Below are 56,847 nucleotides of genomic sequence, written 5' to 3' on the forward strand. Positions count from 1 at the left end.
TCGACGATCTCGCGGAACAGGGAGGTCTTCCACGGCAGCGCGGCACCGCCGCCGCGGCGGGTGACCTTCGGCACGGGGCACCCGAAGTTGAGGTCGATGTGGTCGGCGTGGTCTTCATCGACGATCAGGCGCACGGCCGCTTCGACGGTGGCCGGGTCGACGCCGTAGAGCTGGATGGAGCGCGGGGTCTCGGACTCGTGGTGACGGATGAGCCGCATCGTGGTGTCGTTGCGTTCCACGAGTGCACGGGTCGTGATCATCTCGCTCACGTAGAGGCCGGCTCCGTACTCGCGACAGAGGCGGCGGAACGCGGTGTTCGTGATGCCGGCCATGGGCGCGAGGACGACCGGAGCGTCGAGCTCGATGTTTCCGATGCGGAGCGTCCGCGCCGGGGCCGTTGCCGTGGTCATCGTTTCATTCTCCCAGACGTCGTGCGACAGCGGTGCCCACGCCGGTCGGACCGGCGGCGGACACCGCTGTGGAGGATGGATCAGGCGTCGGCGGTCGCGGATGCCTCGCGACGCTCGCCCCACACCTGGCGGGCGATCTGCGTGAACGCCTCGACCGGCTGCGCACCGCTCACGCCGTACTTGCCGTCGATGACGAAGAACGGAACGCCCGTGATGCCGAACTGCTGCGCCTGAGCCTGGTCGGCGCGTACCGCGGCACGGTAGCGCTGCGACGCGAGCGCGTCGCGCGCGGCATCCTCGTCCAGCCCCGCCTCGACGGCGAGCTGCACGAGGTCGTCGTCGCGCCCGACGTGCTTGCCCTCGAGGAAGTACGCCGACATGAGAATTTCGGCGAGTTCGAGCTGACGCCCGTTCTCTTTCGCGAAGTGCAGCAGCTCATGCGCCTTGACGGTGTTGGTGTGCTTGAGGAGATCGAAGCGGTAGGTCAGCCCCGCGTCGGCGGCGACGCCGGTGACCCGATCGAGCATCTCCCGCGCCGACTCGGGCGAGATGCCCTTGTGCTGCGAGAGGTAGTCGACCTCTCCCCCGTCGAAGTCCTCGGGGGTGTCGGGTGAGAGCTCGTACGAGTGGTACTCGATCTCGACGACCGGGGCGTCGTCGTCGGCGGCCGTAGCGGCCAGGCCGTTCTCGAGGTTCCGCTTGCCGATGTAGCACCAGGGGCAGGCGATGTCACTCCACACGTCGATCTTGATGGCATCCGTCATATCGCGTGCAACTCCTTCGATGGTGGATCTATTCCGTTCGCGGCATCCGTCACGCGGTCGGGGTGTCGACCGCACCACCGAAGCGGCGGTCGCGCGACAGGTACAGCCCGATCGCGTCCCAGAGGTGCGTGCGACGAAAGTCGGGCCACAGGGTGTCGAGGAACACCATCTCGGCGTACGCCGACTCCCACAGCAGGAAGTTCGAGGTACGCTGCTCGCCGCTGGAGCGCACGAACAGGTCCACGTCGGGCATGTCGGGCTGGTACAGGTTCTTGCGGATCAGCTTCTCGGTCACCGCCGAGGGCTTCAGGCGGCCCGCGGCGATGTCGTCGCCGATGCGGCGCATGGCATCCACGATCTCGATCCGCCCGCCGTAGTTGACGCACATCGTGAGGGTTAGGGTGGAGTTGCCTTCGGTCAGGCGTTCGGCGTGCTGCAGTTCCTTGATGACCGAGCCCCACAGACGGGGCTTCCGACCCGACCAGCGGATGCGCACGCCCCACTCGTTCAGCTGGTCGCGGCGGCGGTGCAGTACCTCGCGGTTGAAGCCCATGAGGAAGCGCACCTCGTCGGGTGAGCGCGACCAGTTCTCGGTCGAGAAGGCGTAGACCGACAGGTGTCGTACACCGGCCTGGATGGCGCCGGCGACGACGTCGAGCAGCGCCGCCTCGCCCGCCCGGTGCCCCTCGACGCGGGTGAGACCCTGGCGGTTCGCCCATCGGCCGTTGCCGTCCATGACGATGGCGACGTGCTCGGGCACTGCGCCCCGCGGGTAGGACGGCGGGTACTCCCCGGTCCAGTCCAGCGGGCGATACGGCACGGCGTCGCGGTGCGTGAACGGCTTCGGTGTCATCGATACGACTCCAGGTGCGGGAGGGAACGGATGCCGCGCTCCAGGTGGAACTGCGCGTAGGCGGCTACGAGGCCCGAGGCCGCCGCCGTCGTGCGACCGGGGGCGGCGTCGATGGTCTCCCACTCCCCCGCCATCAGCGCGCGGAGCATGTCGACCGTGTCGCGCGCGACGCGCGGCGACCCCGCCGGGGCGCAGGTCGAGCAGATCACGCCGCCGAGCTGCGGCAGGAAGTAGTCGTGATCGCCGACCGTGCCGCAACGGGCGCACTCGGTCAGCCCCGGCGCCCAGCCCGAGAGGGCCATCGCGCGCAGCAGGTACGAGTCGAGCACGCTTCGCTCGGGGTGCTCGCCCCGGGCGAGGGAACGGAGCCCGCCGACCAGCAGCAGGTACTGCTGGGGGGTCGCCTCGGCTTCGTTGAGACGGTCGGCGGTCTCCACCATGGCGCTGGCGGTGGTGTAGACGTCGTAGTTCGCCACGATGTCGGCGCCGTACGAGCCGAGCGACTCCGCCTGCTGCACGATGTCGAGGTTGCGTCCCTTGAACAGCTGCACGTCGGCGACCATGAACGGTTCGAGCCGCGACCCGAACTTCGAGGAGGTGCGGCGCACGCCCTTGGCGACCGCACGGATCTTGCCGTTGCGGCGGCTGAGCAGGGTGAGGATGCGGTCCGCCTCCCCGAGCTTGTGGGTACGCAGGACCACGACCTCGTCGCGGTAGGTGGGCACAGTCCATTATCGTCCTCGACCGCTGCGTGCGGCCTGCGCGGCGCGCGGCCCGCGAACGCCGGCACCGGGCGGGAGAATGGATGCCGTGGACACGCCGACCTTCGTCATCCCCCTGTGGGCTGATCTCACCGCCGTCGCCCTCGGCGGCGTGCAGGGAGCGCTGTTCGCCTCGGGCTTCCAGGGACAACGGCGCCTCGACCTGCTGGGCGTGGCGATCATCGGCATCCTGCTGGGGATGGGCGGCGGACTCATCCGAGACCTGCTGCTCGGGCTGACCCCGGCCACCCTGCAGAGCAACTGGTATCTCATCACCGCCACCCTCGCCTCGATCGTGGGAATGCTGCTGTCGGGCATCTTCCAGCGCCTGAATCGCGCGATCGTCCTGCTCGACGCAGTGGTCATCGGCTTGTTCGGCGCGTTCGGCACGTCCAAGGCCCTCGCGCTCGGGATGCCGCCGGTGCCCGCGATCTTCGTCGGCGTGCTCGCGGCGGTCGGCGGCAGCGTGCTGCGCGACGTGCTGATGGGACTACCGGTCGCGATCATGCACGTCGGGTCGCTCTACGCGGTGGCCGCGGGCGGCGGATGCGCGGTGCTCGCGACGACCGCCGCCTTCGGCGTGCCCCTGCCGATCGCCGCCGTCATCGGCGTGGCCGTCACCACCGTCATCCGTGTGCTGGCCGTGCTGTTCGACCTGTCGCTCCCCGAGCAGCGCAGGCTCCACCGCCGCAAGGTCGCGGTCGAGACCACCGGCATCCCGATCATCCGCACCGACGACCCGGAGTGACTGCGGGGCTTCTCTCCGCGCGAGGTTTCGCGCGGGGCGCGCGGCCGCGGCGCGTGAGGGGTCGACTTTCGTCGCCTAGAACGGGTCCAGACGACACCTTCTGACCCCTCACGCGCGGGTCAGGCGAGAGGCGTGACCTCGTCGCCGGTGCGGATCGTGCCGCCGCCGTCGACGGGAAGAAGCAGGATGCCGAGGGTCGGCTCGTCCTGGGCGAACTCGGTCGTGAGCACGCGCAGAAGCCGGGCGTCGCGCACCCCCGTGTCGGGGTTGGCGGCGATCGCCGCACAGCGCTCGATCGGCTTCTGCACCTCGAACTCCACCTCGCCGATGCGCAGGCGATCGCGCCACTCCAGCTCCGCCCACGCGGCGGTGCCGCCGACGACGATGTTCGAACGGAACCGCCGATCGTCGACGGGCGCTGGCACGGTGGCATCCAGGGCGTCGACCGACGCGGTGCCGTGCAGCGAGACGTAGCCGCGAGGACGGTCCTGGAAGCGGGCGGTGACGCCGTCGCCCAGCAGTCCGAGCGGAAGGATGCCGTCGGCGTCGAGCAGCTTCGCGTCGGTGGTCGTGCGGAGATAGGCCGTCACCGCTTCGCTGAGGCGCGCGCGGCCCTCATCGCTGAGGTCGGCGGTGAGGTCGATGTCGTCGACGCGGAGCCGCAGCGTCTTCGCCTCGTCGTCGAAGGCGAGGTCGACCCGGGCCAGGGTGGGAAACGTCATCAGCGCCAGACCGCGGCTCTTGGGGAAGGTGGCGTCCGCCGGCTCCAGGGCGTCGGCGAAGCGGAACACCAGGGCGCGATCGCCCTGCACACGGCCGTCGTCCTGGATGACGAGGCTGTCGCGCTTCTCGGGCGTGAAGCCCTTCACGGGATAGCGGTAGAGGGCGTCGACGCGGATCACGGATTCATCCTCGCATCGTTCCCGTTCACGCCGAAGCGCCGCCGACCCCGGGTCGACGGCGCTTCGATCGGTTCACACGGAGGCGAGGGTGCCGGCCTCTTGGCGGGTGCGGATCGCGCGGTTGACGCCCGAGACGATGGCCTTGAGCGAGGCGGTCGAGATGTCGCCGTCGACGCCGACGCCCCACAGGCGCTGGTCGTCGACCTGCAGCTCGACGTAAGCCGCCGCCTGCGCGTCACCACCGGAGCTCAGGGCGTGCTCGACGTAGTCGTAGAGGGTCACGTCGAAGCCCTGAGCGCGCACGATCTCGAGGAACGCCGCGACCGGACCGTTGCCGACCGCCGACGCCGGGTGCACGGTCTCGCCGTCGCGCAGGGAGACGTCGAGATGTACATCGCCCGACATGTCGCTCGACGAGCGGGTCGACAGCAGTTCGAACCGGCCCCAGCGCTGGTCGTCGTTCTTCGACGGCAGGTACTCGTCGGTGAAGATGTCCCAGATCTGCGCGCTCGACACTTCGCCGCCCTCGGCGTCCGTGCGGGCCTGCACGACACCCGAGAACTCGATCTGGAGCTTGCGCGGCAGGTCGATCGCGTGATCGGCCTTCAGCAGGTAGGCGACGCCGCCCTTGCCCGACTGCGAGTTGACGCGGATGACGGCCTCGTAGGAGCGACCCAGGTCTTTCGGGTCGATGGGCAGGTAGGGAACGGCCCACTCGATCTCGTCGACGGTCTTGCCCGAGGCCTCCGCGCGGGCCTCCATCGCCTCGAAGCCCTTCTTGATGGCGTCCTGATGCGAACCGCTGAACGCGGTGAAGACCAGGTCACCGGCCCACGGGCTGCGCTCGGGCACCGGCAGCTGATTGCAGTACTCGACCGTGCGCTTTACCTGGTCGATGTCGCTGAAGTCGATCTGCGGGTCGATGCCCTGCGTCAGCAGGTTGATGCCCAGGGCCACCAGGTCTACGTTGCCGGTGCGCTCACCGTTGCCGAACAAGCACCCCTCGATGCGGTCGGCGCCGGCCATGTATCCCAGCTCCGCCGCGGCCACGGCGGTGCCGCGGTCGTTGTGCGGGTGCAGCGACAGGATGACGTTCTCGCGGTGGTTGAGGTGACGCGACATCCACTCGATCGAGTCGGCGTAGACGTTGGGGGTCGCCATCTCGACGGTGGCGGGGAGGTTCAGGATGACCTTGCGGTCGGGCGTCGGCTGGAAGACCTCGAGCACCTCATTGCAGATGCGCAGCGCGAACTCCAGCTCGGTGCCGGTGTAGCTCTCGGGCGAGTACTCGTAGAACACCTCGGTCTCGGGGACCGTCGCCTCGTACTGCTTGCACAGGCGCGCGCCCTCGAGGGCGATGTCGACGATGCCCTGTTCGTCGGTGCGGAACACGACCTCGCGTTGCAGCACCGACGTGGAGTTGTAGAGGTGCACGATGGCCTGCTTCGCGCCGGCGATCGCCTCGTACGTGCGGGCGATGAGGTGCTCGCGCGCCTGCGTCAGCACCTGGATCGTCACGTCGTCGGGGATCAGACCGTCGTCGATGAGCTGGCGCACGAAGTCGAAGTCGGTCTGGCTCGCGCTCGGGAACCCGACCTCGATCTCTTTGTAACCCATCTTCACGAGCAGCTCGAACATCACGCGCTTGCGTTCGGGGCTCATCGGATCGATGAGAGCCTGATTGCCGTCGCGCAGGTCGACGGCGCACCAGCGAGGGGCGGACTCGATGCGCTTCGACGGCCACGTGCGGTCGGGCAGTTCGACGCGGATCTGCTCGTGGAACGGACGGTACTTGTGCACCGGAGCGGAGGTGGGCTTCTGGGTGTTCTTCATGATGTGTCGCTTCTTTAGATTCGTTCGGTGGGGCCGACGACGATCTCCGCGACGAGGAAGGCCCTTAGATCGAGGACTCGTCGCGGCGACTAAGAAGAAGCAGGCCACCGAAGCGCATCCTGCGATCGTAGCAGTGTCGCCGCGCGCGGTTCACGACGTCGGCGTCCATTCCCGCGCGAGGAGGGCGAACCGCAGCTCGTCGCTCCAGCGTCCCTTGAACCATTCGTTCTCGACGAAGTGCGCCTCTCGGCGCATGCCCACCCGCTCGGCCAGGGCCACCGAGCGGACGTTCTCGGGATCGATCCGGGCTGTCAGACGGCGCAGGCCGTACACCCGGAAGGCGGTATCGACGAGGGCACGGACGGCCTCGGTCGCGAGTCCTCGACCGGATGCCGCGGGGCTCACGACCCACCCGATCTCGGCCGCCCCCGCCTCCGGGTCGAGATGGAAGAGCACGAGATCACCGATCACCTGCCCGTCGCTCACGCGCTCGATCACGAGGACGACGCCGCCGCGGTCGCCCTCGAGGTTCGTGTCCCCGAACAGGTGACCGATGCGGCCGCGGATGTCGGCGGGCGTCTGCGGCTCGAACGGCAGGAAAAGGCACACCTCGGCGTCGCCGCGGTAGGCGGCCATGGCGTCGAGGTCGGTCTCGACGAACGGCCGCAAACGCAGGCGGTCGGTCACCACCTCGAGCGTGTCGGGCGCCGGAGGCAGCGCGAACGGCGACGCGCTCACGGCAGCAGCGCCACCTTGCCGCCCGGGTGTCCGTTCATGACGAAGCCCACGGCCTGGATGGCCTCGGCGAGCGGATAGGTGCGGGCGACGGGAACCTCGAGGACACCGGATGCCGCCAGCTCGAGCACGCGGGCCCGCGCGATGTCGCGGAATCGGGCGCTCTCCGGCCGCGAACCCGCGATCCACAGGAACCCGTCGGCCTTTGCGCGCTCGGGGCTCACGATGGTGACGATACGGTCGCGCTCGGCGACGAGGTCGAGCGAGACCTCGATGGCCTCATCGGTGCCCACGGCATCCCAGGCGGCGGCGATGGGCGCGCCGGAGGCCGCCTGCTCGACCCGCTCGCGGAGCTCCTCGCCGTACGCCACCGCGATGCCGCCGTAGCGCCGTACCCGTTCGGCCGACTCCTCGGCATCCGGACCCACCGTCCCGATGACCCGCACCCCCAGCTCGCGGGCCTGCTGCAGGAGGCTCACGCCGACGGCCCCGGATGCCGCGTGCAGCAGCACGGTCTCGCCCTCGACGACCCGGGTGACCTGGATCATCTCGGCGGCCGTCGTTCCGGCCAGCAGCAAGTTCGCGGCCTCGGCGTGAGAGAGGGGCTCGGGCTTGGCGAACACATCGCGCGCGGGCACGGTGAGCTCGGTGGCGTAGGCGCCCTGCACGCGGAACGCGACGACCTCGTCGCCCACTGCGAGGGGGCCCGATCCGCCGATGGCGTCGGGGCCGACGGCGGTCACCTCGCCCGACAACTCGTAGCCGATGGGCACGGGGAACTCGGCCCCGGGACGGGCGGTGGCGACGTGCTTGGCATCCGCGGGGTTGATACCCGCCGCACGGACGCGCACAGTCACCTCACCGGGACCGGGGGCGGGGATGTCGAATTGGTCGAAGCTCCAGGTCTCGATCGGGCCCGGAGCGGGGGCAGTCCACCTCATCGCCATGGTCGCGCCTTTCGTCGTGCTCGCTTGTCGGTGGTGGCCGTCGGGGTCAGAATCCGAGGCGGCCGAGCTGCTTCGGGTCGCGCTGCCACTCCTTGGCCACGCGGACGTGCAGCGAGAGGTAGACCCGTCCGCCGACGAGGGGTTCGATGCCGGCGCGCGCGCGGGCGCCGACGTCGGCGAGGCGCGAGCCCTTGCGGCCGATGATGATCGCCTTCTGGCTGTCGCGCTCGACGACGATGTTCGCCCAGACGTCGGTCAGGTCGCTGTCTTCGCGCGGGGCGACGTCGTCGATGGTCACCGCGATCGAGTGCGGGAGTTCGTCGCGCACGCCGTGGAGTGCCGCCTCGCGGATGATCTCGGCAATGCGATCCTCGAGCGTCTCGTCGGTGACGACGCCCTCCGCGTACAGCGCGGGACCCACGGGCATGAGCCCCAACAGCTCGTCGCACAGCACGTCGAGCTGATCGTTCGTGACGGCCGACAGCGGGATGACGGCGTCCCAGTCCTCACGCAGCGCATCGACCTCGAGGAGCCGCTCGGTGATCTGATCACGCGAGGCGGCGTCGGTCTTGGTCACCAGCGCGACCTTCTTCGCCCGGGGGTAGCCCGAGAGCGACTCCGCGATCCGGCGATCGCCGGGCCCGACCTTCTCGGTCGCCGGCGCGCAGAACGCGATGACGTCGACATCGCCCAGCACCTGCTCCACGAGGTCGTTGAGGCGCTGGCCGAGCAGCGTGCGCGGTCGATGGATGCCGGGGGTGTCCACGACGACGAGCTGGCCACCGGGGCGGTTCACGATCCCGCGGATGGCGCGTCGCGTGGTCTGCGGCTTCTCGCTCGTGATGGCGACCTTCTCGCCGACGAGGGCGTTGGTCAGCGTGGATTTGCCCACGTTCGGCCGCCCCACGAAGGTCACGAAACCGGATCGGGTGGCGCTCATCTGTCGTTCCTCTCGCGCGCGGAGGCGTCGGCCTCGGCGTCTTCGTCTGCGGGGGTCTCGGCACGCTCCACGATGACCGTGGCGATTCCCCGGTTGCGGCCGCGGGACGCGCCGCCGGTGAGGACGAGACCGGAGTGTTCGGCGGTGGCTCCCGGCTGCGGGATGCGGCCGAGGGCCTTGCCCAGCAGTCCACCGACCGAGTCGACGTCGTCGTCGTCGAGTTCGAGACCGAAGAGGTCGCCGACCTCATCGAGTCCGAGTCGGGCGTTGACGCGGTAGCGCCCGTCGCCCAGCTCGACCACCTCGGTGGAGGGGGCGTCGTACTCGTCGGCGATCTCGCCGACGAGCTCCTCGATGAGGTCTTCCATCGTGACCAGGCCCGCGACGCCGCCGTACTCGTCGACGACGAGGCAGACGTGCACGGCATCCTTCTTCATCTGCTGCAGCAGGGTCTCGGCCTTCATCGATTCGGGGACGAAGACCGCCGGCCGGGCGATGCGGCGGATGGGCGCGTCACGCCAACCGGCCTCGTCGCGGAAGCCGTACTGCACGAGGTCTTTCAGGTAGAGCATGCCGACGATGTCGTCGGCCTCGTCGTCGGCCAGCGGCACGCGCGAGACGCCCTTCTCGAGGAACAGCGACAGCGCCTCGCGGGAGGTGGCCGTGGCATCCACGCTGACCATGTCGGTACGCGGGACCATCACCTCGCGCACGTACCGGTCGGTGAAGTCGAAGACGGAGTGGATGAGCTCCCGGTCGTCTTGTTCGATGAGCTCGTTCTCGGCCGCCTCGTCGATGATGCTGAGCAGCTGCTCCTCCGACGCGAACGAGGTCGAGTGCGAGATGCCGGGAGTGACGCGGTTTCCGACCGCCACCAGGCCGTGCGCGAGCGGGCCCAGCAGGATGCGCATGCCGCGTACGACGGGAGCACCGCCGGTCAGGAGCCCCCGCGCGTGCTGCCGGCCCACCGATCGAGGGCTCGCGCCGACGGCCACGAACGAGATGACGGTCATCAGCACCGCTGCGGCGATCACGGCGAGCAGGATGTCGTCGAACATCAGCATGAAAGCGGCGGCGACGAGCACCGCGGCGGTCGTCTCGGCGAGGACGCGGATGAACGAGACAGCCGTGACGTGCGCGTTGGTGTCGTCGGCGATGCCCGCAGCGCCCGTGCGTTGCGTCCGGAGACGCCGAGCTCGAGCAGATCGGTGCGGGAGGTCACCCCCAGGGCCGCCTCGAACGCCGCCATCAAGCCGCCGAAGGCGACGAGCAGGAAGGCGGCGACGAGGAGCAGCGCTTCGGTCATGCGCGGCGGTGGCGCTCGACGGCCTGGAAACCGGTGATGAGCTCGCGCTGCAGTCCGAACATCTCGCGCTCCTCGTCGGGTTCGGCGTGGTCGAAGCCGAGGAGGTGCAGCAGGCCGTGCGTGGTGAGGAGGATCAGCTCGTCTTGCGTGGAGTGCTTCGCCGCGACCGCTTGGGTCTCGGCGACCGCGGGACACAGGACGATGTCACCGAGGAGCCCCGCGGGGGTCGGCGCGTCTTCGGATCCCGGGCGCAGTTCGTCCATCGGGAAGCTCAGCACGTCGGTGGGTCCGGGCTCGTCCATCCACTGCACGTGGAGTGACTCCATGGCGCCCTCATCGACGAGCACGATCGCCACGTCGGCGTCGGCGCTGACGTGCAGCTCGGCCAGGTTGTACTCCATCAGGCGCAGCAGCACCTGCTCGTCGATCTGGTGGTCGGACTCGTTGTTGATCTCGATCGTCATGAGCGGTTTCGTCTCGGGAGGTGATCGCGGGGGCCGGCGGCGCTTTGGCCGCGTCGCTCCGCACGGGTGGCGAACTCGCTGGCCTCGTCGCGCTCGCGACGCGCCGCGAGGCGCTTCTCGTCGTACTCGCTGTAGGCGTCGACGATGCGGCCGACGAGGTTGTGGCGCACGACGTCGGCGCTGGTGAGACGCGAGAAGTGGATGTCGTCGATATCGTCGAGGACGCGGGTGACCAGGCGGAGTCCCGAGGCACCCTGGGGCAGGTCGACCTGGGTGATGTCGCCGGTCACGACCATGCGCGTGCCGAATCCGAGACGCGTCAGGAACATCTTCATCTGCTCGGGCGTGGTGTTCTGCGCCTCGTCGAGCACGACGAACGAATCGTTCAGCGTGCGTCCGCGCATGTAGGCCAGCGGGGCGACCTCGATGGTGCCCGTGGCCATGAGCTTCGGGACGATGTCGGGGTCCATCATCTCGTTGAGCGCATCGTAGAGCGGCCGCAGGTACGGATCGATCTTGTCGGTGAGGGTGCCCGGGAGGAATCCGAGCCGCTCCCCCGCCTCGACGGCGGGACGCGTGAGGATGATGCGATTGACCTCTTTGCGCTGCAGCGCCTGCACGGCCTTCGCCATCGCCAGGTACGTCTTGCCGGTACCGGCGGGACCGATGCCGAAGACGATCGTGTTCTCGTCGATCGCGTCGACGTACTCTTTCTGACCCGCGGTCTTCGGGCGGATGACCTTGCCGCGCGACGACAGGATCGCCTCGCCCATGACCTCGGAGGGGCGCGGGCCCCCATCGGAGCGCAGCATGCGGTTCGAGCTCGACACGTCGGACGGATCGAGGCCCTGGCCGGATCGGGTCATCGAGAGCAACTCGTCGACGAGTACGCGCGCGGCGCGCACCGCGTCGGGTGCGCCGGAGAGCGTGATCTCGTTCCCCCGCACGTGCACGTCGACGTCGGGATGTTCTTTCTCGACGACGCGCAGGAGGCGATCCTGCGGGCCGAGCAGTTGCACCATTGCCACGCCGTCGACCTCGATGCGGTCGGAGACGTGCTCTTCGGGGGAATCAGCCACCCAGGCTCTTTTCGTTCAGGCCGCCCGCGAGGACGTGGGCGTGCACGTGGAAGACGGTCTGACCGGCACCCTCGCCGGTGTTGAAGATGAGTCGGAAGTCACCGTCGGAGTGCTCCGCGGCGACGGAGTTGGCGAGACCGATGACCTCGGTGAGCAGATCGGGGTCGCCCACGGCGAGTTCGACGACATTGCGGTACTGCGCCGTCTTGGGGATGACGAGCAGGTGCACGGGCGCCTGCGGCGCGATGTCGCGGATCGCGAAGGCGTTCTCGGTCTCTGCAACGATCTCGGCGGGGATCTCGCCCTGCAGGATGCGCGTGAAGATCGACGGTTCGCTCATGGCATCCAGTCTAGTGACGGCCTCCGACACCCAGGCCTGCTGTGCGTCGCCGTCAGCGCCGAGGGGCGTGCGAGCCGGTTGACCGGTCGACGGGGCGTGAGATGTGCAGCGGGGCGGGTGGTGTCCGCCCCGCTGCACATTCCCCGCCCCGATCCACGGTGTCGAGGCGGGGCGCGGGACGGCAGGGCCTGCGGTTCGGGCGCCGTCGATACCGGACGCGCGCACGCGAGGCGCGCGCGTCACCAACGCCCGTGCGCAGCAGACAGCACCGAGATGGCCGCCGCCCCCGCGGTCGAGGTGCGAAGCACCGTGTCGCCGAGGCGCACGAGCCGCGCGCCGGCAGCTTCGAGGGCGGAGAGTTCCTCCGGCGCGATCCCGCCCTCGGGGCCGACAACGAGCACGACGTCGCGCCCGTCTGCGGCCTCGTCGGCGACGACGGTGAGACGGTCGGATGCCGACGGCTCGAGCACGAGAACGAGCGCGGTGCCCGCGAGAGCGACCAGGTCGGCCGTGCGGGCGACACCCTCGACCTCGGGGATCCACGCGCGATGCGCTTGTTTGGCGGCCTCGCGCACGATCGTGCGCCAGCGGGCGATTCCCTTGTCGGCCTTGGCATCCCATCGGGACACGCTGCGCGCGGCCTGCCACGGCACGATCGCGTCGACGCCGAGCTCGGTCGCCGCCTGCACGGCGAGCTCGTCACGGTCGCCTTTCGCGAGCGCCTGGACGAGAACGAAACGCGGCGACGCCGCGGGGCGGTCTTCCCGCGCGGTCACCCGGACGTCCACGTGCTTCGGCGTCGCCGCGGTCACGAGGCCCTCCAGCCAGGTCCCGCGTCCGTCGCCCAGGGTGACCGCCTCGTCGACGCGAACGCGGCGGACGGCCGCGGCGTGGTGCGCCTCTGCTCCGGTGAGCGTGACGGCATCCCCCGGCTGAGCGGATGCCGCCTCGTCGGTGACGAAATGCAGCGCCACGGTCAGTGCCGGAAGCGGTCGCGGAACTTGCTGAACATTCCCTGCTGGTGCTCGGCGAGCCGCGGCTTGGGGGCCTTGGTGCGCTTGGCGAACTCCTCGATCAGGGCGCGCTCACGGTGGTCGAGGCGCGTGGGGGTCACCACGTGCACGCCGACCTTGAGGTCACCGCGCTGGCTTCCGCGCAGCGGCGTGATGCCGCGACCTTTGATGGTGAGCACATCACCCGACTGCACGCCCGCGCGCACCTCGAGATCGACGTCGCCGTCGAGCGACTGAATCGTCGTGGTGGCGCCGAGGATGGCATCGGGCATCGAGACCTCGAGGGTGGCGACGAGGTCGTCGCCGTCGCGGCTGAAGGCGTCGTGCGCCTCAACCGTGATCTCGAGATAGAGGTCGCCGTTGGGGCCGCCCGCGGGGCCCACCTCGCCGGAGCCGGGCAGCTGCAGGCGCAGACCCGACTCGACACCGGCGGGGATGTCGACCGAGACGGTCCGGCGCGCGCGCACACGCCCCTGACCCTGGCACGTGCCGCACGGGTACGGGATCGTCGTGCCGTGCCCCTGGCACACGGTGCAGGGAGCGCTGGTGACGACGTTTCCGAGGAGGCTTCGGACGGTGCGCTGCACGTGTCCGGAGCCGTGGCAGATGTCGCAGGTGACCTCGCTCGTGCCCGGCTGGGTGCACGAGCCCTGACAGGTCTCGCACAGCACGGCCGTGTCGACCTCGAGATCGCGGTGGGCGCCGAAGACGACATCGCCGAGCTCGAGCGTCACGCGCACCAGGGCGTCCTGACCCCGCTCCCGACGCGACCGCGGGCGGGGACCGCGGCCCCCGCTGCTCTGGCCCGCGCCGAAGAAGGTCTCGAAGATGTCACTGAACCCGCCGAAACCGGCCGCGCCCCCGCCGCCGAACGGGCTCTGATCGCCGCCCATGTCGTAGCGGCGACGCTGCTCGGGGTCGCTGAGCACGTCGTAGGCGTGGGTCACGAGCTTGAAGCGCTCCGACGCATCGTCGCCGGGGTTCACATCGGGGTGAAGCTGGCGCGCGAGACGTCGGTACGCCTTCTTGATGTCTTCCGGGCTGGCGTCGCGTTCGACGCCCAGGACCTCGTAGTGGTCAGCCACAGTCGCCTTCCTGCCCGCTCTCGCGGGGTCGTTCGGGTGATGCTCGTCAGCGTGCGCTGTCGTCGTCTTCGAGCATGCGGGTCAGATAATGCGCGACGGCGCGGACCGCCGCCAGATTCGATGAGTAGTCCATGCGCATCGGGCCGAGGAGGCCCACGCGTGCGCCACCGGTGGAGCCGTCGTAGCGGCTCGCCAGCACCGAGGCCTCGACGAGGCCGAACGGCTCGTTCTCGCGACCGATGCTCGCCGACAGCCCCTTCTCGTCGGCCACCATCTCGGTCATGAGTCGCAGGAGTGTGACCTGCTCTTCGATGGCCTCGAGTAGTGGATAGATGCTGCCGCGGAAGTCCTGCTCGCGCTTGGCGAGAGTCGCGGCACCGGCCATGACGAGGCGGTCCTGGCGGAACTCCTCGAGTTCTTCGCCGACCACCCGCAGCACGGCGTCGGCGATGGCCTCGATCAGGACACCCGGTCGCGGTGCGTCGGCCGTCGCATCACCGACGCGCTGCACGCACTCGGCGACGCTGCGGCCCACGAGCACGGCGCTCACGCGGGCACGAAGCTGGACGATGTCGGCCTCGGTGGGCTCGGCCGGTACGAGCGCGATGCGCTGCGAGACCCGGCCGGTGTCGGTGACGAGGATGACGAGCACCCGGGGACCGCCGAGAGCGACGAGCTCGACGTGCGAGACGTTGGCCCGCGCGAACGACGGGTATTGGACGATCGCGACCTGGCCCGTCAGCTGCGTAAGGGCCCGCACGGTGCGCGCGAGGAGGTCGTCGAGGTCGCCCGCCTGATCGAGGAAGGAGGTGATGGCGCTGCGCTGCGCGCTCGAAAGCGGACGGAGCTCGGCGAGATGGTCGACGAACACGCGATAACCCTTGTCGGTGGGCACGCGCCCCGACGAGGTGTGCGGAGCGACGATGAGGTCTTCGTCTTCGAGCAGGGCCATGTCGTTGCGGATGGTCGCCGCTGACACCCCGAAGGCGTGGCGGTCGACGATCGCCTTACTTCCGACGGGCTCACGGGTGTCGACGTAGTCCTGCACGATCGCGCGGAGCACCTGAAGGCCGCGTTCCGACACCATGCGCTGCTCCTCCCGTTTGGCACTCGGCTCGATTGAGTGCCAATTCTACGGGATCGGCACGACACTGCGTCGGGGGGCTCGCGGATGCCGTCTCCCGGTCCGTCGAACGCCGGCACCGGTGCGGGCGCTGCGAGTAACGCCCTGGCGTGGAGGAAACGGCTCGACGGCGCGTTTCTGCCTCGCGATCGCGTTTGTCGCAGCTTCCCCGAGGCGCGGCATGTCCTCCGGAACGCGCGGTGCGCCGTCAGGCGGTGAGCGCCCGCACCACGGCATCCGCCAACAGACGCCCGCGGCGGGTGAGCACGATGCGCCCGCGCACGGCATCCGCGCCCTCGACGAGACCGTCGGCGATGAGGGATGCCACGGCCTTTCGCCCCTCGCCGAGCAGCTCCGACACCGCCAGGCCCTCGCGGATACGACTGCGCAGCAGCACCGATTCGAGGCGTCGTGCCGTCTCGTCGGGGCGCTCCCGACCCGCGGCCGGCGATTCTCCGGCCGCCATCCGCTGCGCGTACGCCGCCGGGTGCTTCACGTTCCACCAGCGCAGGCCCGCGACGTGGCTGTGCGCTCCGGGGCCGAAACCCCACCAGTCCGTGCCCCGCCAGTAGGCGAGATTGTGGCGGGAGCGGTGGGTGACTCCGCGAGACCAGTTCGACACCTCGTACCAGTCGTACCCGGCGGCTGCGAGCAACTCGTCGGCCAGCTCGTACATGTCGGCTTGAAGGTCGTCGGAGGGCTCCTCGACGACGCCCGAACGGATCTGCCTGGCGAGCTTGGTGCCGTCTTCGACGATCAGCGCGTACGCCGAGATGTGGTCGGGCCCGAGAGCCGTGGCGGCTTCGAGAGAGGCGCGCCAGTCGTCGAGCGACTCCCCCGGCGCGCCGTAAATGAGGTCGACCGAGACGTCCAGCCCCGCTCGCCGTGCGGCCGCGACCGCCGTGGCGACGTTGGCGGGGTCGTGCGTGCGGTCGAGCGCGGCCAGCACGTGCGGACGGGCGGACTGCATGCCGATCGACACGCGCGTGATCCCCGCCGATGCGAGCGTCTGCATCACGGCGTCGTCGACGGTGTCGGGATTGGCCTCGACGGTCACCTCGGCGCCGTCGGCGATCCCGAACTCGGTGCGCACGGCGTCCAGCATCGTCGCCAGATCGCCGGGCGGGAGGAGCGTGGGCGTTCCGCCCCCGAAGAACACGGTGGATGCCGCGCGGCGACCGCCCGCGGCATCCATCACCGCACCCGCCAGGCGCACCTCCGCGGCGAGGGTGTCGGCGAAGTCGTCTTGCCGCGCACCACGCAGTTCGCTCGCGGTGTAGGTGTTGAAGTCGCAGTAGCCGCAGCGCACTCGGCAGAAGGGCACGTGCAGATACACACCGAAGTCGGTGGTGGGATCGACGGCGAGGTCGCCGGGGAGGCGGCCGTCGGCGGGAGCAGGATCTCCGAGCGGTAGAGGCCCGCCCATCAGGACGTGTACAGCGGCGAGATCGCGCGCAGGTACCGCGCGAAAAGCGCCTTGCGGCGGCGGCGCACGCGGCTGGTGAACAGCCGGTAGGTGGGCGCGGTCGGACGATCGAACGCACGCACGACGAACCAGACCTCGTCGTTGTCGCGCCATTCGATCGAGAACAGCTCTTCGCCGCTGACGATCGAGTGACCGACGGTGCCGAGGATGAATCCGACGCGACGGGGCTCCTCGAACACCGAGATGACCCGCAGCTCGGCGTCGGCTCGGTGACCGTCGACCTTGCCGTGCAGGTGCACACCCGTGCCGGGGCTGACGAACGGGGTGCCGTCGGCGGCGAAGCGCTGCTCGGCCTCGAGGCGGCTGGGGGCGACCGGGGCCCCCTCGGCGTCGAACCCGACTCCGGCGTAGCCTTCTCCGGATGCCGGGCGCACGTCGGTGATGCTGAGCTCCTCGCCGCGCAGCGGTGCCCACGACAGCAGCAGCTCGCCCGCGGCGACGAAACGCTCCTCGCCGCTGCCGATTCGCCACGCGTCTTCGGCGGGCACGGAATGCTCCGGCGGGTACTGCATCAGGTCGGGCGCCTGAGTGGCGCCGACCGCCGCGTAGTCGACCGTGTCATCGGTGAAATTCTGCCGTCGCATGATCCACCCCTCTCGGTTGGGTGCGTTACTTCTTGGCCTCGACGTCGCCCGACAGCGCGGCGATGAACGCCTCTTGCGGCACCTCGACACGACCCACCATCTTCATGCGCTTCTTGCCCTCTTTCTGCTTCTCGAGGAGCTTGCGCTTGCGGGTGATGTCACCGCCGTAGCACTTGGCGAGCACGTCTTTGCGGATGGCGCGGATGGTCTCGCGCGCGATGATGCGGGCGCCGATGGCGGCCTGGATCGGTACCTCGAACTGCTGGCGCGGGATGAGTTTGCGCAGGCGCTCGGCCATGAGCGTGCCGTAGGCGTACGCCTTCTCACGGTGCACGATCGAGCTGAACGCGTCGACCTTGTCGCCCTGCAGCAGGATGTCGACCTTGACCAGGTCGGCGGTCTGCTGGCCGGCCGGTTCGTAGTCGAGGCTCGCGTAGCCCTGCGTGCGCGATTTGAGGTGATCGAAGAAATCGAAGACGATCTCGCCGAGGGGCATGTGGTAACGCAGCTCGACGCGGTCTTCGCTGAGGTATTCCATGCCGAGGAGCGTGCCGCGGCGCGTCTGGCAGAGTTCCATGACCGTGCCGACGTAGTCCTTCGGCAGCAGGATGCCGACCTTGACGATCGGCTCCGACACCGACGCGACACGTCCGTCGGGGTACTCGCTGGGGTTGGTGACCGAGACGGTCTCGCCGGTGTCGGTCGTGACCTCGTAGGTCACCGACGGTGCCGTGGTGATGAGGTCGAGCCCGAACTCGCGCGAGAGGCGCTCGGTGATGATCTCGAGGTGCAGAAGCCCCAGGAAGCCCGCGCGGAAGCCGAAGCCGAGCGCGACCGAGGTCTCGGGCTCGTACTGCAGCGACGCGTCGGACAGCTTGAGCTTGTCGAGCGCTTCCCGCAGCTCGGCGTAGTCGCTGCCGTCGATCGGATAGATGCCCGAGAAGACCATGGGTTTCGGGTCGGTGTACCCGGGCAGCGCCTGGGTGGCGGGCTTGCGGTGGGTGGTGATCGTGTCGCCGACCTTGGACTGGCGCACGTCTTTCACACCCGTGATGAGGTAGCCCACCTCGCCGACGCCGAGGCCGCGGGTGGGCACCGGCTCGGGGCTGGAGACGCCGATCTCGAGCAGCTCGTGCGTGGCGGTGGTCGACATCATCTGGATGCGCTCGCGCGGCTGCAGCGACCCGTCGATCATGCGGACGTAGGTGACCACACCGCGGTACGCGTCGTAGACCGAGTCGAAGATCATCGCCCGGGCCGGGGCGTCGGGCTTGCCGACGGGGGCGGGGATCTTCTCGACGATCAGGTCGAGCAGCTCTTCGACGCCCATGCCGGTCTTGCCGCTCACGCGCAGCACGTCTTCGGGGTTTCCGCCGATGAGGCCGGCGAGCTCGGCCGCGTACTTCTCGGGGTCGGCCGCCGGCAGGTCGATCTTGTTCAGCACCGGGATGATCTGCAGGTCGTTCTCGAGCGCCAGGTAGAGGTTGGCCAGCGTCTGGGCCTCGATGCCCTGCGCGGCGTCGACCAGCAGGATGGCGCCCTCGCACGCGGCGAGCGAGCGACTGACCTCGTAGGTGAAGTCGACGTGGCCGGGCGTGTCGATCATGTTGAGGGCGAAGGTGCCGTCGGCGGTGGACCACGGCATCCGGACCGCCTGCGACTTGATCGTGATGCCGCGCTCACGCTCGATGTCCATGCGGTCGAGGTACTGCGCACGCATGTCGCGGTCGCTGACGACGCCGGTGATCTGCAGCATGCGGTCGGCCAGCGTCGACTTGCCGTGGTCGATATGAGCGATGATGCAGAAGTTGCGGATCTGCTCCGGCGGGGTGGCAGACGGCTCGAGGGGCTTCAGGGCGCGCGGTGACATGTTCCGTCGATTCTACGGTGGTGCGCCGACATCGCCGTCCGCGGATGCTCAGGGTCCCGGCATCCAGGCTCCTCCCCGGCCGCGACGGCGGCGGTCGCGAGATCACGCGGTCGGCGCGAGACCGCACGTTCGCGTCATCTGCGAGCGTGTGCTCTCATCGCGATCGTGTGGTGTCGGCGCTCGGGCTCACAGGTCTCGCCGCGGCACACCCTCATACAGTGGATGCCATGACGGTCCAGGTCGTGTTCGTGCACGGCATCCGCACGTCGTCCACCATGTGGCGGGCGCAGGTCGCGCACCTGCAGGAGCGCGGCAACCCGGTGACCGCGGTCGACCTTCCCGGTCACGGCACGCGCCGCGGGGAGCCGTTCACCCTCGACGAGGCGTACGCCACGATCGACCGGGCGGTTCGGGATGCCGCCGAGCACGGGCCCGTCGTGCTGGTCGGGCATTCGATGGGCGGGCTGCTGTCGATCGACTACCTCGGGCGGGAGGATCCGCCGCCCGTGGCCGCGTTGGTCGCCGCGTCGTGCACGTCTCTTCCTCGCGGTCCGGCGCTGGCGACCTACCGCTATCTGATCCGTCGCGCCGACAGCCTCCCCGACCGCGGCATGGGGTTCACCGACCGGGTGCTCGATCTCACCCTGCCGCCCGAGACGCGTCCCGATTTCGGCGCCGGTGGATACGCCCTCGACGCACAGCACATCGCCCTGGCCTCACTCTCCGACCTCGACCTGCTGGCATCCCTCCGCAGGATCACGGTGCCGCTGTGGTTCGTCAACGGACAGTGGGATCAGCTGCGCATCAACGAGAAGCTGTTCACCGCCGTCGCCCCGCACGCCGAGCTCGTCATCGTGCCGCGCACGACGCACATCGTCACGGCGATGCGCCCGCGCGTGTTCAACGCCGTGCTGGACGTGGCGCTCACCACGGTGGAGGCGTCTAGCTGATAGACTCGGTCCTTGGCTTGCGTGTGGGGTTTTTCCCGACCTCCACGACCGCCGGTGCAGCGCCCCTCTACCGCTCGCCCGGCACTTCCAACACTCACTCAAACGAAAGACCGTCGACGTGGCGAATATCAAGTCGCAGATCAAGCGCAACAAGACCAACGAGAAGGCGCGCGAGCGCAACAAGGCCGTCAAGAGCGAGCTGAAGACGCACGTGCGTCGCACGAAGGAAGCCGTGCTGGCCGGTGACAAGGAGGCCGCTGAGAAGGCCCTCGTCGTCGCGACCAAGAAGCTCGACAAGGCCGTGAGCAAGGGTGTCATCCACTCGAACCAGGCTGCGAACCGCAAGTCGGCCATCGCGAAGTCGGTCGCCGCTCTCTGAGCCGCAGCATTTCTTCGAAAGCCCGTCCCGCATCTGCGGGGCGGGCTTCGTCGTTTCCGGAGCGGGTCGTGCCTCGCCACGGCGAGGCGGGGCGTATCCGGGCGACGTGCGGAGGCCGGGCGGCGTGCGGAGGCCGGGCGACGGGCGGAGGCCGGGGTCGCGTGCAAAGGCCGGGCGAGGCGCGGAGGCCGGGGTCGCGGCAAGGGTCGGGCGAGGTGCGGAGGCCGCGGCGGTGTGCGGAGGCCGCGGCGATGTGCGCGCGGCGGGGCCGTGTGCGGAGCGGAGGGGGTGCGACGAGCGGAGGACCAACGGGCGCGATTCGGTCCTCCCCTCCCCGCATCTCCTCCCCTGAGCCCCCAGTGGGACCGCGCCGGTTGACCGCCGTCTCGACCTGAGCGGACCGCGGCCCTGGTGCACAGACGAGGTCGACGGTGCATCTCGCGGCGCACCAACTCATCCCCTCGGAGGATGCGGGCCTCGGTCGCCCCTTCATAGCCTGGTTGCCAGGAGGTACGACATGCAGAGTGAGCGCGCGGCGAAATTCTTCGGTGACCGGGAGGACCCGCGAGAGCGTCTTGTGGAGCTGTTCGGAGGAGATGTTCCCGCGAGCGGGCAGCCTCCGGAGCCGGCACTGAGGTGGGCGGCCGCGGTCGCCTCGCCCGATCACGGGGAGGTCGTCGTGGTCCGTGACCTCCGCCGGGCGGAGCCCCGGCTCACATTGATGGCGGCGACGTTCCTCGCGCGTCACCTGATGCGACGCTGACCGGATGCCGTTGCGCGCGACGGCGGACTCAGTCGCCGTAAGGCGCGCGCGTGGCGATGATCGTGATCATGCGCTCGAGGGCGAAGACCGAGTCGCGCGATGCGCCCTTCACTTCGGCGTCGGCCCGGGCGGTGGCGTGGATGGCCATGCCGAGCGTGTTGCCGGTCCAGCCGACGAGGTCGCGGCGGGCGCGGTCGACCTGCCAGTCCTTCATGCCGAGTCGTTGCGCGAGGGCCGGCGACGACTCGCGGGTGCCGGCGACTCGTGCCATCGTCCGCAGCTTCATGGCGACGGCGGCGACGAGGGGGACGGGGTCGGCTCCGGATGCCAGCGCGTGACGGAGCGCGAGCAGCGCCGGCCCGTATTGGCCCGCGATGGCGGTGTCGGCGACGGTGAAGGCGGACGTCTCGACGCGACCGCCGTAATAGCGCTCGACGGTGCGCTCGTCGATGTCGCCGGGTACGTCGGCGATCAGTTGCTGGCAGGCGGCGGCCAGCTCGGTGAGATCGTCGGCGAACGCCGAGACGAGTGAGCGCAGGGCCACCGGCGCGATGCGCTTCTGCGCCGCCCTGAACTCGCCGACGGCGAAGTCGAAGCGGTCGGAGTCGCGTTTGACAGCAGGACAGGCGATCTCGATACCGCCACCCTGACCCGACCGGATGCCGTCGAGCAGCTTCTTGCCTCGCACGCTCGCGCCGGTGTGCCGGAGCACGACAGTGGCTCCATCTTGCGGATATGCGAGGTACGACACCGCCTCAGCGAGGAACGTATCGCTGCACTTCTCGACGCCGCTCACACGCACGAGCCGGGGCTCGCCGAACAGCGACGGCGAGGTCACGCCGAGCAAGGTGCCGGCGGCGTAGTCGTCGGCGCGGATGTCGGTGACCTCGAGGCTCGGATCTTCGCTCTTCAGCATGGCGCGGATGCCGGCGGTCGCGCGCTCGGCGCAGACCTCTTCGGGCCCCGAGATGAGGACGATCGGCGCCGGCTGCGGGGCGCGCCACGACACCTGGGGGATGGCCGACTTCGCCTTCGCGGGGGCGGAGCGTCGGGGTGCCGGGGTCACTCCCCCAGCCTAGCGATCGGCTCCGACACCGTGTCCCGGTGCGTCGGCTCATCCCCGTGCCCCACGAGCCCCGTCGCCGTCAGGCGCCGGAACTCGGGCGCTCCCGACCGCCGGTGCCCCTCGGCGCCCTCCGTGTCCCACTCGGAACACCCTCGCGCGGTGCGCCTCGCCCCGCTGCCCATCCACCCCCTTCAGGACCGCCTCGGTTCACTCGGATCCACCCGACGCCGCGAGCCGGGCCCGCCACCGCCTTTCCTGTCTCACGCGGCGCCTGGCTCGGGTTCTCCGGCGCCCCCGGCTCCCCCGCATGCTCCCGCCAGAGCGTCAGCGCGCCGTGGGCATCGAGCCAGACGGCCAGCGCTCCGTCCTGATCGGTGCGCCCGATCGCGGTGCCGAGGGCTCTCAGCATCGACAGGAGAGAGGCGGTCGGATGGCCGTAGGTGTTGTCAGCACCCACACCGATCAATCCGACCGTCGGATGCAGATCCTGATACAGACCGGCATCCTGGTCTGCGCTGCCGTGGTGCGCCACTTTCACGATCTGCACCCGGGGCACGTCCACGCGCCCTCGCAGGGCCGCCTGCGACTCCTCGCCGAGATCGCCGAGGAGCACCGTTCGAGGGAAATCGACGCCCGCGACGTCGATCGCGACGCTCGCGTCGTTGCCGGGGTCTGTACGGGGTGCCGGACCGAGCGCCTGCCACCGCGTGGCGCCCAGCGCCCCCGTGGTCCCCGTCGTCGCCTGCTGGAGCTGCGCGCCCGCCGCCGCGAAACGGTCGAGCAGCCGCTGGTCGGCGTGTCCGTCCACCGGACCGTGCACGACGAGAGCGGCCCGACCGATCACAGCCGGCGAACCCCCGACGTGGTCGAGATCGAAGTGGGTGAGGACGAGCAGATCGATCCGGTCGATGCCGAACTGGGCCAGGCAGCGGTTGAGAGCTGCGGGATCAGGACCGGTGTCGACCAATGCGGTCGCACCTCCGGACCGCCACAGCGTCGCGTCGCCCTGCCCGACGTCGCACATCGCGAGCTGCCACGCGGAGGGTATGGTGAGCGGCCCCGCGACCGTGCGCACGGCGGAACTCCCCAGGACGAGACCGAGGACGACGGCCATCGCCGCCGACGCGAGGCCGGTGAGGCGGGGCAGGCGTCGAGGACGCACGATCACCAGATGGAGGGCGGCTCCGACGAGAGCGAGGAGTATCGCCCCGGCCGGCCCGTCGGGCCAGGGGAGGTTCTGCGCGGCGACCGAAGAACTCGTGTGCGCGACGGCGGCGATCCACGCCGCGGGCACCCAGGCCAGGGCGGTCAGTCCATCGCGCAACCAGGGGAACGGCGCGACGCACGCGAGTGCCCCGGCGATCGTCGCGGGGGCTGCGGCCGGATCGGCGACGAGGTTGGCCGCAACGCCGAGCAGGGGGACGTGCGGGTCGATGAGCACGATGAGCGGGCCGCAGACGATCTGGGCCGACGTCGGAACGGCGATGGCGAGGGCGAGGGCTCTCGGCATCCATCGACCGAGTCCCGTGGCGAGCGGGCGCGCGAGTACGAGCAGGGCACCGGTCGCCGCGGCGGAGAGTGCGAAGCCCAGAGAGCGCGCCAGCCAGGGGTCGACGACGAGCAGCACGGTGACGGCGAGGGACAGCACCGCAACGCCCATCGCCGGGCGGCCCAGAGCCACCGCGATCATCGCCACCGAGGCCATGGCCGCCGCCCGGACGACACTCGGCTCCGGAGTGACCAAGGCGACGAAGGCGGCCAGGACGACGAAGGCCCCACCGACGCGCAGGCCGCGGGGTGCGCCGCACAGAGCGAGGAGGGCGAAGGCCGCGCCCACCACGATGGCGCAGTTCGCGCCCGAGACGGCGGTCAGGTGCGAGAGCGAAGACGCGTTCATGGCGGCCTCGGTCGCCGAGTCGAGACTGGAGGTGTCGCCGACGGCGAGCCCCGGGACGAGACCGGCCCCTGGTTGCGGTAGACCGCGTGTGGATGCGACCAGCGCATCGCGCAGGCCCTCGAACCACGCCCAGACACCGGTCGGCTCGGTCGCCGAGACGACCTCGCTGCCCCGCACGACGAGCGCGGCACGCTCCCCCGCCGCGGCCGGGATCGCTCGCCCCGACAACGACACCGTGCTGCCCATGCTCGCTCGCGCGAGCGCCGCGCGTCCGCCCGGATCGACGAGCACACGGGCGGGAATCGCGCCGACCACGGTCCTGTCTCCCGCACGCACCGTCGCGGCGGTCGCGTCGAACCAGGCACCCCCGTCGGCCGACCCGTCGATGCGCCCGGTGACCGTCACATCGAGCTCGAGGTAGCGACCGCCCTCCGCTTCCAATGCGGCGATCTGCGACCGCACGGGCGCAAGCGACGCGACGGTCCCCGCGGTCGCGGCTGCGCACGCGAGCGCGACCGCGGCGACGGCCAGCGCGGGGTGCCGACGCCACACCAGGACGGCGGTGGCGATGCAGGACAGGATGCCGAGCCCGACGGCGAAGAGGATGGCATCCGGGATCGCGGTGGTCAGCCCGGCGGACACCCAGGTCGCCGCCGCGACCGATACCGAGCGCAGCGTTCGGCGCCGAAGCGCGCGACGCGCGCTCACACCCGCACCAGATCGCGAAGGGCGGCCAGCATCTTCTCACCGATGCCCGGCACCGACTGCAGATCGTCGACGCTGGTGAACCGGCCGTTCGTCTCACGCCACTCGATGATGCGGTCGGCCATCGCGGGACCCACGCGCGGAAGGGTGTCGAGCTGCTCGGGGGTGGCGGTATTGAGATCGATCAGTCCGTCTGCCGCCGAGCCACCGGAGGCGGGCCCCGCGACTTCGGACCCCACCACCGGCACGACGATCTGCTCGCCGTCGGCGACGGGACGCGCGAGGTTGACCCCGTCGCGTGCCGCGTCATCGGCGAAGCCACCCGCCCGCGCGATGGCATCGGCCACCCGGTCTCCGGCGTCGAGTCGGTAGAGACCGGCCTCGCGTACGGCCCCGGCGACGTGGACGTAGAGTCCGGCCTCGGCGGGGACCCGCGGAGACGATGAGGCGGTCGACACCGGCTCCACGACCTCGGCGCCGGTCGCACCGCGCACCATGCCGATCCCAATCGTGACCGCGAAGGACAGTAGCACCAGCACGACGACGGCGCCGACGCCCAGGCGCGCGCGCGGCGCCAGCTTGTCGCTCGGTACGGGGTCGGAAGTCGAGGTCACACCAGGACGCTACGAACGCCGTACTGTCTGCGTGGCGACCGGGAACCGATCCGTGCACAAACGCGGCAGCTCGTCCGCCGGGGAGGAGCAGCCCTAGCCTGGGGGGATGTCCGCGAACTCCTGGCGTCCTGTCGTCGCTGCCCTCGCCGATGACCGTGCGCGAGAGATCTACGCGCTCGTCGTCCTCGGACAATCCGTCGACGCGCACCTGTCGTCGCTCTCCCCCGGCAAACGCCGTCGGGTTCTCGACAGCCTTCAGACGGCGGGACTCATCTCCCCCGTCGACGGCGGCTGGCGGGCGGAGTCCGAGATCTTCCGCATCGCCCTCGCCGCGGCATCCACGTCCGTCCGCCCCGACGGCGTCGCGCGATTCTTCACCGAGGGACGCCTGTCGACCTACCCTTCACGCGCCGCCGACCGCCGGGAGGTGCTCGCCCACATCGCGACCCGCGTCCTGGGGCCGCAGGAAACCATCACCGAGGCCCACGTCACCGATCGACTCGCAGAGATCACCGACGACCCCGTGTCGATGCGGCGCTACCTGATCGACGCTGGCCTCCTCACTCGCACCCGCGACGGAAGCGCCTACACCTCGGCATCCTGAGCGCGTCGAGCCACCGGATGCCACGTCCCCCGCGCCGCATGGCGTGGAGACGTGGCATCGGGCGATCAGGGTCGATGCCGGTTCCGGAGGCTCAACGACCGCAACCCCCGCGCTACTTCGTGGAGAAGCTGACCACCTTCGGCGGACGCACCACCGCGCGCACGATCTCACGCTCACCGAGGGCGCGGCGCACGCGCTCGTCGCCGCGGGCGAGGGCCTCGAGCTGGTCGCCGCCGATCTTGGCCGAGACCTCGAGGGTCGCGCGCACCTTGCCGTCGATCTGCACGACGGCGACGACATTGTCTTCCACCAACAGGGTGGGATCGGCTTGACGCCAGGTCACGAGTCCCACGAATCCGTCGTAGCCGAGCGTCTGCCACATCTCTTCTGCGGTGTGCGGGGCGAACAGGTCGAGGGCCATCGCGATGACCTCGGCAGCCTCACGGACCGCAGGATCGCTGACGCCGGCCGAGCCGTCGATCGCCTTGCGGGTGGCGTTGACCAGCTCCATCAGACGGGCGACGACGACGTTGAACTTCGTCTGCTCGATGAGGTTCGGCGCCTCGGCCAGGAGGCGGTGCGTCACGCGGCGGAGGGACTTGTCGCCCTCGGCCCAGACCACGTCGGTCTCGCTGTCGACGTCGTGCGCGATGCGCAGGGCGCGGGCGAGGAACTTGGCCGCGCCCGTGGTGGAGACGTCGTTCCAGTCCTTGTCGTCCTCCACCGGGCCGGCGAAGGCCAGGGCCACGCGCAGGGCGTCGGCGCCGTGGGCGTCGAGTTCCTCCTGGAACAGCACCAGGTTGCCCTTGCTCTTCGACATCTTGGCGCCGTCGAGGATGACCATGCCCTGGTTGATGAGACTCGAGAACGGCTCGGTGAACTCGACCAGGCCCATGTCGAACAGCGCCTTGGTGATGAAACGCGCGTACAGCAGGTGCAGGATCGCGTGCTCGACGCCGCCGATGTAGAAGTCGACGGGGCCCCACTTCGACGCCTCGCGGCCCGAGAACGCCTCGGTCGAGCTGTCAGGCGAGAGGAAGCGCAGGTAGTACCAGGAGCTGTCGACGAATGTGTCCATAGTGTCGGGGTCGCGCAGCAGCATCTGGCCCGTCTCGGGGTCGGTGACCTGCACCCACTCCGTCGCCGCTCCCAGGGGCGACGTGCCCTTCGGCTTCAGGTCGAGACCCTCCACCGAGGGCAGCACGACCGGCAGCTGGTCGGCGGGCACGGGCGTGATCGAGCCGTCTTCGCCGTGGAGCATCGGGATGGGTGTGCCCCAGTAGCGCTGACGCGAGATGAGCCAGTCGCGGAGGCGGTAGGTCTTGGCCGCACGGCCGACGCCCTTCGCCTCGAGCTCATCGATCATGCGCGCGATCGCGTGGCGCTTGGACAGGCCGTTCAGCGAGCCGGAGTTGATCATGCGACCATCGCCCGTCAACGCGACGCCGGTCTTCACCGGGTCGGTGTCGTCGAGGTCGCCCAGCGGGTCGATCGGCACCCCCTCGTCGTCGAGCTCGATGACGGGGATCGCACCGGTGACGGGGGCGAGGGTGTCGACGACGACCCGCACGGGCAGGTCGAACGCACGCGCGAAATCGAGGTCGCGCTGGTCGTGGGCGGGCACGGCCATGACCGCGCCATGACCGTAGTCGGCCAGCACGTAGTCGGCGGCCCAGATCGGCAGCTTCTCGCCGTTGATGGGGTTGATCGCGTAGTGGCCGAGGAACACACCGGTCTTGGGGCGGTCGGTCGCCTGGCGCTCGATGTCGGTCGCGCGTTGCACCTGGGCGAGGTACGCCTCGAACGTCTCCTTCACCCCCTGGTCCGCGGATGCCGCCAGCTCGGCGGCCAGGTCGGACTCGGGCGCCACGACGAAGAACGTCGCCCCGTGCAGGGTGTCGGGACGGGTGGAGAAGACCGTGATCTTCTCGGCGCGACCCTCGATCTCGAACGTGATGTCGGCACCGACGGAGCGACCGATCCAGTTGCGCTGCATCTGGATGACCTTGCTCGGCCAGAAGCCTTCGAGCTGGTTGAGGTCGTCGAGCAGGCGGTCGGCGTAGTCGGTGATGCGCAGGAACCACTGCGTGAGCTTCTTCTTGACCACCACGGCGCCGCTGCGCTCGCTCGTGCCGTCGGGCAGCACCTGCTCGTTGGCGAGCACGGTCTGATCCACCGGATCCCAGTTGACCAGCGCGTCCTTGCGGTACGCCAACCCCTTGTCGTACAGCTTCTGGAACAGCCACTGGTTCCAGCGGTAGTACTCGGGGTCGCTGGTGTGCAGCACCCGGCTCCAGTCGAACGAGACGCCGTAGTCCTTCAGGCTCGCCTTCTGCTGGGCGATGTTCGCGTAAGTCCACTCGACGGGATCGGCGCCGCGCTTGATGGCGGCGTTCTCGGCGGGCAGACCGAACGAGTCCCACCCGATCGGGTTCAGCACGTTGTAGCCGCGGTGGCGCCAGAAGCGCGCGACGATGTCGGAGTAGAGGTAGTTCTCGGCGTGGCCCATGTGCAGGTCGCCCGAGGGGTAGGGGAACATCGCGAGCACGTACTTGCGGGGGCGCGTATCGTCGTCGCCGCCGGCGCGGAACGGGTCTTTCTCGGCCCACGCCTGCTGCCACTTCGCCTGGATGGCGTGGGTGTCGAAGCCACCGTCGCGGGCGTCGGGTGCGGAGTTCTGAGACACGGGAGAACCAATCGTGTGAGTCGGGGAGGCCCGGAGGCCAGCGTCCAGGTTATCGGACCCGGGGTCACCACCCCGGCGGCACCGCGGCCCCGAGAGCGGCGAGAGGGGCTCGCGCCTTGATGCCCACCTCGGCGACCTCGGATGCCGCGACCGAACGCCACGTGATCCCCCCGCCCGCGCCGACGTAGGCGGCATCCGGATGCACGACGACGCTGCGGATCACCATGGCGAGGTCTGCGGCGCCGTCGTCGCCGATCCATCCGAAGGCACCCGCGTAAAGACCACGCGGGGTCTGCTCGAGTCCGGCGAGGATCCGCGTCGCCGACTCTTTCGGCGCGCCGGTCATGCTCCCCGCCGGGAACGTCGCGTCGAGCAGGTCGCCGACGGTGGTTGCGGGCAGGAGCCTGCCCGACACCTCGCTCACGAGTTGGTGAACGTGCGGGTAGGTCTCGACCTCGAGCAGCCGGTCGACGCCGACCGTCGACGGCTCGCAGACCCGGGAGAGGTCGTTGCGCATCAGGTCGACGATCATCACGTTCTCGGCGCGCTCCTTGGCATCCGTCCGCAGGTCTTCGGCGAACGCCGCGTCAAGAGCCGGGTCGGCGGACCGGGGCCGGGTGCCCTTGATGGGATGCGTGTGCACGGAACCGTCGCGCACCACGAGGAACCGTTCGGGCGACGCACTGACCAGTGCGACCTCGCCGATGCGGACGAAGCCGGCGTGGTGCGATGTCGACGCACGGCGGAGCCTCCGGAACACCGCGAGCGCATCGACCGCGCCGGGCACGGTGAACCGCGTCGTGAGGCACAGCTGGTACGCGTCGCCCTCGCGGATACGGTCGCGGCACGCCTCGATCAGTTCGGCGTAACGGTCGGGGGTGACGCGGGCGGATGCCGCGCCCCGGTCCTCCGCGGGGTCGACCTCGTCGGGCGTCGGCGCCTCGGCGACGCGGGCCGCGAGGGTGGGGTCGCCCACGGCATAGATCCGGCGCAGAGCGTGGTCGAACGCGAGCAGGGCGTCGACGCGCAGCCACGCGGACTCCCCCTCGTACGTCTGCCACCCCACCCACCCACCACGGAACGGCCCCGGCTCGTCGTGTGCGGAGCCGGAGGCCGCGGCATCCTGTTCCATCGGCCGGGACGACGGGTCGCGACGGCCCGCGCCCATCCAGCTCCACCCTGTCGCCGCGGCCGTCCCGGCGTCGAGCCAGAAGGCGTCGGGAGCGTCGGCGAACAGGTGCAGGAACACCGCCTCGGGATCGACCCACTCGACGGGGGTGAACGAGGGGGCGGAGTGCGGCACGCTCCCAGGCTAGGCGGGAGCGGCGGCCGTAAGCTGACGGAGGTGAACGAGATCCTCACGTGGCTGCTCGACGTCGTCCAGAACGTCGATCCCGTGCTGCGTACGGTCATCACCGGTCTCGCGGTCATGCTCGAGACGAGCGTGCTGGTCGGCCTCATCGTCCCGGGCGACACGATGGTGATCGTCGCGGGCACCGCCGTCGGCTCGCCGCTCGAGGGCGTCCTGCTGGCCGCGGCGGTCGTGGTGGGCGCCCTGCTGGGTGAGAGCCTCGGGTTCTGGCTCGGCCGGTACTTCGGCCCGCGCATCCGCGCATCGCGCCTCGGCCAGAAGTTGGGCGAGCGCAACTGGGAGCGTGCCGACCGCTACCTCAGCCGCCGCGGAGGGCTGGCGATCTTCCTGTCGCGTTTCCTCCCCGTGCTGCACTCGCTCGTTCCGCTGACCGTCGGAATGAGCGGCTACAGCTATCGCCGCTTCCTCGCGTGGACGACTCCCGCCTGCATCATCTGGGCCGGTCTCTACATCTCGGTCGCGGCCACCGCCGCGGGCACCTACCGCGATCTCGCGGATCAGCTCCACTACGCCGGATACATCTTCGTCGGTATCCTCGTCGTCTTCCTCGTGCTGGTGTTCGTCGGAAAGAAGCTCATCGAGCGCGCAGAGCGACGTCATCTGGCCGATGACGTCCCCACCCTCGGCCGCAGGGACGGTGACGTGAAAGACTGAGGGCGATGCCTCGTTCTCCTCGCTCCACCCGCGCAAAGGTGCTCTGGTTCGCCCGACTCGAGCGCCGCTTCCACCGGTGGCGTGAGCGGAGGGCACGCTCCCGCGGCCTCCGGCCCGCCGTCACCGGTTTTCCGGGCTACGGAACCGAGGAGTGGGTGCGCGTCCTCGGACGCGTGCTGATCGCCCCGCCGATCAAGCGCACCTCGACCGGGGAGTTCGCGAGTCTGCGCGGCTGGCGCAGCTTCGCGGCCGTTCCGGTGGGCATGGCGAAGGTCGACGTCGTGATCGACGGCGTCACGCACACCGTGTCGGCCGATCGTGGCGGCGTGATCGACGCGAAGCTCCCCGCGAGCCTGGCACCCGGGTGGCAGTCGATCACGATGTCGGTCGAGGGCAGCGAGCCGGCCGAGACCCGCGTGTTCATCGTGGGCTCGGATGTGCGCTTCGGCGTCGTGAGCGACATCGACGACACGGTGATGGTGACCCTCCTCCCCCGCCCCTTCCTCGCGGCGTGGAACTCGTTCGTCGTCGACGAGCACGCCCGTCAGCCCGTCCCGGGTATGGCAGTGATGCTCGAGCGACTGACCCGCGAACACCCCGGCACCCCCGTCATCTACCTGTCCACCGGCGCGTGGAACGTCGCCCCGACATTGACGCGGTTCATGCGTCGGCACCTGTTCCCCGCCGGATCGTTCCTGCTCACCGACTGGGGTCCCACGCACGACCGATGGTTCCGGAGCGGCCGCGATCACAAGGAGCTCAACCTGCGGCGCGTCGCGAGCGAGTTCCCGCACGTGAAGTGGCTGCTCGTCGGCGACGACGGTCAGCACGACGACGCGATCTACACGGGCTTCGCGATCGAGCACCCCGACAGCGTCGCAGCGGTCGCGATCCGCCGGCTGTTGCCCGCCGAGGCCGTCCTCGCGGGTGGCCGAACGGTCGTCGACGATCACTCCGCGGCCGAGGTGCCGTGGGTCACCGGGTCCGATGGCGCCGCCCTGCTCGCTCGGCTCGAGGACGTCGGGGTCATTTCGCGCGACGGTTGAGCGGCGGCGGATGCCGCGGTGTGCGCAACCTCAGAGATGTGCACGAAGTGAGTGGCATCCGGGGCACTCGGGCTGAGGTTGTGCGAATCACTGAGGATGTGAGCGGGGATGCCGCGGTGTGCGCAATCTCAGCGATGTGCGCGAAGTAAGCGGCTTCCGGGGCACTCGGGCTGAGGTTGTGCGAATCGCACAGGCTGTGCTCGAGTCCACGCCGCGGGCGGCCGATGCCGTCGCCCATGCCGTCGAGCCGATGTCGGAGGGGGCGCGTACGGTGGAGGCATGTGCGGTCGATTCGTCGTGGCCAATGTGGCGTCCGAGCTCATCGGGGTGCTTCGCGCCGATGTCGAGGCTGATGAGCTGCCCCCGCCGTCGTACAACATCGCGCCGACCTCGCGGGTCGGCATCGTGCTCGACTCGATCAAGAGCGAACCACCCGTGCGGCGTCTCGAGGTCGCGCGCTGGGGTCTGGTCCCGGGGTGGGCGAAAGACGTCAAGATCGGCGCACGGGCGTTCAACGCGCGCAGCGAAGAGGTCGAAGACAAGCCCATGTTCCGCAACGCCCTCATCAAGCGTCGCGCGGTGATCCCGGCATCCGGGTACTACGAGTGGAAGACCACCGAAACGGGCAAGACCCCGCACTACATCCACCCCGCCGACGGCTCGCCGCTGTTCTTCGCCGGTCTCTACGAGTGGTGGAAAGACCCCGCCCTCGCCGACGACGACCCCGCGCGGTGGGTGCTGAGCTGCACGATCCTGACGCGCGACGCGATCGGACGCCTGGGCTCGATCCACGACCGCATGCCGCTGTTCATGGACCCCGACTTCGCCGACGCCTGGCTGGACCCGACCACCGAGAATGTCGGCGACGTGCTGGATGCCGCGATCGACGCTGCACCCGATGTGGCCGAGACGCTCGACGACCACGTCGTCTCCGCTGCCGTGGGTAACGTCCGCAACGACTCCCCCGACCTGATCGACGCCGTCGAGTGACCACGCTCCTCCGGTCACCGGCGCTGACGCGCACCGAGTGGACCGCCCTGGCGGACGCGCACGCCAAACGCGCAGACGCGCTCACCGCGGCGCACCGCGCCCGCGCGAGCCGCGCCGAGAAGCATCCGGTCGAGGACTTCCTGTACACGTACTACTCGTACAAACCCGCGATCCTGCGCCGCTGGCATCCCGGCCCCGACATCGTGCTCGACGACGCCGACGAACGCGCCGGTTGGCGCTGGTACCGCCCCGAGGGTGCGGGCGTTCGCGTGGATGCCGAGCGCTTCCGCGACGAGCGTGGATCGCTCTATCGCGGCGTCGTGAACCTGCTGCGCGCGACGGCGGATCGACCGGCGCAGTTCGGTTGCTTCGGCCTTCACGAGTGGGCGATGGCGTACCGCGCCGACGACGTGCGGCACGCGGTCCCCCTGCGCCTCGGTCGAGACGGCACCGACGCCGTCGTCGACGCGCACGATCTCAGGTGCACGCACTTCGACGCGTTCCGATTCTTCACACCCGACGCCGTGCCTCGCAACCGTACGCCCTTGTCGCGCGACGACCAGGTCGAGCGCGAGCAGCCTGGATGCCTTCACGCCGGCATGGACGTCTACAAGTGGGCCGTGAAGCTCGGCCCGCTCGTACCGGGTCCGCTGCTGCTCGACGCGTTCGAACTCGCGCGCGACATCCGCACCCTCGACATGGAGGCCTCGCCCTACGATCTGAGCGGCTGGGGCTACCCGGCGGTGGCGATCGAGACGACCGAGGGCAAGGCCGAGTACGTCACCCGCCAACGGACACTGAGTGAGCGTGGGCAGGTGCTCCGCCGCGCCGTGATCGCGGCGGTCACGAGCGGAGACGACACGCCCGGTCGCGCCGATTTCCTGCCGTCGCGAACTGTGTTGTAAGCTCATGGAGTTGCCTCAAACGGGGCAGACAACAATATAAGGGCCTGTGGCGCAGCTGGTAGCGCACCTGCATGGCATGCAGGGGGTCAGGGGTTCGAGTCCCCTCAGGTCCACATAGAGAGAAAGCCTCCGCTTCGGCGGGGGCTTTCGTCGTTTGACAGGAGCGGTCGTCGACGCGGCCGCACCCTCCCCTTCGCCCGGCGACGCGGCATCCCTTCCCCCGAACGACGGACGCCCCCGCCGTGGGGCAGGGGCGTCCGAAGAGTGGATCAGCGCGACGAGACGGGCACCCGCGTCCGCGCCGTCTGCGCCTCGCGCATGACGAGCTCGTCTTCGAGCCAGTTCGGCGCCTTGTTGCGCAGGGCGAAGATGTACACCGCGAGCGACGCGGCGATGATGGCCGTCACGTACACGATGAACAGCGGAACCTGCTCCGTGGTCTGCGCGCCGGCGTACAGCAGGGGTGCCGTGCCACCGAACAACGAATTGGCGAGGGCGTATCCGAGGCCGACGCCCAGCGCACGCACGTGGGTGGGGAAGAGCTGGGCCTTCACGAGGGCGTTGATCGAGGTGTAGCCGGTGAGGATGACGAAGCCGCCGAACAGGATCGCGAAGGCCGCGAACTCGTTGGTCTGCTGCGGGAGCATCGTGATGAGGAACCACGTGTACAGCACGCCGCCGACGCCGAAGAAGACCAGCAGCGACTTGCGGCCGACCTTGTCGCTCAGCCACCCGCCGAGGGGCTGCATGAGCATCAGAGCGGTGAGGGCGATGAGGTTGATGACGGTGCCGGTGATCACGTCGCCGCCCGAGAAGGCGGTCTTGACGATGTTGGGGCCGGTGACCGAGTAGGTGTAGAACGCGACCGTGCCGCCCGCGGTGACGGCGAAGCAGAGCAGCAGCGGGCGCCAGTTGTTCACGAGGAGATCGCGCATCGACCCGGAGTCCTTCGACCGGCCCGACCTGGTGTCGTCGATGACGCTCTTCTCCAGCGATTCGTCCATCGTGCGCCGCATCCAGAAGACCGCGACCGCGGCGACACCGCCGATGGCGAACGCGACGCGCCAGCCCCACGACGTGATCGCTTCCTCATCGAGGGTGAGCACCATGACGAGCAGGGTCGTCTGAGCCAGCACGTGACCACCGACGAGGGTGACGTAGTGGAACGACGAGAGGAAGCCGCGTCGGCCGGGCATGGCCGCCTCCGACATATAGGTCGCGCTCGTCCCGTACTCGCCACCGGTCGCGAAGCCCTGCACGAGACGGGCGAACACCAGGATGACGACGGCGCCGACACCGATCATCTCGGCGGTGGGGGCGAAGGCGATGATGAGGGAGCAGAACGCCATCAGCGAGACCGACACGGTCAACGACAGCCGTCGACCGTGGCGATCGGCGAAGCGGCCGAAGAACCAGGAGCCGATGGGGCGCATGAGGAAGGTGACGGCGAAGATCGCCCAGACGTAGATCGTCGAATTCTTGTCGTCGGAACTGAAGAACTGCGACTCGAAGTACACCGCGAACACCGAGTAGACGTACACGTCGTACCACTCGACGAGGTTGCCGGCCGAGCCCTTCAAGGTGTTCGAGATGGAGCGCCGGAGACTCGTGGGGATCGTGGTCGTGGTGGCCGGTGGTGTCGTCGTTGACATAGGAGATCCGATCGGTCGATGGACGGTTCTCGTCTCGTGTGCCGTCGGACTCTCCCGGCGACGACGACGAGGCGTATGCCGACATCATGTCGACAAGCGGCGGCGCTCCGTGCGGATCCTTACATCCGCCTTACATTCACGCCCGGCCCGCAGCGATCCCCGGCGCAGGGGCATGCCTACGATGAGGACATGCACGTACTCGTGGCCGAGGACGACGGCTCCGTCGCCGCAGCGCTCGTCTCGGCGTTGCAGCGCGCCGGCCACGCGAGCACGCGCGTCAGCCGTGGAAGCGACGTGCTGCTGCGCCACCGCGACGCGCAGGTCGTGCTGCTCGACCTGGGCCTGGAAGACATGGACGGCCTCGATGTCCTCCGCCAGCTGCGCGCGGTGAGTCAGATCCCGGTCATCGTCGTCACCGCCCGTGGTGACGAGCGCTCGACGGTGCGGGCGCTGTCGCTCGGTGCCGACGACTACCTGGTCAAGCCCGTGCGCCTGCACGAGCTGCTCGCTCGGCTGCTCGCCGTCACCCGCCGTTACACCCCTCCCGATGAGCCCACGCGCGTGCAGGTCGGCCCGGTCGACATCGACGTCGACGCCCGGCGCGTCACCGTCGACGGGAGCGACGTGGCGCTCACGCCCAACGAGTTCGGCATCCTGTTCTCGCTCGCCCGGCGCGCGGGCCAGATCGTCAGCCGTCAGCAGATACTCGACGAGGTGTGGGGCGACGCGTACGCGACGTCGTCGCGCTCGTTCGACGTGCACCTGGGTCAGGTGCGCCAGAAGCTCCCCGGGCTGACCATCACCACGGTCCGCGGGGTCGGTTACCGCCTCGAGGATGCCGGATGAAGCTGCGCGTCCTGCTGCCGCTGCTCGTGTTCGGGCTGATCGCGGTCATCGCCGTACTCATCCCCGTCGCCCAGTCGATCGCCGACTCCCGCACGCAGCAGCTCGCCCTGCAGCGCACCGCCGCCCTCGACCAGGTCGTGCAACGTGCCCGCACCGCGCTCGTGCAGGGCGACGCCGAGGGCCTCCAGACCTACCTCCAGCGCTTCCACGCGGTCTACGGCGAGTCGGTGCTCGTCCTCGACGAGACCGGGGATGCCGTCGCCTCCGCCGGCGACGTGTCGCGCGATGAGCGTGTCGACGAGCTCGTGACCGCGGCATCCCGAGCTCTCCCCCAGCTCGTGCTCCCCCGCGTCACGCCCTGGGGCCCGGACACCTCCGTCGTGGCCGTGCCGGTGATCGCCGCCGGCGACCTGTCGACCGGCGTCGTGGTGCTGGCCGTCGACCTCCGCGACGCGCAGATGGACGTGTCGCGTGCCTGGGCCGTGGTCGTCGTCATCGGCGTGCTGCTGCTCAGCGCCCTCATGGGGGCGTCGCTGGTGTGGACGCGATGGATCCTGCGCCCGGTGCGCGCCCTCGACGCCGCGGTCGCCGACGTCACCGCCCACCGCGACCCCTCGCCCCTGCGCCCCTCGGGCCCGCCCGAACTTCGACGCCTCAGCCGTGCGTTCGGGGAGATGACGGCCGAGGTCGAGAGCAGCCTCGAGCAGCAGCGCGGATTCGTCGCCGACGCCTCGCATCAGTTGCGGACGCCTCTCGCCGCGATCCGGCTGCGCGTGGACGGCTTACCGCGAGAGGGAGAGGCGGCCACCGACCTCGCTGCCGTCGACGACGACCTCGATCGGCTCGAATACACGGTGGGGCGCATGCTCACCCTCGCGAATGCGGAGCACCGTGCCGCGGCGCAGTCGCGGGGGCGCGATCCGGCGCGCGACGACGGTGCCGCGCGGGAGTGCGCCGTCACGGCTGCGGAGATCACGGACCGTCACCGCGACCGTCTGGAGGCTGCGGGGGTCCGGCTGACCACCGCTCCGGGCCCGGCGGTCACGGTCCCGTGCGGGCGCGCCGACCTCGACGAGATGGTCGACGTGCTCCTGGACAACGCGGCCAAGTACGCCGGCCCCGCGGCCGAGGTCCGCGTGAGTCTCGCCCAGGATGCCGACGGCATCCGGCTCGTGGTCGAGGACTCCGGTACGCGACTCGCCGACGACGACCTCGCCCGCATGGGCACGCGGTTCTGGCGCGCCGGCCGCGACGCGACGCAGACCGGAACGGGCCTCGGGCTCGCGATCGTGGCCCAGTTGATGCGCGCCGCCGGCGGGCGGCTCGTCCTCGACCGCTCCGCATCCGGGGGGCTCGCGGCTCGCTTGCTGTGGGAGCGATCGTGACGGGGCTCACCCGACGCGGGTTCCTGTGGGCGGGCATGGCCGCCGGAGCGGTCGGTCTCGCCGGCTGCTCCCCCGCCCCGCCCCGCGCCCTGACCCTCGGGTGCGGCGAGCCCGGAGGGAGTTATCTGGAATTCGGCCAGTTGCTGAGCGCGGTCGCACGCGAGACCGGCGGCGTCGAGATCACGGCGCTCGCTACGGAGGGCAGCGTCGAGAACCTCGCCCTGCTCGACGCCGGGAACGTCGAGCTGGCACTCTCTCTCGCGGACTCCGCGGCAGCAGCCACTCCGGGCGACGACCTCGTCGCCATCGGACGGGTCTACCAGAACTACCTGCAGTGCATCGTGCGCGCCGCCGACGGCCTGACCTCGCTCGCCGACCTGTCGGGGCGCGTCGTCTCATTGGGTGCGGCGGGATCGGGAGCGGCGGCGACCGCGCGCCGGCTTCTGGATGCCGGGGACCTGACGTCGACGTCGACGCCTCCCGTCACGATCGAACGACCGTTCCGCGATGCGGTCGTCGACCTCGAGCAGGGCCGCATCGACGCGCTCTTCTGGTCGGGCGGCGTTCCGACACCCCAGATCGTCGACCTGGCCGATCGGACGCCGATCCGCGTGCTCGATACGACGCCCGTCCTGCCCGAGATGCTGCGCCGGTACCCCGACGCATACGTGGCCACGACGATCCCCGCGGGCGTCTATGGCGCCGACACGTCTGTTCCGACGATCGGTGTCGCCAACCTGCTCCTGACCCACCGCGACCTCGACGAGGACCTGGCGCGTCGCCTGGTCGATGTGCTCATCGACGACGCCGCGCGGCTCGTGCCGCCCGGTTCCCTCGGCGTCCAATACCTGACACCGGCGAGTCTGATCGACACGCTGCCCGTGCCGTTGCACCCCGCCGCTGAGCGCCGGTACCGCGAGCGGTACGGCTGAGCGACGCCACGGCAGCAGCGGGACCCGAACGCGAAGAACGCCCCCTGCCGCGGGGCAGAGGGCGTCGTCGAGTGGGGGCTACTCCGCGGCGTGCGCCGGCGTGGGGATCTCGAGCGGGACTACGGGGCAGTCCTTCCAGAGGCGCTCCAGGCCGTAGTACACGCGCTCCTCCTCGTGGAAGACGTGCACGACGAGGTCGCCGAAGTCGAGCAGCACCCAGCGGGACTCCTGACGGCCCTCGCGGCGGAGACGCTTGTGGCCTGCCTCGAGCAGCTTCTCTTCGATCTCGTCGGCGATCGCAGCGACGTTGCGCTCGTTGCGACCGGTGACGAGGAGGAAGACGTCGACGAGGGGAAGGGGCTCCGACACATCGAGGGCGACGAGGTCGTCGCCGCCCTTGGCGTCGGCGGCGAGAGCGGCGATCTGCGCCATCTCTTTACCGTTGGTGGTGGCGGTCATCGGAAGACTCCTGTCGTGAAGGCGAGGCCGAGGGTTCCGACCACCGCCAGGAAGAGAGCACCCGTCGTGATGATGAGACCCACGAGGAGCTTGCTCCCCTTCTCGGGCGCCGGGGGACGGATGATCTCCCCGGGTTGCTTGACGGTGCTGATCGCGGCACTCGCCGCGATCGGGGTGGGTGACGAGGCGGCCGGAAGCTCGCCGTCGAGGAGGACCGCGTCGGCGTCGCGGCCGTCGGTCGTGCCGGGGGCGTGCCCGACCGAGCCGAGGCCCTGGGGCAGGTCGAACGTGCCCGTGATCATGATCTCGCCGGTCGCGCTGACCGGGCCGACGAGCGGCGCGCCCGTGGGCGTCTGCGAGAGGATCAGCGAGTTCGGGGTCGAGACTGTTCCGGTCGCGCCGGTGGTGCGCGAGAGGAGCTGGTCGAACGACGACGGGAGCGACACATCGGGCGTCGCGCCGTCGAGCAGCTCGGAGCCCAGAGCGGGATTGACCACCGACGGCGCGGGAGCCGCCGCGGGGGCGGGCGCCTCGGCCGCCGCCGGGCGGAAAATGGCCGGCTGCGACGTGTCGTCGGTCGTCGGCGTGGAGGCGACGAGCGGCGCCGATGACTCGAGATCGGGGCTGATCACGGGCACGGATGCCGTACGGATCTTCTCCTGCGCGCGCGCCTGCCGGCGGGTGAGGCCGGAGACACCGTGGTCGACGCCGGCCTCGGCGTAGGAGTCGAAAGCGGCGGCGGGCGCCGGATCGACCGGGCGCGCCGTGTCGGCCGACGACGTGCGTTCATCAGCCGTCGGTACGGCCGCGATGACAGCGGGCGCCTCGGGCTCGGCGGTCGGCGCGGGCTCCGCGGTCGGCGCCGCGGCATCCGCAGACTCGGGCTCGGCGGTCGGCGCGGGCTCCGCGGTCGGCGCGGGCTCCGCGGTCGGCGCCGCGGCATTGGGAGACTCGGGCTCGGCGGTCGGAGCCGCTTCGTCCGGGGACGGGACGTCGGCGACCGGGGAGTCGCTCTCGGCGGTCTGAGCCGTGGCATCCGGGGCCACGGTGTAGTCGTTCGACGTGATGATCGGCGTGGCGCCGGTCTGACGCAGCTCGCGCAACTGACGGCGGGTCAGGGCGGGCGTCTCGGGGGTGTCGGGAGTGCTCATGCCTTGCTCCGGTAGAGATGGTGCTTCGCGATGTACTGCACGACGCCGTCGGGGACGAGGTACCACACGGGGTGTCCTCGGCGCACACGGGCGCGGCAGTCTGTGGACGAGATCGACAGGGCGGGGATCTCCAATTGGCTCACGTTCTCGGAAGGGAGCCCCTCGGTGCTCAGCACGTGGCCGGGACGCGAGACGGCGACGAAGTGCGCCAGGTCCCACAACTGCTGATGGTTGCGCCAGCTGAGGATCTGCTCGACCGCGTCGGCGCCGGTGATGAAGAACAGTTCGGCGCCCGGACGCTGCTCGTGCAGATCGCGCAGCGTATCGATCGTGTAGGTGGGGCCGGCCCGATCGACGTCGACGCGGCTGACGGTGAACTGCGGATTGGATGCGGTCGCGATCACCGTCATGAGATAGCGGTGCTCGCTCTCGGTGACGTCGTGCTTCTGCCACGGGCGGCCCGTGGGCACGAAGACGACCTCATCGAGATCGAACGACTGCGCGACCTCGGACGCCGCAACGAGGTGACCGTGATGGATGGGATCGAACGTCCCACCCATGACCCCGATGCGAGGGGCGCGCGTCACCGACATACGGTGGGCCTCAGTGGCCGTGCGCCTCGGGGACAGGCGCGCCGTGCTTCTGCGCGTAGGCCTCGGCCTTGTGCGCGTGGCGGTTCGACACGTTGCGGTACGACAGCGTGACCAGGCTCAGCAGCACGAAGACCACGAATGCCACGGCACCGACCCAGAAGGTCTCGGCCTGCACGTTGCCGCCGTGGTGTCCGCCTTCTTCGGCGGCGTGGGCGAGAAGCGTGGCGAAAGTCATCAGTACTCCGTTCGAGTGGTCTGCGCGGCGCGCAAAGCCATTTTAGGCGGTCAGGCGCGGACCTGGCCGCCGCCGCGCCCGAGCCACTTGGTGCTCGTGAGCTCGGCGAGCCCCATGGGTCCGCGGGCATGCAGTTTTTGCGTCGAGATGCCGACCTCGGCGCCGAAGCCGAACTCGCCCCCGTCGGTGAAGCGGGTGGAGGCGTTGACGAACACTACGGCCGAGTCGACCTCGGCGAGGAAGCGGTCGGCGGCGGCCTGGTCGTCGGTGACGATCGACTCGGTGTGGTGCGTCGAGTAGCGGCGGATGTGCGCGAGGGCGTCGTCGAGGTCGCTGACGACACGCACGGCCAGATCGAGCGTGCCGTACTCGCGCGCCCAGTCTTCTTCGGTCGCCGCGACCACGCGCCCGTCATGCGCACGGGTCTCGTCGTCTCCGTGCACGGTGACACCGGCGTCGGAAAGGGATGCCAGCAGCTCCGGCAGCAGACGGTCGGCCGCGCCGCGGTGCACGAGCACGGTCTCGACGGCGTTGCACACGCTCGGGCGCTGGGTCTTGGCGTTGAGGACGATGTCGCGCGCCCAGTCGTCGCGGGCGGTGGCGTCGAGGAAGACGTGGACGACGCCCGCACCCGTCTCGATCACCGGCACCGTGGATTCGGTGACGACGGTCTCGATCAGACCGGCGCTCCCCCGCGGGACGAGCACGTCGACGAGACCGCGGGCGTTCATGAGGGCGCGCGCACCCTCGCGGCCGAAGTCGTCGACGCTCTGCACGGCCTCGGGCGACACCCCCTCGGACTGGAGGGCGTCGCGCATGACCGACACGAGCACGGCGTTGGTGCGCTGCGCCGCCGACCCACCGCGCAGCACGACGGCGTTGCCGGAGCGCAGGGCAAGCGAGGCGATGTCGACCGTCACGTTGGGGCGTGCCTCGTAGATGGACCCGACGACGCCGAACGGCACCGCGACCTTCTGCAGCTGGATGCCGTTGGGCAGGGTGCGCTCGTCGAGCACGCGTCCGACCGGGTCGGGCAGATCGGCGACGTCGCGGACCGCGGCGGCCAGGGCGGCCACCCGCGCGGTGTCGAGGCGCAGACGGTCGAGGAGTGCCTCGCCGATGGCATCCGCCCGCCCTCGCTCGAGGTCGTCGGCATTGGCGGCGACGATGTCGTCGGACGCGGTCACGAGGGCGTCTGCCACGGCGTTCAGCAGCGCGCTCTTACGGGCGGAATCGAGGAGGGCGATCTCGCGCGCCGCGTCTTTCGCGAGACGCAGGCGCTCGTCGACGGAGGCGGCGATGACGGTCATGCGCTCAGTGTACCGGCGCGCTCACGGCGCCCACGGGCCCCGTCGCCAGGGTGACGGGATCGGGGTTGGGGGCGAACCACGTGCCGACGGAGTCACCGGCGAGGGCGGATGCCACCAGATCCGCGCTCGTGACGAGCACGCCGACCCCGGCGGTCGAGGCGAGCTTCGCGGCCGAGGCCTTGGTTGCCGCTCCCCCGGTGCCCACGCCGTTGACGACTCCGGCGCCGAACTCGAACTCCGACAGATCGTGTCCCCACTCGACGTCGGTGATGGGGCGCGCGCCCGGTTCGCTGGGCGGCCGGGTGAACAGCGTCTCGATGTCACTCAGCAGCACCAGGGCGTCGGCACCGATGAGCTGGGCGACGAGGGCCGCGAGCCGGTCGTTGTCGCCGAAACGGATCTCGTGGGTGGCGACGGTGTCGTTCTCGTTGACGATCGGGAGGATGCCGAGTCCGAGCAGTCGCTCCATGGCCCGACGGGCGTTGGAGCGGTGCGTGGCGTTCTCGAGGTCACCGGCGGTCAGCAGTACCTGACCCGCGAGCAGCCCGAAGCGATCGAGTGAGGTCTGGTAACGCCACATGAGCACGTTCTGCCCGACCGCGGCCGCGGCCTGCTGGGTCGCCAGGTCGTTCGGACGCCCGCCGAGATCGAGCAGCGGCAGCGCGGTCGCGATGGCGCCCGACGACACCAGCACCACCTCGGTGCCCGCGCGGTGGGCGCCCGAGAGCGCCTCGACGATCGTGTCGATGCGGTGCGCGCCGTCGCCGCTGATGGACGACGACCCCACCTTCACCACGACGCGAGCGGCGCCCGGGATCTCGGCGCGGGTCTCGGCCGTCACCGTTCGTCGTCCTCGGCGCCGAGCACCGCCGAGTCGCCGTCGGGGGTGATGCCGGCGGCACGCGCCGCGCGGCGCTCGGTCTCGAGCTCGGCGCGGGCCTCGGCCTTGGCATCCATCCGCTCGTGGTACCTCTCGCGACGCTCCGAGGAGGTGCGGCGGGGATTCTGCACGAGGCGGGGGTCGGTACCGCGCGGGGCGGTCATCAGCTCGGCCGCGGAGGTGAGCGTGGGCTCCCAGTCGAAGACGATGCCGTCGCCGGGACCGATGACGACTGTCGCGCCGGCGACCGCACCGGCGCGGAACAGCCCCTCTTCGACACCCAGGCGCGCGAGGCGATCGGCGAGGTAGCCCACGGCCTCTTCGTTCTGGAAGTCGGTCTGCTGCACCCACTTGACCGGCTTGTCGCCGAGGATGCGGTAGACGGGACCGTACGTGCCGCCCTCGACCTTGACCTCGAAGTCCTTGCGCGAACCCTGCGGGCGGATGACGATGCGCTCGGCGGGCGCGTCGTCGATCGTGGCGAGACGGTGCTGCTCGACGACGTCGGCCAGCGCGAAGGTGAGTTCGCGCAGCCCCGCGCGGCTGACCGTCGAGATCTCGAACACGCGGAAGCCGCGGGCCTCGAGGTCGGGGCGCACGAAGTCGGCGAGGTCGCGCGCCTCGGGCACGTCGATCTTGTTCAGGGCGACGATCTGCGGACGCTCGAGCAGCGGCGTCTGCCCCTCGGGCACGGGATAGGCGCCCAGCTCGGCGAGGATGATGTCGAGATCGCTCAGCGGGTCGCGGCCCGGGTCGAGCGTCGCGCAGTCGAGGACGTGCACCAGCGCGGTGCAGCGTTCGACGTGGCGCAGGAACTCCAGACCCAGGCCCTTGCCCTCGCTGGCGCCCTCGATGAGTCCGGGCACGTCGGCGATGGTGAAACGTACGTCGCCGGACTGGACGACGCCGAGGTTGGGGTGGAGCGTCGTGAACGGGTAGTCGGCGATCTTCGGACGCGCAGCGGAAACCGCGGCGATGAGGCTCGACTTGCCGGCGGAGGGGAAGCCGACGAGCGCGATGTCGGCGACGGTCTTCAGCTCGAGGACGACGTCGCCCTCCCAGCCGGGGGTACCCAGCAGGGCGAAACCGGGAGCCTTGCGCTTGGGGGATGAGAGCGAGGCGTTACCGAGGCCGCCGAGGCCACCGGGCGCGACGACGAAACGCATGCCGGGGGTGAGCATGTCGACGAGCACCGTGCCGTCGGGGTCCTTCACGACGGTGCCGAGCGGGACGGGAAGCTCGTGGTCCTCGCCCTCCGCGCCGGAACGGTGGTCGCCCATGCCGAAACCGCCGTTGCCCGCCGAACGGTGCGGCGAGTGGTGGTACGACAGCAGCGTGGTCACCTGCGGGTCGGCGACGAGCACCACGTCGCCGCCGCCTCCCCCGTTACCGCCATCGGGACCGGCCAGCGGCTTGAACTTCTCGCGGCGCACGGAGACGCAGCCATTGCCGCCCTTGCCCGCACGCAGGTGCAGGGTGACGCGGTCGACGAAGGTGACCATGGCGGGTCCTTCCGGGTTATCGAGCAAACCAGACGCGCGGCAGCCGGTTCGGGAAATGAAACGAGGGGGTGGGCTTCGCCCACCCCCTCGAGCGCCGAAGCGCGGGAATTACTCCGCTGCGGCGGTGACGATGTTGACGACCTTGCGGCCGCCCTTGGCGCCGAACTGGACCGCACCGGGAGCCAGAGCGAACAGCGTGTCGTCGCCACCACGGCCGACGTTGGCGCCGGGGTGGAAGTGCGTGCCGCGCTGACGGACGATGATCTCGCCGGCGAGGACGACCTGACCGCCGAAGCGCTTCACGCCGAGGCGCTGTGCGTTGGAGTCACGACCGTTACGGGTGGAGCTTGCGCCCTTTTTGTGTGCCATCTCTGCGTCTCCTGGCTCTTACTTGATGCCGGTGATCTTGACGCGCGTGAGGTCCTGGCGGTGGCCCTGGCGCTTCTTGTAGCCGGTCTTGTTCTTGAACTTCTGGATCACGATCTTCGGACCGCGCTCCTCGCCGAGCACCTCGGCCGTGACCGAGACCTTCGCGAGCTTGTCGGCGTCGGTCGTGACCGCGTCGCCGTCGACGAACAGGACGGCGGGCAGCTGGATGCTCTCGCCGATCTTCGCCTTCTGGCGGTCGAGCACGACGACCGTGCCGACCTGGACCTTCTCCTGGCGGCCGCCGGCGCGCACAACTGCGTAAACCACTTCACACCTGTTTCATTCGGGAGCGCGGGGCTCCGGTTGTCTGATGACGTTGGGAGGGTCTGATGACCCAAGTCTCGGTGCGATCCGGCCGACGAAAGTCAGCGGGGTCACGCTCCCGTAGGGCGGACGCGACGCACCAAGGGTCGAGTTTAGCCCACCGGGCGGCATCCGGCAAAAGCATCGGCCCGCGTGTCGACCGTAGGATCGCGGAATGGCGATCCTCATCGACGACCCGCAGTGGCCCGCGCACGGACGCCTGTGGGCGCACCTCGTGAGCGACAGCGATCTCGACGAACTTCACGCCTTCGCCGCAGCCGCCGGCATCCCCCGCCGCGCGTTCGATCTCGACCACTACGACGTGCCCGACGAGCGCCACGCCGCTCTGGTCGCCGCCGGTGCCGAGCACGTCGGCGGCAAGGAGCTCGTGCGGCGCCTGCGGGCCTCGGGCCTGCGCGTCACCGCGCGCGAGCGACGCTCCTGACACGCCCGTCCCCGGCATCCCTCGCCATACCGACGCGGACGCGTGGGGACGCCCCGGCCGGCTGAGACGTGCGGAGGGGCCGCTCCCGGTCCGGCTGGCTGAGACGTGCGGAGGGGCCGCTCCGAGTCGCGCGCGAGCCCGGCTCGGCGACGAGGAGCAGCCCCTCACGTCCGTCGTCGTGCTCAGGACTCCGTCGTGGGCTGCGCGTTCACAGGGGTGCCGGTCAGGGCAGCCGTGGTCACGCGACGGCGCGAACGGCCCTGGCCCGGGGCCTTCGGCTCGGGCAGCGCCTCGAGCACCGACTCCAGCAGGGCGTCCTTCTCGGTGCGCGGCGTCTTGGGCTCGCGCTTCTTGCGCGGGCGCTTCTCGCGCGCCGGTGCCGGCGCGTCGGCTTCGACCTTCGCCTCGAGGACGGCTTCGACGGATGCCACGACCGCCGCCTCGACGACGGCGGGGTCGTCGACGGTGGGCTTGACGGTGGATGCCGCGATCTGGGCGAGCGCGGACTTCACGCCCTCGGTGATGACGTGCGTGCCGCCGTTCGCGGCCGCTGCCGCACCGTTGCCGGTGCTGTGACCGGTGTTCGATGCGGAAGAAGACGCGTTGTTCGACGAACCGGCGTTGCCTCCGCGTCCACGACGGTTCGAAGAACCGCCGTTCGCGTTGCCATTGCCGTTCGCGGTTCCCGACAGACGGTGCTTGACGACCGGGTCGTGGTGCACGACGACACCGCGACCGGCGCACACCTCGCACGCCTCGCTGAAGGTCTCGAGCAGACCGAGACCGAGCTTCTTGCGCGTCATCTGCACGAGGCCGAGCGAGGTGACCTCGGCGACCTGGTGCTTCGTGCGGTCCCGGCTGAGGCACTCGATGAGTCGGCGCAGCACGAGGTCGCGGTTGGACTCGAGCACCATGTCGATGAAGTCGACGACGATGATGCCGCCGATGTCACGCAGACGCAGCTGGCGCACGATCTCTTCGGCCGCCTCGAGGTTGTTCTTCGTGACGGTCTCTTCGAGGTTGCCGCCCGAGCCGACGAACTTGCCGGTGTTGACGTCGACGACCGTCATCGCCTCGGTGCGGTCGATGACGAGCGAGCCGCCGGAGGGCAGCCAGACCTTGCGGTCGAGGGCTTTCTCGATCTGCTCGGTGACGCGGAACGCGTCGAACGGGTCCTGCTCGCCGTCGTACTTCTCGACGCGCTCGAGCAGGTCGGGGGCCACGCCCTGCAGGTAGCTCGAGATCGTCTGCAGCGCTTCTTCGCCCTGGATGAGCATGCGCGTGAAGTCCTCGTTGAAGACGTCGCGCACGATCTTGACCAGCAGGTCGGGCTCGGAGTGCAGCAGGGCGGGCGCCTGGATGGTCTTGAGCTGGCTCGAGACGTGCTCCCACTGCGAGGTGAGGCGCTGCACGTCGAGGGTCAGCTGCTCCTCGGTGGCGCCCTCGGCGGCCGTGCGCACGATCACGCCGGACGACTCGGGAAGGACCTCTTTGAGGATCTTCTTCAGGCGGGCCCGCTCGGTGTCGGGGAGCTTGCGCGAGATGCCGTTCATCGTGCCGTTCGGCACGTAGACGAGGTAGCGGCCCGGCAGCGAGATCTGGCTGGTCAGGCGCGCGCCCTTGTGGCCCACCGGGTCTTTCGTCACCTGCACGAGCACACGGTCGCCCGACTTGAGGGCGAGCTCGATGCGGCGGGGCTGGTTGTTGGTCTCCACGCCCTCCCAGTCGACCTCGCCGGAGTACAGCACGGCGTTGCGTCCGCGACCGATGTCGACGAACGCGGCCTCCATGCTGGGCAGCACGTTCTGGACACGGCCGAGGTAGACGTTTCCGATGAGGGAGGCGTCCTGATTGCGGGCGACGTAGTGCTCCACGAGCACGTTGTCTTCGAGCACGGCGATCTGGATGCGACCGGCCTTGGAGCGGACGACCATGACGCGGTCGACCGCCTCGCGCCGGGCGAGGAACTCGGCCTCGGTCACGACGGGGCGGCGACGCCCGGCCTCGCGCCCGTCGCGGCGGCGCTGCTTCTTGGCCTCGAGACGGGTGGAGCCCTTGATGCGCTGGGGTTCGGTGATGACCTCGACGGCGCGCTGGCGGACGGGGGCGGCCGGGGGGTCGTTCTGCTCGACCGGGGCGGGTTCGGTGCCGCCACGGCGTCGGTTGCGGCGACGGGCGTTGGCGGACACGCGTTCGGCAGGGCCCTCGTCGTCGCGGTCGTCACGATCGTCGAAGTCGTCACGCAGCGCGAGCGGCGGCAGCGCGGGCGCGTAGAAGTGCAGCGCCGTGGACACGGCCGACACGAAGTTCTCGGGCAGCAGGCCGAGCGATACCGCGGTCGGGCGGGCGGGCTTCTCGGGTGCGGCCGCGGCTTCCGGCTCAGCCGCCTCGGGCTGGGGCTCCGGCTGGGCGGGAGCCTCGGGGGCGGCGTGGGTCTCGCCGACTGCGGGCGCTGCCGCCTCGGCCGTGGGCTCGGTGTCGCCCGGGGCCTCGATCGCCGGGGACTCCGCCGGAGCAGGCTCGTCGGCAGCGGGTGCCGCGGGCGCGATGTCGTCGCGAGTGGCGTCGGCGGTCTCGGTCACCGCGGTGTTGCTCTCCGCCGTGGCGCTCTCCGCCGTGGCGCTCTCCACCGGAGCAGCGGTCTGCGCATCGTCGGCCTCGAGCACAGCGGGGGCCCCGGTGTCTTCGGCGACGGCGTCCACGGCATCCTGAACCGCCGCCTCGTCTTCGTCGGCGGCCGATCCGTCGATGTCGGCGGAGTCGGCCTGGGCTGAACTCTCGCCCCCGACGGCCGGCGCGTCGGGCGCATTCAGCGCGGACGTGTCGGCCGCGCTCTCGTCGGTGGGGGTCTGATCGTCTGTCACATCGGCCATGTCGGGGGTTCTCCCTGGCGGGCGACACCGCGCGTCGCCCGACGAAATCTCATGCAGCGCCGCACCCGGCGGGGCCGCGAACTCATTCGGTCTGCAGCAGGCCTGCGGCTCGTGCTGCGAAGGGCGGTCGTCGCCCGAAGTCTTCTGGGTGATGTTCCTGCGGCGCGGCCGCGGTCACATCGGCCTTCATTATCGCACGGACCGGCGCCAGGGCCAGCGGACACGTCGGTTCGCCCTCCGCGGAATGCCGACCGTCCGTCGCAGACGCGCGCGGACACACGGATGCCACGTCCTCAGCGCTCGGAAAAGTCACGGTGGCAGGATTGCCGTATGAGCGAAACCGTCACCCCCCGACGCCCGGTCATCGTCGCGACCTGGCTGATCTTCGCCGGCATCGTCGGCTGGTGGGCGGCCTTCTCGCTGACGATGGAGCGCTTCCATCAACTCGAGAACCCGGGAGCTGCGGCATCCTGCGACATCAGCGTGCTCGTGCAGTGCTCGGCGAACCTGCAGTCATCTCAGGGCGCGGTCTTCGGTTTCCCGAATCCGATCATCGGTCTCTCGGCCTGGATCGCCCCGATCGTCGTCGGCGTCGCGCTGCTGGCCGGCGCCCGGTTCGCCCGCTGGTTCTGGGCGCTGTTCTGGCTCGGCTTCGCCCTCGCGCTGACCTTCGTGATCTGGCTCATCGCGCAGAGCCTGTTCGTGCTCGCGACGCTGTGTCCGTGGTGCATGGTGACGTGGTCGGTCGTGATCCCGTCGTTCTTCGTCGTCACGCTGCACGTGCTGCGCGAGGGCGTCCTCCCAGGCGCTCGGGTGCGCGCGGTCGCGGACCGGTTGATGGTGTGGGTGCCGCTGATGACGCTGGCAGCCTTCGTCGTCGTCGCGGTACTCGCGCAGGTACGCCTGAACGTGCTCGCGCAGTTCTGACCCCTTGCCGTGTTCCGTCGCCGTCAGCCGTGCCCGCCGTGCGCGGAGAACCGCGCCTCGGATGGAGAACCGGCGCGCACCGCTGACGTTGCGCCGTAACCGTGCGCACAACTTCAGCGATGTGCACAACCTCAGCCCGAACCCCCCGGATGCCGCTTACCTGAGGCGAATCACCGACCCTGCGCCGCACCCTGCGCCCACGCTCAGCGATGTGCACAGCCTCAGCGATGTGCACATCCTCAGCCCGAATCCCCCGGATGCCGCTCACCGTGCGCGAATCACCGACCCTGCGCCGCACCCTGCGCCCACGCTCAGCGATGTGCACAGCCTCAGCGATGTGCACATCCTCAGCCCGAATCCCCCGGATGCCGCTCACCGTGCGCGGATCACCGACCCTGCGCCGCCGCGCGGGACGCAGGAATGACGATGGCCGCCACCCCGAGGGGTAGCGGCCACCATGGCATCCGGGATCAGGCGAACCAGATCGCGAGCTCGCGCTCGGCGGATTCGACGCTGTCGCTGCCGTGGACGAGGTTCTGCTGCACCTTCAGGCCCCAGTCGCGGCCGAAGTCGCCGCGGATCGTGCCGGGGGCGGCGGTGGTGGGGTCGGTGGTGCCGGCGAGCGAGCGGAAGCCCTCGATCACGCGGTTGCCCGCGAGACGGATGGCCACGGACGGGCCCGAGAGCATGAACTCCAGCAGCGGCTCGTAGAAGGGCTTGCCCTCGTGCTCGGCGTAGTGCTGGGCGAGCGTCTCACGGTCGGGTTCGACGAGGCGGATGTCGACGAGCGCGTAGCCCTTCGCCTCGATGCGGGCGAGGATCGCGCCGGTGAGGCCGCGAGCGACGCCATCGGGCTTGACGAGGACGAGGGTCTCTTCGGTGGCCATGGGTCATTCTCCGTTCGAGAGGTCGGGGTCAGCGGCGCGCCGCGCATTCGCGCGATCGAGGGCCGCTCCCTTGATCGTCGCATACGCCCACATACCGCCGAAAATGAGCGCGACCACGGCGAGGGCGGGAACGAGGAATCCGCCGAGCAGGAGAAGCACCTGCAGCCCCCATCCGGCGAAGAGTGCCCAGCGGTGACGGAGCATCCCCGAGACGGCGACCATCGCGATCGCCATCACGACGCCGCCGACGATGCCCCACCACGGTTCGATCCCGAACGGCAGCACCTTGAGGCCGTAGACGACAAGGCCGCCGAGGAAGACGATGACCGATTCGAAGCCGAGCACGACGGCGCCGAGCGACTCCTGCGCACCGCGCTGACGGCGGGGGCGCGGAGCGCGGGGTTCGCGAGGACTCACGCCTGCCACCCTGACTTCCAGTCCTCCAGCGCCGACAGACGCAGGGCTTCGCCCGCCAGCACGACGGAGCCGGCGATGACGACGGCGCGGCGGTCCGACTCTACGGCCCACGCGCGCGCGGCGTCGGCGGCGTCTTCGAGGGTGGGGTGCACGGTGACGGGGAGATCGGCCGCCTCGGCGACGTCGGCGATCACGTCGGGGTCGATCGCACGGTCGCTGTCGGGGGCGGTCGCGAACACGCGGGCCACGGCGGGCACGAGCGCCGACATGATGCCGACCGCATCCTTCCCGTCGAGGATGCCGACCACGGCGCCCCACTCGTCGATGTCGAACGCCTCGTCGAGGGCCGTGACCAGCGCCCGCGCCCCGTGCGGGTTGTGGGCCGCGTCGACGAGCACGGTCGGCGCGGTGCCGACGAGTTGCAGGCGGCCGGGCGAGGTGGCGTTGCCGAGACCGTCGGCGACCACCTCGCCGGCCAACGGCTGCGTACCCCCGCCGATGAGGGATTCGACCGCGGCCACCGCCAGCGCCGCGTTACGGCCCTGGTGCGCGCCGTACTGCGGCAGGTAGACCTCGGCGTACCTGCCGGCGACGCCGCGGATGGAGAGCTGCTGCCCGCCCACCGCGAGGGTCTGCTCCTCGAGCGCGAAACCGTCGCCGTCGACCGACACCGTCGCACCCTCTTTCTCGGCGCGCGCACGGATGACGCGGAGCGCCTCGTCGGGCTGCGCGGCCGACACGACCGCGGCGCCGGGCTTGATGATGCCGGCCTTGACGGTGGCGATCTCGGCGATCGTCGAGCCCAGCCGATCGACGTGGTCGATGTCGATGGGCGTGAACACGGCGACGTCGCCGTCGGCGGTGTTCGTGGAGTCCCACTCCCCGCCCATGCCGACCTCGAGCACGAGCACGTCGATCGGCGCGTCGGCCGCGACGACGAACGCGAGCACGGTGAGCAGCTCGAAGAACGTCAACGGGGCGTCTCCGGCCGCGGCGAGCTCGGCATCCACCATGTCCACGAACGGCTGGATCTCGTCCCATGCGTCGGCGATCGCGGCATCCGCCACGGGTTCTCCGTCGATGAGGATGCGCTCGGTGAAACGTTCGAGGTGGGGGCTGGTGAACAAGCCCGTCCGAAGCCCCATGGCGCGCAGCAGGCTCTCGATCATGCGACTGGTGGAGGTCTTGCCGTTCGTGCCGGTGACGTGGATCACGCGGTACGTGCGCTGCGGGTCGGCGAGCAGCTCGAGCACGCGGCGCGTGCGCTCGACGCGCGGCTGCACCCACTGCTCGCCCTGACGCTCGAGCAGCGCGCTGTAGACGGCGTCGGCTCTGGTGCGGTCGCTCATGCGGGGGCTCCGATCCGCGCGACGGCGACCGTGACGGAGCCCACGTTCGCGTAGGTCTTCGCGGCGATGACGGTCTCGTACTCGGCCGGCGCGATTGCACCGCGTTCGACGAGACGGCCCTCAGGTCCGGCCAGCACGACGGCTTCGGAGAGGGTCTCGGATGCCACCCCCGCTTCGTCGAAGGCCTGGGCGACCGCCTGGGCGTCGGCGTCCTCGACGAACGTCAGCGACAGGAAGATGCGATCGCTCACGTCGAAGCCGGCGGCCTTGCGGGTGTCCTGGATGCCGCGGATCATGTCGCGCGCCAGCCCCTCGGCCTCGAGCTCGGGGGTGGTGACGGTGTCGAGCAGCACGAAGCCGCCCGACGACAGCACGGCGAGAGCCTCGCCCTCGGGGCGACCGGCGGTCTCGACCACGAGGTCGTACTCAGCGGGTTCGAGGGGGATGCCACCGGCGACGACCTGTCCGTCGACCTCGCTCCAGTCGCCCTCACGGGCGGCCTTGATCGCCTGCTGCACCTGCTTGCCGAGGCGCGGACCCGCGGCGCGGGCGTTGACCGACAGGCGGTGGGTGATGCCGTACTCAGCCGCCGTGCCGTCCTGCAGGGCGACCTGCTCGACGCTCTTGACGTTGAGCTCCTCGCGGAGGATGTCGTCGAACTGCGCCAGGCCCGCGGCATCCGGGGTCACCACCGTCAGACGCGGCAGCGGCAGGCGCACGCGCTTGCCCTCGCGCTTACGCAGCGCGTTGGCGACGCTCGAGACCTCGCGGACGGTGTCCATCGCGGTGCGGATGTCTTCGGCCGCCGGGAACGCCGTGGCATCCGGCCAATCAGCGAGGTGGACGCTCCGACCGCCGGTGAGGCCCTGCCAGACGCGCTCGGTCACCAGCGGCAGCAGCGGGGCGGCGACGCGGGTGAGCGTCTCGAGCACCGTGTAGAGCGTGTCGAAGGCCTCGCGGCTCGTGGGGTCGTCGGTCACACCCACCCAGAAGCGGTCGCGCGAGCGGCGGATGTACCAGTTCGTCAGCACCTCGACGAAGTCGCGCAGGCGCTCGGCGGCAGTCGTGGAGTCGAGGCCCTCGAGGTCGCCCGCGACACCCTCGACGAGGTCGCCCGTGAGCGCGAGGATGTAGCGGTCGAGCACATCGGTGGAGTCGGTGCGCCACTCGGCTTCGTAGCCCTCGGCACCGGATGCATTCGCGTAGGTCGCGAAGAAGTACCACGCGTTCCACAACGGAAGCAGGAACTCGCGGACGCCCGAACGGATCCCCTCCTCGGTCACGACGAGGTTGCCGCCGCGCAGCACGCTCGACGACATGAGGAACCACCGCATGGCATCCGAGCCGTCGCGGTTGAACACCTCGCGCACGTCGGGGTAATTGCGCAGCGACTTCGACATCTTCTGCCCGTCGTTGCCGAGCACGATGCCGTGGCACGACACGCCCGTGAACGCGGGGCGGTCGAACAGGGCGGTCGAGAGTACGTGCATCACGTAGAACCAGCCGCGGGTCTGCCCGATGTACTCCACGATGAAGTCGGCGGGGGCGTGCTCGTCGAACCAGTCGTGGTTCTCGAACGGGTAGTGCACCTGGGCGAAGGGCATGGAGCCGGAGTCGAACCACACGTCGAGCACGTCCTCGATGCGGCGCATGGTCGAACGGCCCGTCGGGTCGTCGGGGTTGGGGCGAGTGAGGTCGTCGATGTAAGGACGGTGCAGGTCGACCTCGCCGTCGGCGTTCACGGGCAGGCGGCCGAAGTCGGCCTCCATGTCTGCGAGCGAGCCGTACACGTCGACGCGCGGGTAGTTCGCATCGTCGCTCTTCCACACCGGGATCGGCGAGCCCCAGTACCGGTTGCGGCTGATCGACCAGTCGCGTGCGCCCTCGAGCCACTTGCCGAACTGGCCCTCTTTGACGTTCTCGGGCACCCAGGTGATCTGCTGGTTGTTCGCCAGCAGGTCGTCCTTGATGTCGGTCACGCGGACGAACCAGCTCGACACGGCCTTGTAGATGAGGGGGTTCCGGCAGCGCCAGCAGTGCGGGTAAGAGTGCTCGTACGACGCCTCGCGCAACAGGCGCCCGGCCTGCGTGAGCAGGCGGATGAGCGGGCGGTTCGCCTCGAACCAGAGTTCCCCCGCCACGTCGGTGACCGCCGAGAGGAACCGTCCGCCGTCATCGAGCGAGATGATCGTGGGAAGGCCCGCGGCATCCGCGAGACGCTTGTCGTCCTCGCCGTAGGCCGGTGCCTGGTGCACGATGCCGGTGCCGTCCGACACGGTGACGTAGTCGTCGACGAGGATCTTCCAGGCGTTCTGCGTGCCCCAGATCTCGGCATCGGCGTAGTAGTCGAAGAGGCGGTCGTAGGACACGCCCTCGAGTTCGGCGCCCGAGATCGTCGTCTCGACGGCCGCGCGGGCGGCATCCGGAGTCTCGTACCCGAGTTCTTTCGCGTAGTTCGGCAGCAGGTCCTCGGCCAGCAGATACCGGTGCGCGACGGCCTCGAAGGCTTCGTCGGCCGTGCCGTCGGGTGCGCGGTGCACGTCGGCGGCGCCGTTCGGGCCGCCCTCGATCACGGCGTACCGGATGCCGGGACCCACCGCGAGCGCGAGGTTCGTCGGCAGGGTCCACGGCGTCGTCGTCCACGCGAGGGCGCGCACACCGGTGAAGCCGAGCGCCTCGGCCTTGGCACCGACGAGCGGGAAGGTGACGGTGACCGAGGGGTCCTGACGCATCTTGTAGACGTCGTCGTCCATGCGCAGCTCATGCGTCGACAGGGGCGTCTCGTCGCGCCAGCAGTACGGCAGCACGCGGTAGCCCTCGTAGGCGAGGCCCTTGTCGTGCAGGGTCTTGAAGGCCCAGAGCACGCTCTCCATGTAGGTCGTGTCGAGCGTTTTGTAACCGCGGTCGAAATCGACCCAGCGCGCCTGGCGGGTGACGTAGTCCTGCCACTCGCGCGTGTACTCGAGCACCGACTCGCGGGCCTTGGCGTTGAAGGTCGCCACGCCCATGCGCTCGATCTCGTCCTTCTCGGTGATCCCGAGCTGCTTCATCGCCTCGAGCTCGGCCGGGAGGCCGTGGGTATCCCACCCGAAGACACGGTCGACCTTCTTGCCGCGCATCGTCTGGAAGCGCGGGAAGACGTCCTTCGCGTAGCCGGTGAGCAGGTGCCCGTAGTGCGGCAGCCCGTTGGCGAAGGGCGGACCGTCGTAGAACACCCACTCTTCGGCGCCCTCGCGGTTCGCGATCGATGCGCGGAAGGTGTCGTCGGCCTTCCAGAACGCCAGCGTGTCGTCCTCGATGGCCGGGAACCGGGGGCTCGGGACGACGGATGCCGGGGCCTGCACGGGCGCCGGGGTCGCGGCAGCCGGGGCCGACGTATCCGGGGTCGCGGTACCGCGGGTGGCGGCATCCGAGGTCGAGGCCGTGCCGGTCGCTGCCGGGTCGGCGGCGGGGCCGAAGGATGAGGGGCGTGGGTAGGTCATGTCACTCCGCGGGTCGAGGTCTACTCGCCGGGACGATCCGTGCGGACCGCGGTACCACCCTGCATTGCGCACCCTCGCGGGTGCGCCGCTCTCACTGCGGCTGTGACGGGCCTGCCCCGCGCGGTTCTACTCGGGGTCTGGACCCGTTTCTTCCGCGAGCTCCCCGGTGATGGCCGGATCGGTGCTGATGGACCGAGTCTACGCGCTCGCCGCGTTCGGCGCGGCGGCTCTGTGCACGTAGGACACCCCGCCGGTCGCGCGATGCCGCCGAAGATCGTCGAGTGTCCACAACACGCCGCTCACGCCCAGCGGATACGGCGCGTCGTGGACGCTCAACGCCTGGTCCGGCCCGCTCCCGTGAGTGTCCAGAACACGCCGCCCGGTCGCGGCGGATACGGCATGTCGTGGACACTCAACACCGCGTGCAGCCCGCTCCCGCGAGTGTCCACAACGCGCCGCTCACGTCCGGCGGATGCGGCGCGTCGTGGACGCTCAACGCTTGGTCCGGGCCGCTCCCGTGAGTGTCCAGGACACGCCGCCCGGCCCCGGTGGATACGGCATGTCGTGGACACTCGACTCGGCCGGTAGCCGCGCGGGCTCACGCACCGGGCGCGCGGAGGCCGGCGGCGGCCAGCAACTCCCGTGTGAACGGGTGCCCGGGAGCGGCGAACACGCGTGACACAGCGCCCGAATCCACGACCCGGCCGTCTTTCATCACGATCACGTCATCGGCGACCGCCGCCACCACGTCGAGGTCATGGGTGACGAAGACCATCGCCAGTTCCCGCTCGCGCTGCAGGTCGAGCAGCCGCTCGAGGATCCGCGCCCGCACCGTCGCGTCGAGCGCCGAGACGGGTTCGTCGAGCACGAGCAGATCGGGCGACGCGGCCAGGGCCCGGGCGATGGCGACGCGCTG

Annotated in this window: 53 protein-coding genes, 1 tRNA gene and 1 pseudogene (2 of these 55 only partly in view); 15 read left to right on the plus strand and 40 right to left on the minus strand. The window is 70.1% G+C overall.

Features of this window, described 5'->3' with window-relative positions:
* The 4 genes from dusB to recO form a co-directional block, all read right to left on the minus strand.
* On the minus strand, nt 1-410 hold the beginning of the coding sequence (dusB, locus tag ACXKZF_RS08090) for a tRNA dihydrouridine synthase DusB (protein WP_488985940.1). Its footprint begins 757 nt before the window's first position; only the first 410 of its 1,167 coding nucleotides appear in the window; its start codon is at nt 408-410; the stop codon falls past the left edge of the window.
* An 80-nt stretch (nt 411-490) separates the two neighbouring features.
* Entirely contained in the window at nt 491-1,174 is a 684-nt protein-coding gene (locus tag ACXKZF_RS08095; protein WP_488985941.1) for a DsbA family oxidoreductase, read from the minus strand.
* Nucleotides 1,175-1,223: 49 nt separating this feature from the next.
* Nucleotides 1,224-2,027, minus strand: a complete 804-nt coding sequence (locus ACXKZF_RS08100) for an isoprenyl transferase (protein WP_055954477.1) — start codon at nt 2,025-2,027, stop codon at nt 1,224-1,226.
* A complete protein-coding gene (gene recO, locus ACXKZF_RS08105; protein ID WP_055954474.1) occupies nt 2,024-2,752 on the minus strand; it encodes a DNA repair protein RecO in 729 nt (242 codons plus the stop codon). The genes ACXKZF_RS08100 and recO overlap by 4 nt, the downstream gene beginning before the upstream one ends.
* Nucleotides 2,753-2,837: 85 nt before the next feature.
* Here recO and ACXKZF_RS08110 point away from each other — a divergent pair, with 85 nt between their 5' ends.
* Nucleotides 2,838-3,536: a trimeric intracellular cation channel family protein gene (locus ACXKZF_RS08110; protein WP_488985942.1), complete on the plus strand. Its 699-nt coding sequence runs from the start codon at nt 2,838-2,840 to the stop codon at nt 3,534-3,536.
* A gap of 119 nt (nt 3,537-3,655) precedes the next feature.
* Here ACXKZF_RS08110 and ACXKZF_RS08115 read toward each other — a convergent pair whose 3' ends face one another.
* The 15 genes and pseudogenes from ACXKZF_RS08115 to lepA form a co-directional block, all read right to left on the minus strand.
* Nucleotides 3,656-4,438, minus strand: a complete 783-nt coding sequence (locus tag ACXKZF_RS08115) for an MOSC domain-containing protein (protein ID WP_488985943.1) — start codon at nt 4,436-4,438, stop codon at nt 3,656-3,658.
* Nucleotides 4,439-4,510: 72 nt separating this feature from the next.
* Nucleotides 4,511-6,271, minus strand: a complete 1,761-nt coding sequence (gene leuA, locus ACXKZF_RS08120) for a 2-isopropylmalate synthase (RefSeq protein WP_488985944.1) — start codon at nt 6,269-6,271, stop codon at nt 4,511-4,513.
* 150 nt (nt 6,272-6,421) lie between these two features.
* Entirely contained in the window at nt 6,422-7,009 is a 588-nt protein-coding gene (locus ACXKZF_RS08125; RefSeq protein WP_488985945.1) for a GNAT family N-acetyltransferase, read from the minus strand.
* Entirely contained in the window at nt 7,006-7,953 is a 948-nt protein-coding gene (locus ACXKZF_RS08130; RefSeq protein WP_488985946.1) for a quinone oxidoreductase family protein, read from the minus strand. The genes ACXKZF_RS08125 and ACXKZF_RS08130 overlap by 4 nt, the downstream gene beginning before the upstream one ends.
* Nucleotides 7,954-7,999: 46 nt before the next feature.
* Entirely contained in the window at nt 8,000-8,893 is an 894-nt protein-coding gene (gene era / locus ACXKZF_RS08135) for a GTPase Era (RefSeq protein WP_488985947.1), read from the minus strand.
* Nucleotides 8,890-10,199, minus strand: a pseudogene (locus tag ACXKZF_RS08140) (hemolysin family protein). Before ACXKZF_RS08140 ends, era begins: the two are co-directional and overlap by 4 nt.
* Nucleotides 10,196-10,663 carry an rRNA maturation RNase YbeY gene (gene ybeY, locus ACXKZF_RS08145; protein ID WP_055954445.1) on the minus strand — a complete coding sequence of 156 codons (468 nt, stop codon included), beginning with the start codon at nt 10,661-10,663 and terminating at the stop codon, nt 10,196-10,198. The pseudogene ACXKZF_RS08140 and the gene ybeY overlap by 4 nt, the downstream one beginning before the upstream one ends.
* A complete protein-coding gene (locus tag ACXKZF_RS08150; RefSeq protein WP_235561258.1) occupies nt 10,660-11,685 on the minus strand; it encodes a PhoH family protein in 1,026 nt (341 codons plus the stop codon). Before ACXKZF_RS08150 ends, ybeY begins: the two co-directional genes overlap by 4 nt.
* Nucleotides 11,686-11,734: 49 nt before the next feature.
* Nucleotides 11,735-12,082, minus strand: coding sequence for an HIT domain-containing protein (locus ACXKZF_RS08155; protein ID WP_488985948.1), 348 nt, complete (start codon nt 12,080-12,082; stop codon nt 11,735-11,737).
* A gap of 239 nt (nt 12,083-12,321) precedes the next feature.
* Entirely contained in the window at nt 12,322-13,056 is a 735-nt protein-coding gene (locus tag ACXKZF_RS08160; RefSeq protein WP_488985949.1) for a 16S rRNA (uracil(1498)-N(3))-methyltransferase, read from the minus strand.
* A gap of 2 nt (nt 13,057-13,058) precedes the next feature.
* Complete coding sequence (gene dnaJ / locus ACXKZF_RS08165; protein WP_488985950.1) at nt 13,059-14,180, minus strand: molecular chaperone DnaJ; 1,122 nt, start codon at nt 14,178-14,180, stop codon at nt 13,059-13,061.
* Nucleotides 14,181-14,226: 46 nt separating this feature from the next.
* Nucleotides 14,227-15,267 (minus strand): heat-inducible transcriptional repressor HrcA, encoded by a 1,041-nt coding sequence (gene hrcA, locus ACXKZF_RS08170; protein ID WP_488985951.1) that lies wholly within the window; start codon nt 15,265-15,267, stop codon nt 14,227-14,229.
* 244 nt (nt 15,268-15,511) lie between these two features.
* Entirely contained in the window at nt 15,512-16,729 is a 1,218-nt protein-coding gene (hemW, locus tag ACXKZF_RS08175; RefSeq protein WP_488985952.1) for a radical SAM family heme chaperone HemW, read from the minus strand.
* On the minus strand, nt 16,729-17,373 hold the full coding sequence (locus tag ACXKZF_RS08180) for a DUF1990 domain-containing protein (protein WP_055954423.1): 645 nt from the start codon (nt 17,371-17,373) through the stop codon (nt 16,729-16,731). Before ACXKZF_RS08180 ends, hemW begins: the two co-directional genes overlap by 1 nt.
* 25 nt (nt 17,374-17,398) lie before the next feature.
* Nucleotides 17,399-19,243 carry a translation elongation factor 4 gene (lepA, locus tag ACXKZF_RS08185; RefSeq protein ID WP_243222302.1) on the minus strand — a complete coding sequence of 615 codons (1,845 nt, stop codon included), beginning with the start codon at nt 19,241-19,243 and terminating at the stop codon, nt 17,399-17,401.
* A 227-nt stretch (nt 19,244-19,470) separates the two neighbouring features.
* Here lepA and ACXKZF_RS08190 point away from each other — a divergent pair, with 227 nt between their 5' ends.
* On the plus strand, nt 19,471-20,193 hold the full coding sequence (locus ACXKZF_RS08190; protein ID WP_055954417.1) for an alpha/beta fold hydrolase: 723 nt from the start codon (nt 19,471-19,473) through the stop codon (nt 20,191-20,193).
* A gap of 118 nt (nt 20,194-20,311) precedes the next feature.
* Nucleotides 20,312-20,572: a 30S ribosomal protein S20 gene (gene rpsT / locus ACXKZF_RS08195; protein WP_055954413.1), complete on the plus strand. Its 261-nt coding sequence runs from the start codon at nt 20,312-20,314 to the stop codon at nt 20,570-20,572.
* 791 nt (nt 20,573-21,363) lie between these two features.
* Here rpsT and holA read toward each other — a convergent pair.
* The 3 genes from holA to ACXKZF_RS08210 form a co-directional block, all read right to left on the minus strand.
* The gene (gene holA, locus ACXKZF_RS08200) at nt 21,364-22,401 is read right to left on the minus strand and encodes a DNA polymerase III subunit delta (RefSeq protein WP_055954406.1); all 1,038 of its coding nucleotides are present in this window, start codon (nt 22,399-22,401) and stop codon (nt 21,364-21,366) included.
* Between the two features lie 79 nt (nt 22,402-22,480).
* Nucleotides 22,481-25,006, minus strand: coding sequence for a ComEC/Rec2 family competence protein (locus ACXKZF_RS08205; RefSeq protein WP_488985953.1), 2,526 nt, complete (start codon nt 25,004-25,006; stop codon nt 22,481-22,483).
* Nucleotides 25,003-25,617 (minus strand): ComEA family DNA-binding protein, encoded by a 615-nt coding sequence (locus ACXKZF_RS08210; protein WP_488985954.1) that lies wholly within the window; start codon nt 25,615-25,617, stop codon nt 25,003-25,005. Before ACXKZF_RS08210 ends, ACXKZF_RS08205 begins: the two co-directional genes overlap by 4 nt.
* Nucleotides 25,618-25,723: 106 nt before the next feature.
* Here ACXKZF_RS08210 and ACXKZF_RS08215 point away from each other — a divergent pair, with 106 nt between their 5' ends.
* On the plus strand, nt 25,724-26,221 hold the full coding sequence (locus ACXKZF_RS08215) for a DUF2087 domain-containing protein (protein WP_488985955.1): 498 nt from the start codon (nt 25,724-25,726) through the stop codon (nt 26,219-26,221).
* Between the two features lie 112 nt (nt 26,222-26,333).
* Here ACXKZF_RS08215 and leuS read toward each other — a convergent pair whose 3' ends face one another.
* Together leuS and ACXKZF_RS08225 are read right to left on the minus strand one after the other, a co-directional pair.
* On the minus strand, nt 26,334-28,907 hold the full coding sequence (leuS, locus tag ACXKZF_RS08220; protein ID WP_488985956.1) for a leucine--tRNA ligase: 2,574 nt from the start codon (nt 28,905-28,907) through the stop codon (nt 26,334-26,336).
* A 64-nt stretch (nt 28,908-28,971) separates the two neighbouring features.
* On the minus strand, nt 28,972-30,210 hold the full coding sequence (locus tag ACXKZF_RS08225) for an anthranilate synthase component I family protein (protein ID WP_488985957.1): 1,239 nt from the start codon (nt 30,208-30,210) through the stop codon (nt 28,972-28,974).
* Between the two features lie 42 nt (nt 30,211-30,252).
* On the opposite strand from ACXKZF_RS08225, the gene ACXKZF_RS08230 reads away from it, so the two are divergent.
* From ACXKZF_RS08230 to ACXKZF_RS08250, 5 genes are all read left to right on the plus strand, one after another.
* Nucleotides 30,253-30,933, plus strand: coding sequence for a DedA family protein (locus tag ACXKZF_RS08230; RefSeq protein WP_055954389.1), 681 nt, complete (start codon nt 30,253-30,255; stop codon nt 30,931-30,933).
* 5 nt (nt 30,934-30,938) lie between these two features.
* Nucleotides 30,939-31,979, plus strand: coding sequence for an App1 family protein phosphatidate phosphatase (locus tag ACXKZF_RS08235; RefSeq protein ID WP_055954386.1), 1,041 nt, complete (start codon nt 30,939-30,941; stop codon nt 31,977-31,979).
* 279 nt (nt 31,980-32,258) lie between these two features.
* Nucleotides 32,259-32,969 (plus strand): SOS response-associated peptidase, encoded by a 711-nt coding sequence (locus ACXKZF_RS08240; RefSeq protein ID WP_488985958.1) that lies wholly within the window; start codon nt 32,259-32,261, stop codon nt 32,967-32,969.
* On the plus strand, nt 32,966-33,874 hold the full coding sequence (locus tag ACXKZF_RS08245; protein WP_488985959.1) for a 3-methyladenine DNA glycosylase: 909 nt from the start codon (nt 32,966-32,968) through the stop codon (nt 33,872-33,874). Before ACXKZF_RS08240 ends, ACXKZF_RS08245 begins: the two co-directional genes overlap by 4 nt.
* A 40-nt stretch (nt 33,875-33,914) precedes the next feature.
* Nucleotides 33,915-33,987, plus strand: a tRNA-Ala gene (locus ACXKZF_RS08250).
* Nucleotides 33,988-34,143: 156 nt separating this feature from the next.
* Here the strand turns inward: ACXKZF_RS08250 and ACXKZF_RS08255 are convergent.
* A complete protein-coding gene (locus ACXKZF_RS08255) occupies nt 34,144-35,526 on the minus strand; it encodes an MFS transporter (protein ID WP_488985960.1) in 1,383 nt (460 codons plus the stop codon).
* A 189-nt stretch (nt 35,527-35,715) separates the two neighbouring features.
* Between ACXKZF_RS08255 and ACXKZF_RS08260 the strand changes: the two genes are divergently transcribed.
* From ACXKZF_RS08260 to ACXKZF_RS08270, 3 genes are read left to right on the plus strand one after another with little or no spacing between them, the layout of a single operon-like run.
* Nucleotides 35,716-36,372, plus strand: a complete 657-nt coding sequence (locus ACXKZF_RS08260; protein WP_055954374.1) for a response regulator transcription factor — start codon at nt 35,716-35,718, stop codon at nt 36,370-36,372.
* Complete coding sequence (locus ACXKZF_RS08265; RefSeq protein WP_488985961.1) at nt 36,369-37,757, plus strand: sensor histidine kinase; 1,389 nt, start codon at nt 36,369-36,371, stop codon at nt 37,755-37,757. The genes ACXKZF_RS08260 and ACXKZF_RS08265 overlap by 4 nt, the downstream gene beginning before the upstream one ends.
* Entirely contained in the window at nt 37,754-38,689 is a 936-nt protein-coding gene (locus tag ACXKZF_RS08270) for a TAXI family TRAP transporter solute-binding subunit (protein WP_488985962.1), read from the plus strand. The genes ACXKZF_RS08265 and ACXKZF_RS08270 overlap by 4 nt, the downstream gene beginning before the upstream one ends.
* Before the next feature lie 78 nt (nt 38,690-38,767).
* Here the strand turns inward: ACXKZF_RS08270 and rsfS are convergent, their stop codons facing one another.
* The 9 genes from rsfS to rplU form a co-directional block, all read right to left on the minus strand.
* Nucleotides 38,768-39,148: a ribosome silencing factor gene (gene rsfS / locus ACXKZF_RS08275; RefSeq protein ID WP_055954363.1), complete on the minus strand. Its 381-nt coding sequence runs from the start codon at nt 39,146-39,148 to the stop codon at nt 38,768-38,770.
* The gene (locus ACXKZF_RS08280) at nt 39,145-40,299 is read right to left on the minus strand and encodes a hypothetical protein (RefSeq protein WP_488985963.1); all 1,155 of its coding nucleotides are present in this window, start codon (nt 40,297-40,299) and stop codon (nt 39,145-39,147) included. The genes rsfS and ACXKZF_RS08280 overlap by 4 nt, the downstream gene beginning before the upstream one ends.
* A complete protein-coding gene (gene nadD / locus ACXKZF_RS08285; protein WP_055954356.1) occupies nt 40,296-40,892 on the minus strand; it encodes a nicotinate-nucleotide adenylyltransferase in 597 nt (198 codons plus the stop codon). The genes ACXKZF_RS08280 and nadD overlap by 4 nt, the downstream gene beginning before the upstream one ends.
* A gap of 10 nt (nt 40,893-40,902) precedes the next feature.
* Nucleotides 40,903-41,127 (minus strand): hypothetical protein, encoded by a 225-nt coding sequence (locus tag ACXKZF_RS08290; protein ID WP_055954353.1) that lies wholly within the window; start codon nt 41,125-41,127, stop codon nt 40,903-40,905.
* 50 nt (nt 41,128-41,177) lie between these two features.
* On the minus strand, nt 41,178-42,437 hold the full coding sequence (locus ACXKZF_RS08295; RefSeq protein WP_488985964.1) for a glutamate-5-semialdehyde dehydrogenase: 1,260 nt from the start codon (nt 42,435-42,437) through the stop codon (nt 41,178-41,180).
* A gap of 4 nt (nt 42,438-42,441) precedes the next feature.
* The gene (proB, locus tag ACXKZF_RS08300) at nt 42,442-43,278 is read right to left on the minus strand and encodes a glutamate 5-kinase (protein WP_055954349.1); all 837 of its coding nucleotides are present in this window, start codon (nt 43,276-43,278) and stop codon (nt 42,442-42,444) included.
* Nucleotides 43,275-44,819 carry a GTPase ObgE gene (obgE, locus tag ACXKZF_RS08305; protein ID WP_243222289.1) on the minus strand — a complete coding sequence of 515 codons (1,545 nt, stop codon included), beginning with the start codon at nt 44,817-44,819 and terminating at the stop codon, nt 43,275-43,277. Before obgE ends, proB begins: the two co-directional genes overlap by 4 nt.
* A gap of 108 nt (nt 44,820-44,927) precedes the next feature.
* Complete coding sequence (rpmA, locus tag ACXKZF_RS08310; RefSeq protein WP_055836932.1) at nt 44,928-45,188, minus strand: 50S ribosomal protein L27; 261 nt, start codon at nt 45,186-45,188, stop codon at nt 44,928-44,930.
* 18 nt (nt 45,189-45,206) lie between these two features.
* Entirely contained in the window at nt 45,207-45,515 is a 309-nt protein-coding gene (gene rplU, locus ACXKZF_RS08315) for a 50S ribosomal protein L21 (protein WP_055836929.1), read from the minus strand.
* A gap of 211 nt (nt 45,516-45,726) precedes the next feature.
* Between rplU and ACXKZF_RS08320 the strand changes: the two genes are divergently transcribed.
* Nucleotides 45,727-45,996: a DUF4031 domain-containing protein gene (locus ACXKZF_RS08320; protein WP_055954343.1), complete on the plus strand. Its 270-nt coding sequence runs from the start codon at nt 45,727-45,729 to the stop codon at nt 45,994-45,996.
* 182 nt (nt 45,997-46,178) lie between these two features.
* Here ACXKZF_RS08320 and ACXKZF_RS08325 read toward each other — a convergent pair whose 3' ends face one another.
* Entirely contained in the window at nt 46,179-48,869 is a 2,691-nt protein-coding gene (locus ACXKZF_RS08325) for an Rne/Rng family ribonuclease (protein WP_488983918.1), read from the minus strand.
* Nucleotides 48,870-49,199: 330 nt separating this feature from the next.
* Here ACXKZF_RS08325 and ACXKZF_RS08330 point away from each other — a divergent pair, with 330 nt between their 5' ends.
* Together ACXKZF_RS08330 and ACXKZF_RS08335 are read left to right on the plus strand one after the other, a co-directional pair.
* Nucleotides 49,200-49,796 (plus strand): vitamin K epoxide reductase family protein, encoded by a 597-nt coding sequence (locus ACXKZF_RS08330; protein ID WP_488983919.1) that lies wholly within the window; start codon nt 49,200-49,202, stop codon nt 49,794-49,796.
* 61 nt (nt 49,797-49,857) lie between these two features.
* Complete coding sequence (locus ACXKZF_RS08335; protein WP_488983920.1) at nt 49,858-50,220, plus strand: hypothetical protein; 363 nt, start codon at nt 49,858-49,860, stop codon at nt 50,218-50,220.
* A gap of 46 nt (nt 50,221-50,266) precedes the next feature.
* Here the strand turns inward: ACXKZF_RS08335 and ndk are convergent, their stop codons facing one another.
* The 5 genes from ndk to ACXKZF_RS08360 all read right to left on the minus strand — a co-directional run.
* Entirely contained in the window at nt 50,267-50,683 is a 417-nt protein-coding gene (ndk, locus tag ACXKZF_RS08340; RefSeq protein WP_055954335.1) for a nucleoside-diphosphate kinase, read from the minus strand.
* A 3-nt stretch (nt 50,684-50,686) separates the two neighbouring features.
* Nucleotides 50,687-51,100: a DUF4233 domain-containing protein gene (locus tag ACXKZF_RS08345; protein ID WP_488983921.1), complete on the minus strand. Its 414-nt coding sequence runs from the start codon at nt 51,098-51,100 to the stop codon at nt 50,687-50,689.
* A complete protein-coding gene (locus tag ACXKZF_RS08350) occupies nt 51,097-52,449 on the minus strand; it encodes a bifunctional folylpolyglutamate synthase/dihydrofolate synthase (protein WP_488983922.1) in 1,353 nt (450 codons plus the stop codon). Before ACXKZF_RS08350 ends, ACXKZF_RS08345 begins: the two co-directional genes overlap by 4 nt.
* Nucleotides 52,446-55,931 carry an isoleucine--tRNA ligase gene (ileS, locus tag ACXKZF_RS08355; RefSeq protein ID WP_488983923.1) on the minus strand — a complete coding sequence of 1,162 codons (3,486 nt, stop codon included), beginning with the start codon at nt 55,929-55,931 and terminating at the stop codon, nt 52,446-52,448. Before ileS ends, ACXKZF_RS08350 begins: the two co-directional genes overlap by 4 nt.
* A 598-nt stretch (nt 55,932-56,529) precedes the next feature.
* On the minus strand, nt 56,530-56,847 hold the final stretch of the coding sequence (locus tag ACXKZF_RS08360; protein ID WP_488983924.1) for a dipeptide ABC transporter ATP-binding protein. It continues 1,308 nt past the right edge of the window; 318 of the gene's 1,626 nt are visible here — the last part of the coding sequence; its start codon lies beyond the right edge, outside the window; it ends in the stop codon at nt 56,530-56,532.

This window comes from Microbacterium sp. ABR10, from assembly GCF_057812175.1.

Bases quoted from the DNA above. Each gene is read 5' to 3' on its own strand.
- ACXKZF_RS08150 (WP_235561258.1), bottom strand. From the start codon at position 11,685: ATGGTGCAACTGCTCGGCCCGCAGGATCGCCTCCTGCGCGTCGTCGAG.
- ACXKZF_RS08295 (WP_488985964.1), bottom strand. From the start codon at position 42,437: ATGACCGTCATCGCCGCCTCCGTCGACGAGCGCCTGCGTCTCGCGAAA.
- ybeY (WP_055954445.1), bottom strand. From the start codon at position 10,663: ATGACGATCGAGATCAACAACGAGTCCGACCACCAGATCGACGAGCAG.
- lepA (WP_243222302.1), bottom strand. From the start codon at position 19,243: ATGTCACCGCGCGCCCTGAAGCCCCTCGAGCCGTCTGCCACCCCGCCG.
- hemW (WP_488985952.1), bottom strand. From the start codon at position 16,729: ATGGGCGGGCCTCTACCGCTCGGAGATCCTGCTCCCGCCGACGGCCGC.
- ACXKZF_RS08325 (WP_488983918.1), bottom strand. From the start codon at position 48,869: ATGGCCGATGTGACAGACGATCAGACCCCCACCGACGAGAGCGCGGCC.
- ACXKZF_RS08100 (WP_055954477.1), bottom strand. From the start codon at position 2,027: ATGACACCGAAGCCGTTCACGCACCGCGACGCCGTGCCGTATCGCCCG.
- ACXKZF_RS08280 (WP_488985963.1), bottom strand. From the start codon at position 40,299: ATGAGCACTCCCGACACCCCCGAGACGCCCGCCCTGACCCGCCGTCAG.
- ACXKZF_RS08265 (WP_488985961.1), top strand. From the start codon at position 36,369: ATGAAGCTGCGCGTCCTGCTGCCGCTGCTCGTGTTCGGGCTGATCGCG.
- ACXKZF_RS08190 (WP_055954417.1), top strand. From the start codon at position 19,471: ATGACGGTCCAGGTCGTGTTCGTGCACGGCATCCGCACGTCGTCCACC.
- leuA (WP_488985944.1), bottom strand. From the start codon at position 6,271: ATGAAGAACACCCAGAAGCCCACCTCCGCTCCGGTGCACAAGTACCGT.
- nadD (WP_055954356.1), bottom strand. From the start codon at position 40,892: ATGTCGGTGACGCGCGCCCCTCGCATCGGGGTCATGGGTGGGACGTTC.
- ileS (WP_488983923.1), bottom strand. From the start codon at position 55,931: ATGACCTACCCACGCCCCTCATCCTTCGGCCCCGCCGCCGACCCGGCA.
- ACXKZF_RS08155 (WP_488985948.1), bottom strand. From the start codon at position 12,082: ATGAGCGAACCGTCGATCTTCACGCGCATCCTGCAGGGCGAGATCCCC.
- ACXKZF_RS08260 (WP_055954374.1), top strand. From the start codon at position 35,716: ATGCACGTACTCGTGGCCGAGGACGACGGCTCCGTCGCCGCAGCGCTC.
- hrcA (WP_488985951.1), bottom strand. From the start codon at position 15,267: ATGGTGTCGGAACGCGGCCTTCAGGTGCTCCGCGCGATCGTGCAGGAC.
- ACXKZF_RS08180 (WP_055954423.1), bottom strand. From the start codon at position 17,373: ATGCGACGGCAGAATTTCACCGATGACACGGTCGACTACGCGGCGGTC.
- obgE (WP_243222289.1), bottom strand. From the start codon at position 44,819: ATGGTCACCTTCGTCGACCGCGTCACCCTGCACCTGCGTGCGGGCAAG.
- ACXKZF_RS08235 (WP_055954386.1), top strand. From the start codon at position 30,939: ATGCCTCGTTCTCCTCGCTCCACCCGCGCAAAGGTGCTCTGGTTCGCC.
- rpmA (WP_055836932.1), bottom strand. From the start codon at position 45,188: ATGGCACACAAAAAGGGCGCAAGCTCCACCCGTAACGGTCGTGACTCC.
- ACXKZF_RS08320 (WP_055954343.1), top strand. From the start codon at position 45,727: ATGGCGATCCTCATCGACGACCCGCAGTGGCCCGCGCACGGACGCCTG.
- ACXKZF_RS08290 (WP_055954353.1), bottom strand. From the start codon at position 41,127: ATGACTTTCGCCACGCTTCTCGCCCACGCCGCCGAAGAAGGCGGACAC.
- ACXKZF_RS08350 (WP_488983922.1), bottom strand. From the start codon at position 52,449: ATGAGCGACCGCACCAGAGCCGACGCCGTCTACAGCGCGCTGCTCGAG.
- ACXKZF_RS08240 (WP_488985958.1), top strand. From the start codon at position 32,259: ATGTGCGGTCGATTCGTCGTGGCCAATGTGGCGTCCGAGCTCATCGGG.
- ACXKZF_RS08130 (WP_488985946.1), bottom strand. From the start codon at position 7,953: ATGGCGATGAGGTGGACTGCCCCCGCTCCGGGCCCGATCGAGACCTGG.
- ACXKZF_RS08215 (WP_488985955.1), top strand. From the start codon at position 25,724: ATGTCCGCGAACTCCTGGCGTCCTGTCGTCGCTGCCCTCGCCGATGAC.
- ACXKZF_RS08330 (WP_488983919.1), top strand. From the start codon at position 49,200: ATGAGCGAAACCGTCACCCCCCGACGCCCGGTCATCGTCGCGACCTGG.
- rsfS (WP_055954363.1), bottom strand. From the start codon at position 39,148: ATGACCGCCACCACCAACGGTAAAGAGATGGCGCAGATCGCCGCTCTC.
- ACXKZF_RS08335 (WP_488983920.1), top strand. From the start codon at position 49,858: ATGGAGAACCGGCGCGCACCGCTGACGTTGCGCCGTAACCGTGCGCAC.
- era (WP_488985947.1), bottom strand. From the start codon at position 8,893: ATGAGCGCCACCCGATCCGGTTTCGTGACCTTCGTGGGGCGGCCGAAC.
- ACXKZF_RS08095 (WP_488985941.1), bottom strand. From the start codon at position 1,174: ATGACGGATGCCATCAAGATCGACGTGTGGAGTGACATCGCCTGCCCC.
- ACXKZF_RS08255 (WP_488985960.1), bottom strand. From the start codon at position 35,526: ATGTCAACGACGACACCACCGGCCACCACGACCACGATCCCCACGAGT.
- ndk (WP_055954335.1), bottom strand. From the start codon at position 50,683: ATGGCCACCGAAGAGACCCTCGTCCTCGTCAAGCCCGATGGCGTCGCT.